Genomic DNA, 57,671 nt, shown 5'->3' with positions numbered 1-57,671 from the left:
CTGGACGGCATCGAAGACCACATCGACGCCGACGGCCTGTTCGGCCTCGACGTCTGGATGAGCCACGGTGACAAGGTCACCAAGATGCCGGAAGACTTCCACATCCTGGCCAGCACCCCAAGCTGCCCGATCGCCGGTATGTTCAGCGACGAGCGTCGTTACTACGGCGTGCAGTTCCACCCGGAAGTGACCCACACCAAGCAAGGCGGGCGCATCCTGTCGCGCTTCATTCTCGACATCTGCGAGTGTGAAGCCCTGTGGACCCCGTCGAAAATCGCTGAAGACGCCATCGCCCAGGTGCGCGCCCAGGTCGGCACCGACAACGTGTTGCTCGGCCTGTCCGGCGGCGTGGACTCCTCGGTAGTTGCTGCCTTGCTGCACAAGGCCATCGGCGACCAGCTGACCTGCGTATTTGTCGACAACGGCCTGCTGCGCCTGCACGAAGGCGAGCAAGTGATGGCCATGTTCGCCGAGAACATGGGCGTCAAGGTGATCCGCGCCAACGCCGAGGAACAGTTCCTCAACAACTTGGCCGGCGAGTCCGACCCGGAGAAGAAGCGCAAGATCATCGGTCGTACCTTCATCGACGTCTTCGATGCCCAGTCCAACAAACTGGACAACATCAAGTACCTCGCCCAGGGCACCATCTACCCAGACGTGATCGAGTCGGCCGGCGCCAAGAGCGGCAAGGCCCACGTGATCAAGTCCCACCACAACGTGGGTGGCCTGCCTGAGGAAATGAACCTCAAGCTGGTAGAACCGCTGCGCGAGCTGTTCAAGGACGAAGTCCGCCGTCTGGGCCTGGAACTGGGCCTGCCGTACGACATGGTCTACCGCCACCCATTCCCAGGCCCGGGCCTGGGCGTGCGTATCCTCGGTGAAGTGAAAAAGGAATACGCCGACCTGCTGCGTCGCGCCGACCACATCTTCATTGAAGAACTGCGCAAGGCCGACTGGTACCACAAGGTCAGCCAGGCGTTCGTGGTGTTCCAGCCGGTGAAATCGGTTGGCGTTGTAGGCGATGGTCGTCGTTACGCATGGGTTGTTGCGCTGCGTGCCGTAGAGACGATCGACTTCATGACAGCGCGTTGGGCACACCTGCCTTACGAACTGCTGGAGACGGTCAGCGGCCGTATCATCAATGAAATCGAAGGCATTTCGCGCGTGACGTATGACGTGTCGAGCAAGCCGCCGGCGACGATTGAGTGGGAATGATCCTGCAATAGCAGGTGAGTGCTGAATAACAGAACCCCGGCCTGGTGCCGGGGTTTTGTGTTTTTGGGGATGTCAGTGCCTGATCAAGCAGCCTATGGTTGGCCAGGATGCACGCGAGGCATGACTCGCGCGATGTCGGAGCTTTCCGAATACCGAGGCACTCACCCAGAGTTCGAGGCGGTAGGGGAGAAGATGATCTTCCCGGATTACGCTCAGCGCCGCGCAATATCCGAAAAGTAAAACTTATCCAGCGTATGCCGCGACTCGGTGTACTCGAACTGCCTCCCGTCCTGCAAAAACGTCTGGTTACTCACCACGATCACATGGCTTTGCCCATCAAGGTCCAGGTGCGCCTGGTCGTCTTTGCTGCGCGGCAGGGCTTCGATGGTGCGCTGTGCATAGCTGATCTGCAGCCCCAGCGTTTGCTCGATAAACGCGTAAATCGACTGCTCGGCAATCGAGTGGTCCAGGCCGGGGATCAGGTCGGCAACGAAGTGGTTGATGTCCAGGATCACGCGCTTGCCACCGATACGTCGTACGCGTTTGACGCGGGTGATCAGCGTGCCGGGCTCGGCTTCGATGTGTTGCAGCAAAGAACCTTCCAGCGGGATTTGGGTGAACTCGACGACGTCAGTGCGTACGTCATCGCCCAGGTCGGCGTGGGTCTCGTGAAAGCTGACGATGCCGCCCAACTGGAACTCGATCGGGTTGGGCGACAACACAAAGGTGCCCTTGCCATGGATTTTTTGCGCAAAGCCACGCTCCTGCAACTGCTCGATGGCGCGTCGCACGGTGCCACGGCTGGCCTGGTAGGCGTCCATCAGTTCGGTTTCGGAGGGAAGGCGCGTACCGCGTTGCAGGCGTTCGGTGGTGATGCTGGCAAGCAGATCCGTATAGATCTGGTTGTATTTGCTCATGAGATGGCTCTGTGCCTGGCTTGCATTCAAGGCAGGAACCTTAGTGGCAGAGGTGGGGTTTGTCCATTGGATAGCCGTGCAGGCGAGGGAAAAATCTGACAGTAAGCTCCCACATATAAACAAAAGTGTAACTCGTACAGACGAGTTGTTGATTTAACTCGTACAGACGAGTACTTTTCCCTCCTCGGCGTGCTGCCAATGACTGCCACCCATAAAAACAATCACAGTGGAAAACGAGCATGAGCCACGACTATTCGTCTACTGCCCGCGAGATTCTCGAGCACCTCGGGGGCCGCGATAACCTTGAGCAAGCTGCCCATTGCGTGACCCGCCTGCGCCTGGCGCTCAAGGACCCAAGCCTGGTCAACGGCAATGCGTTGAACCAGGTCGATCTGGTCAAGGGCTCGTTCTTTACCGGCGGCCTGTTCCAGGTGGTGATCGGCCCCGGCGAAGTGGAGAAGGTCTATGCCGCCCTGCGCGAACTGACCGGCCTGGCCGCCTCAACCATTGCCGACGTGAAGAAAGCCGGCGGCGACAAGACCAACCCCATGCAGCGTCTGGTGCGGGTGTTTTCCGATGTGTTCATGCCGATCCTGCCCGCGTTGATCATCGCCGGCCTGTTGATGGGCGTGAACAACCTGATGGGCGCCAAGGGCATGTTCATCGAAGGCAAGACGCTGCTGGAGGCCTACCCGAACCTGGATGGCCTGTGGAGCCTGATCAACCTGATGGCAAACACCTCGTTCGTGTTCCTGCCGGCGTTGGTGGGCTGGTCGGCAGCCAAGCGTTTTGGCGGCAGTGAAATCCTCGGCATTGTGCTGGGCCTGATGCTGGTGCACCCCGACCTGCTCAACGCCTGGAACTACGGCAAGGCGGTCGCCGGCCTCGACGGCCAGAGCCTGCCGTACTTCGATATCTTCGGCTGGTTCCAGATCGAGAAGGTGGGTTATCAAGGGCAGATCCTACCGATCCTGATGGCCGCCTTCGTCATGAGCGTGATCGAAAAGTGGCTAAGGGCGCGGGTACCGAATGCGATTCAATTGCTGGTCGTGCCGATCACCACCATCGTTGTCACCGGCGTGCTGGCCCTGGCGATCATCGGCCCGGTCACCCGCCACCTCGGCATCCTGATTACCGAAGGCCTGGTCACCCTGTTTGAGATTGCACCCATGATTGGCGGGGCGATTTTCGGCCTGCTGTATGCGCCATTGGTGATCACCGGTATGCACCACATGTTCCTGGCCGTCGACCTGCAGCTTATTTCGACCCAGGGCGGCACCTTTATCTGGCCAATGATCGTCATGTCCAACCTGGCCCAGGGCAGCGCCGCATTGGGCGTGTTCTACATGACCCGCAATGCGCGGGACAAAAGCATGGCGTCCACCTCGGCAATTTCGGCTTATTTCGGCATCACCGAGCCGGCGATGTTCGGGGTGAATCTGCGCTTCAAGTTCCCGTTCTACGCCGCTCTGCTGGGCTCGGCGCTGGGCAGCATTTTCCTGTCGCTGAACAAGGTGACGGCTTCGGCCATCGGCGTCGGTGGCTTGCCCGGGTTTATCTCGATCGTGCCGAGTGCGATTCCGATGTTTGTGATCGGCATGATCGTGGCGATGGTCGTGCCGTTTGCGCTGACTTGCCTGTTGAGCATGAAGATCATTCGGCCTGGCTACCGGGTCGCCTGATCAATCGCCACCGGGGGCAAGCCAGCTCCCACAGGTTGAACGCATTTCAACTGTGGGAGCTGGCTTGCCTGCGATGAGGCCAGAAGGGCCAGCACCCAACTCTACTGAAGGAACCCACCATGCAAACCTGGCAACACTCGGTGATCTACCAGATCTACCCCAAAAGCTTCCACAGCCACGCGGGTAACGCTACCGGTGACCTGCTGGGCATCGTCGACAAGCTCGACTACTTGCACTGGCTGGGCGTGGATTGCCTGTGGGTCACCCCGTTTTTGCGCTCACCCCAGCGCGACAACGGCTACGACATCAGCGATTACTACGCCATCGACCCCAGCTACGGGACCATGGCCGACTGCGACTTGCTGATCAGCGAAGCGGCCAAGCGCGGCATCAGGCTGATGCTCGACATCGTGGTCAACCACACCTCCGTCGAGCACGAGTGGTTCCAGCAGGCACGCAGCAGCCTCGACAACCCTTACCGCGACTTCTACATCTGGCGCGATCAGCCGAACAACTGGGAGTCCAAGTTCGGCGGCTCGGCCTGGGAATACGAAGCGCAGACTGGCCAGTACTACCTGCATCTGTTCGACCACACCCAGGCCGACCTCAATTGGGACAACCCCAAGGTGCGCGCCGAAGTGTTCAAGATGATGCGCTTCTGGCGTGACAAAGGCGTGGGTGGGTTCCGCCTGGACGTGATCAACCTGATCTCCAAGCCCGCCGATTTCCCCGAAGACACCAGCGACGGCCGCCGCTTCTACACCGACGGCCCGCATGTGCACGAGTACCTGCAGCAAATGCACCGCGAAGTCTTCGACGGCCATGACCTGATCAACGTGGGCGAGATGTCGTCCACCCGCCTGGAACACTGCATTCGCTACTCGAATCCGGCCTCGAAAGAGCTGTCGATGACCTTCAACTTCCATCACCTGAAAGTCGATTACCCCAACCTGCAAAAGTGGGTAAAGGCCGATTTCGATTTCCTGCAACTCAAGCAGATTCTCTCTGATTGGCAGACAGGCATGCAGGCCGGTGGCGGTTGGAACGCGCTGTTCTGGTGTAACCACGACCAGCCACGAGTGGTTTCGCGATTTGGTGATGACGGCGAATATCGCGTGGTCTCGGCCAAGATGCTTGCCACCGCGCTGCACTTCCTCCAGGGCACACCCTATGTGTACCAGGGCGAAGAACTGGGGATGACCAACCCGGGCTTTGACAGGATCGAACAATACCGCGATGTAGAAACCCTGAATATCTTCCGACTCAAGCGCGATGCGGGAGAGTCCGAAGCATCGAGCATGGCGGCGATCATGCAGAAGTCCCGCGACAACGGGCGTACGCCGATGCAGTGGAACAGCCAGGCCAATGCCGGTTTCAGTCGTGGCGAGCCCTGGATTGGCATCCCGGACAACGCCGCGCGCATCAATGTCGAAAGTCAGCTGGATGACCCGGACTCGGTGCTGCATCACTACCGAGCATTGATCGCCCTGCGGCGCCGCGAACCTCTGATCCAGCAAGGCGTTTATCGCCCGCTGCTGCAAGACCATCCCAAGGTTTGGGCGTACCTGCGTGAAGGCCAGGGCGAGCGCCTGCTGGTGCTCAACAACTTCTACGGCACGCCGTGCGAAATCCAATTGCCCGATCAGGTGATCAACGCGGCGTGCGAACAACGTTTGCTGATCAGCAACTACCCCGACTGCCCGGTGCGCACGAGCACGGTGGTGTTGCGCCCTTACGAATCGTTTGTGCTGCACCTCAAGGGCTAAGCCGCCCTACGGGCGATCGCGTCACGCAAGACAGTAAGAAATAACAATAAAAATAAAAGGAGCGCTTCATGAAAACAAAAATAAAGCTGGGTCTTATCGCCTCTTGCCTCGCTGCGCCGTTTGGCGCCCAGGCTCTGGAATTCGCCGGTTACTTGCGCAGCGGCGCAGGCACATCGACGGGCAGTGGCAAGCAGCAATGCTTCCAACTACCGGGGGCGCAAACCAAGTACCGCTTGGGCAACGAATGCGAGCAATACGCTGAGCTGGAATTGCGCCAGGACCTGCTGACCCTCGATGACGGGTCGGTGTTCAGCGTCGATGCCATGGCTTCCCTCTACAACCAGTACGACCGTGCCCTGAAATTCCAGGGCGAAAACAACGGTTCGGCGCGTATGCCGCAGATGTACGCGCAATGGTCCAACCTGCCCAGCCTCAATGGCGGTTCGCTGTGGGCCGGGCGGCGTTACTACAAGCGTAACGACATCCATATCTCCGACTTCTACTACTGGAACCAGAGCGCCACCGGAGGGGGAATCGAGGACGTGCTGATCGGCGGCTTGAAATACAGCTACGCGCTGTCACGCAAGGACAACCTGTACCAGAAGGAATACGCCACCCGTCACGACTTCAACGTCGCAGGTTTCAATACCAACCCTGGCGGCGAGCTGGAGCTTGGCTTGAGCTACATCGCCAAGGCTGGCGGGCGTGACGCCAACAGCGGATGGGCGCTGACCGCGCAGCATGTACAAGCTGCATTCCTGGGGGGCAAGAACAAGTTTGCCCTCCAGTACGGCGAAGGCCCAGGTACCGGCCTGGGCTATACCGGCAATACCGCGTTGGACAGGAGCAGCAAAAGCTACCGGGTAGTGGAGTTCTTCGACTGGCAGGTGACCCCGCGTTTCGGCGGGCAAGTTGAAGCGGTGTACCAGAAAGACGTGCGCCCAGGGCGCCAGGACCAGAATTGGATCTCCCTCGGCGTGCGCCCGGCGTATGCCATCAGCGAGCAATTCAAACTGGTCGCTGAGCTGGGTCACGATCAGGTTGACGCCACGGGGGGCACGCGCAAGTTGAGCAAATTCACGTTCGCTCCGACCTGGTCGCCCAAAGGTCCTGAGTTCTGGGCTCGGCCGGAAGTGCGGTTGTATTACACCTATGCGTCCTGGAACCAGGCGGCCAAGCGTGCGGCCAATGAGCTGGCGGCGGGTTCGGCGTTATCCGATACCGGCGCCTATGGCACGGCGCGGCATGGTTCGAACGTCGGTGTGCAGGTCGAATATTGGTGGAAGTAATCCGGGCTCCCACCTTTGATCTTCGTCATCCTCAACCTTGCATCGACTCAATGATTTTTAAAGAACAACACAAACAGGTGAAGTCATGACCACATCTCAACCCCTGGAACTGCTGGCACCCTTGTCCGGGGTTTTGCTGGCGCTGGATCAGGTGCCCGACCCGGTATTTTCCGGCCGCGTGATTGGCGATGGCCTGTGCATCGACCCCACCTCGCAGACCCTCTGCGCACCGTTGGCCGGGGTGATCAGCAACATTCAGGACAGCGGCCACGCGGTCAGTGTCACCGCCGATAACGGTGTGCAGGTGCTGCTGCATATTGGCCTGGACACCGTGAACCTGGCAGGCCAGGGCTTCACCCGCCTGGTCGAGGACGGCCAACGGGTGGAAGCCGGGCAGCCGCTGATCGAGTTCGATGCCGACGATGTGGCGCTCAATGCACGCAGCCTGTTGACCTTGATGCTCATTGTGAGCGGCGAGCCGTTTGTGCCGTTGGTGGCCGATCAGGTGCTGGTCGAGTCCGGCCAGCCACTGTTGCAGGTTTCACCGGGGCAGATGGCCACTGAGGTGGACGAAGAGGAGGGCAATGCGCTGTTCTCCAAGCCAGTAACCCTGCCCAATGCCAACGGCTTGCACGCCCGACCTGCGGCAGTGTTTGCCCAGGCGGCAAAGGGGTTCAGTTCCAGCATCTTTCTGCACAAGCAAACCTTGAGCGCGAATGCCAAGTCGCTTGTGGCGATCATGGCGCTGCAGACCTCCCAGGGCGATAGCCTGCAGGTGAGCGCGGCGGGCGAGGATGCCGAGGCGGCGATCCAGGCGCTGGTGGCGTTGTTGCTCGACGGCTGTGGCGAGACCTTGCCGGTAGCGGTCGAGAAGATCAGCAGGCCCGCTGCGCCGGCGTCTTCGGCGACCGTGCTGCGGGGTGTCTGCGCATCACCGGGCTCGGCGTTTGGCCAGGTTGTCCAAGTGGCGGAGCAGGCGCTCGATATTCCCGAAGCTGGCGCCGGAGAAACCTTTGAGCGGGCCGCATTGGCGCGTGGCCTACGGGCGGCAAGCGAGGCGCTGCAAGACTTGCAAGCCAAGGCGGCCGGCAGTGCCCAAGCCGAAATTTTCCGCGCCCATCAGGAATTGCTTGAAGATCCAACCCTGCTGGAACAAGCCTATAGCCTGCTGGCCGAGGGCAAGAGTGCCGCCTTTGCCTGGAACCGCGCCACAGTGACGACCGCCCAACTCTTCGAGGGCTTGGGTAAGGCACTGCTCGCTGAACGTGCAGCGGACTTGGCCGATGTTGGTCAGCGCGTACTCAAGTTGATCCTGGGCGTGCCCGAGCGATCCATGGAGCTGCCGGAGTGCGCCATCCTGGTCGCCGAGCAACTGACACCCTCACAAACCGCCGGCCTGGATACCGGTAAAGTCCTGGGCTTCGTCACGGTCGCCGGTGGCGCTACCAGTCATGTGGCAATCCTTGCCCGCGCGCTGGGCCTGCCCTCTGTTTGCGGGGTGCCGAGCCAGGTATTGGCCCTGGCCAACGGCAAACGGGTACTGCTCAATGCCGACAAAGGCGAACTGCATCTGGAGCCGGACCTGGCTGAAATCGAACAATTGCAGGCGGTTCGCCAACAGCAAAAGCTGCGACTGCAACGTGAGGTGGCACAGGCCTCACGGGCGGCGGTCACCCGCGATGGGCATCACGTTGAAGTCACCGCCAATGTCGCCTCGTTGCAGGAAGTGGAGCAGTCCCTGACCCTGGGCGGGGAAGGCGTGGGCCTGCTGCGTTCGGAGTTCCTTTACCTGGACCGCAACCGCGCCCCGAGCGCCGAAGAACAGGCTGGCACTTACAGCGCCATCGCCCGTGCCCTTGGCAGCGAGCGCAACCTGGTGGTGCGCACCCTGGATGTGGGCGGCGACAAGCCCTTGGCCTATGTGCCGATGGAAAGCGAGACCAACCCGTTCCTTGGCCTGCGCGGTATTCGCCTGTGCCTGGAGCGCCCCGAGTTGCTGCGTGAACAGCTGCGCGCGATTCTTGCCAGCGCAGGCCTGGCGCGGCTGCATATCATGTTGCCGATGGTCAGCCTGCTGTCGGAGCTGCACCTGGCGCGCAAGATGCTCGAAGAAGAGGCATTGGCGCTTGGGCTGACCGAGTTACCGAAGCTGGGCATCATGATCGAGGTCCCCAGCGCGGCGCTGATGGCGGATGTGTTTGCGCCTCATGTGGATTTCTTTTCCATCGGCACCAACGACCTGACCCAATACACCCTCGCCATGGACCGCGACCACCCGCGTCTGGCCAGCCAGGCCGACAGTTTCCACCCGGCGGTACTGCGCCTGATCGACATCACGGTCAAAGCGGCCCATGCCCACGGCAAGTGGGTGGGGGTATGTGGTGCGCTGGCCTCCGAAACAGTGGCAGTGCCGGTATTGATCGGGCTCGGCGTGGATGAGCTGTCGGTCAGCGTGCCGCTGATCCCGACCATCAAGGCCACCGTGCGTGAGCTGGACCTGCACGACTGCCAGATCATCGCCCGCCAGGTGCTGGGCCTGGAAGAAGCCAATCAAGTGCGTGAGGCCCTGCGCCTGTACCACGCGGCCACCGTTGAAACCTCATCTGTCGTGGAGCACTGAGCATGTTCGAGAAATTGCAGCGGGCGTTCTGGAAAGCCCTGACCCCGGACCTGGTGGCCGAGGCAGTTGCCGCGCCGACACCGAGACTGTTGTCGGCCGAGGTGCTGAGTGCATTGGGCGGGGAGGGGAACGTTACGTCACAGCAGCGCGTGGCGCTGACGCGTGTGAGGGTGCAATTGAAGGAGGTGGGTGGGTTGGATGAGTCGGCGTTGAAGGCTGCCGGTGTACCCGCAGTAATGGTACTGCCGGGCGGCGTGGTCCATCTGCTCACCGGCCTATAAGGCTACGATGATCAAATGTGGGAGCCGGGCTTGCCCGCGATAGCAGTGTGTCAGGCGCCGAATACCTTGACTGTCAGGCCGCCATCGCGGGCAAGCCCGGCTCCCACAGGGATTTGCGGTGTGCGGGCTGTCGTGGTCAGAGTTGAGGGCTGTCCTGCGGCGGCTTGGTCTTGTCCACACCCGGCACATGCAGGTTGCCTTCCACCACCTGGTTGCCTTCCAGCTGCGGCTGGGTCACCCAGGTGAGAATGTCGTAGTAACGCCGGATGTTCGCCACAAAATGCACCGGCTCGCCGCCACGCGCATAACCATAGCGGGTCTTGCTGTACCACTGCTTCTGCGACAAGCGCGGCAGCATCTTCTTCACGTCCAGCCACTTGTTCGGGTTCAGGCCTTCTTTCTTGGCCAGGATACGTGCATCGTCCAGATGACCGGTGCCGACGTTATAGGCGGCGAGGGCAAACCAGGTGCGGTCGGGCTCGGCGATCTTGTCGTCCAGCTCATCCTTGATCCTGGCCAGGTACTTGGCGCCGCCCATGATGCTCTGCTTGGGGTCCAGGCGGTTGGACACGCCCATGGCTTGAGCGGTGTTCTGGGTCAGCATCATCAGGCCGCGCACGCCGGTCTTGGAGGTGACCGTCGGTTGCCACAGCGATTCCTGGTAGCCGATGGCTGCCAGCAGCCGCCAATCGACTTTCTCTGCCTTGGCATAGGCACGAAAGTGCTTCTCGTACTTGGGCAGGCGTTGTTGCAGATGCTGGGCAAAGGTATAGGCGCCCACATAGCCGAGTACGTCGACATGTCCGTAATAGCGGTCTTTCAGACGCTGCAACGTGCCGTTCTTCTCGACCTTGTCCAGGTAGCTGTTGATTTCGTTGAGCAGGCTGTTGTCGTCGCCTGCCGCCACGGCCCAGCTTTGGTTGCTGGCATTGCCGAGGTCGAACGCCACGCGCACATTGGGAAAGTACACCTGGTTCATGGCGACTTCGTTGGAGTCCACCAGGGTCAGGTCGATCTGCCCCTCGTCAACCATGCGCAGCAGGTCGACTACTTCAACGGCGTCGGACTCTTCGTATTCGATTGCAGGATTCTGTTTCTTCAGCGCCGCTAGTTGTTCGGCGTGGGTGCTGCCCTTGAGCACCATGATCTTCTTGCCCGCCAGATCGGCTGCATTGGTGGGGCGCGATTGGCCGTTGCGATAGATGATCTGCGGGGTCACTTCCAGGTACGGGTGGGAAAAACGCACCTGCTGCTGGCGCTGCTCGCTGCTGACTAAACCGGCGGCGGCCAGAACCGGGCCGTTGGGTTTGCCCAGCTGACCGAACAGGTCATCGAGGTTGTCGGCGGTCTCGATTTCCAGCTTCACGCCCAGCTCGTCGGCAAAACGCTTGACCAGTTCATATTCGAACCCGGTCTCCCCGTTACGGTCCTGGAAATACGTGGCCGGACTGTTCCGGGTGACCACCCGCAATACGCCATCCTCCTTGATTCGCTCAAGCGTGCTGGGCTTATCAACACAGGCACTGAGCGTCAGGAAGAGCAGGGTGGCGATGAGCCATTTGACCCATCGCGGGCGCAAAACAGTTGGGGAGAACATCTGCGCAGTATACGCAAACGGCCCGTGGCGCCATATCTCGACAGCGCTGCACTTGTCTGCTAGCGCGGTTAAAACTGTGCTGCAGCCCGCAGAAACGCGGCCTGGAGCGCCATTGTGACGGTTAAAATAACTGCCCTCGACACCGCGGATTTCCTGCCGATGCCGTGCAAACCCTGCCAACTGACGTTCGGCAGCGGCCACCGGTGCCGTTTCGGGTGCCGTTGGCGAAGGTTTACGCTAGAATGCACGGCCTCAAAGCACACCCCTTCCCGAGGCTGTCCCGAAGATGTTGATCCTGCGCGGCGCTCCTGCCCTTTCTGCCTTTCGCCACAGCAAACTCCTTGAGCAACTGAGCCAGAAGGTTCCAGCTGTTACAGGCCTTTACGCTGAATTTGCTCACTTCGCCGACGTTACCGGCGTCTTGACCGCCGACGAACAGCAAGTGCTGGCACGCCTTCTGAAGTACGGCCCAAGCGTTCCCGTTCAAGAGCCGACTGGCCGCTTGTTCCTGGTTCTGCCGCGGTTCGGCACCATCTCGCCCTGGTCGAGCAAGGCCAGTGACATCGCCCGCAACTGCGGCCTGGATAAAATCCAGCGCCTGGAGCGTGGGATCGCCTTTTACGTCGCTGGCCAGTTCAGCGATGCCGAAGCCGAGCTGATCGCCAGCAGCCTGCACGACCGCATGACCCAGATCATCGTCAGCCAGTTGGAACAGGCTGCCGGCCTGTTCAGCCACGCAGAGCCCAAGCCGCTGACCGCGATTGACGTGCTCGGCGGCGGCCGCGCCGCCCTCGAGAAGGCCAACACCGAGCTGGGCCTGGCCCTGGCCGAAGACGAGATCGACTACCTGGTCAACGCCTTCACCGGCTTGAAGCGCAACCCCCACGACATCGAACTGATGATGTTCGCCCAGGCCAACTCCGAGCACTGCCGTCACAAGATCTTCAACGCCAGTTGGGATATCGATGGTCAGAGCCAGGAAAAAAGCCTGTTCGGCATGATCAAGAACACCTACGTGATGCACAGCGAAGGCGTTCTGTCGGCTTACAAGGACAACGCCTCGGTGATCGTCGGCTCCGTTGCCGGCCGTTTCTTCCCGGACCCGGAAACCCGCCAGTACGGCGCGGTGCAGGAGCCGGTGCACATCCTGATGAAGGTTGAAACCCACAACCACCCGACCGCGATTGCCCCGTTCCCGGGCGCAGCCACCGGGTCTGGCGGCGAAATCCGTGACGAAGGCGCCACCGGCCGTGGCGCCAAGCCCAAGGCGGGCCTCACCGGTTTTACCGTGTCCAACCTGCAGATTCCGGGCTTCGAACAGCCGTGGGAAGTGCCGTACGGCAAGCCTGAGCGCATCGTCACCGCGCTGGACATCATGATCGAAGGCCCGCTGGGCGGCGCCGCGTTCAATAACGAATTCGGGCGTCCGGCGCTGACCGGTTATTTCCGTACCTTCGAACAGTCCATCACCACCCCGCGTGGCGATGAAGTGCGCGGCTATCACAAGCCGATCATGTTGGCCGGCGGCATGGGCAACATCCGCGAAGAACACGTCAAGAAAGGCGAGATTCTGGTCGGCTCCAAGCTGATCGTGCTTGGCGGCCCGGCGATGTTGATCGGCCTGGGCGGCGGCGCGGCTTCCTCCATGGCCACCGGCACCAGCTCGGCAGACCTGGATTTTGCTTCCGTACAGCGCGAAAACCCTGAGATGGAACGCCGCTGCCAGGAAGTCATCGACCGTTGCTGGCAATTGGGCGACAAGAACCCGATCAGCTTCATCCACGACGTCGGCGCCGGCGGTTTGTCCAACGCCTTCCCGGAACTGGTCAACGATGGCGACCGCGGTGGCCGTTTCGAACTGCGCAACATTCCAAACGACGAGCCGGGCATGGCCCCGCACGAAATCTGGAGCAACGAATCCCAGGAACGTTACGTGTTGGCCGTCGGCCCTGAAGACTTCGCACGCTTCCAGGCCATCTGCGAACGTGAGCGTTGCCCGTTTGCCGTGGTCGGCGAAGCCACTGCCGAGCCGCAGCTGACGGTTACCGATAGCCACTTCGGCAACAGCCCGGTAGACATGCCGCTGGAAGTGCTGCTGGGCAAAGCCCCGCGCATGCACCGTTCGGCGGTACGTGAAAACGAACTGGGCGATGATTTCGACCCAAGCACGCTGGAGCTGGCCGACAGCATTGAGCGCGTGCTGCACCACCCGGCCGTGGCGAGCAAAAGCTTTTTGATCACCATCGGCGACCGCACCATCACTGGCCTGGTTGCCCGTGACCAAATGGTTGGCCCATGGCAGGTGCCGGTGGCCGACGTTGCCGTCACCGCCACCAGCTTCGACGTGTATACCGGTGAAGCCATGGCCATGGGCGAGCGCACGCCGCTGGCCCTGCTGGACGCACCGGCGTCGGGCCGCATGGCCATTGGTGAAACCCTCACCAACATCGCCGCCTCGCGTATCGGCAAGCTGTCCGACATCAAACTGTCGGCCAACTGGATGTCCGCTGCCGGCCACCCCGGTGAAGATGCGCGCCTGTACGACACCGTCAAGGCTGTCGGCATGGAGCTGTGCCCGGAACTGGGTATCACCATTCCGGTGGGCAAGGACTCCATGTCCATGGCCACTCGTTGGAATGATGAAGGCACCGACAAGAGCGTCACCTCGCCACTGTCGCTGATCGTCACCGGTTTCGCACCGGTCACCGACATCCGCCAGACCCTGACCCCGCAACTGCGCATGGACAAGGGCACCACCGACCTGATCCTGATCGACCTGGGACGTGGCCAGAACCGCATGGGTGCCTCGATCCTGGCGCAGACCCATGGCAAGTTGGGCAAACAGGCACCGGACGTCGATGACGCCGAAGACCTGAAAGCCTTCTTCGCCGTGATCCAGGGCCTCAACGCCGACGGTCACCTGCTGGCTTACCACGACCGTTCCGACGGTGGTTTGCTGACCAGCGTTGTCGAAATGGCCTTCGCCGGTCACTGCGGCCTGAATATCGTGCTCGACAGCGTTGCCGAGGATGCTGCGGAAATCAACGGCATCCTGTTCAACGAAGAGTTGGGCGCCGTGATCCAGGTTCGCCAGGACGCGACTCCGGACGTACTCGCACAATTCAGCGCTGCCGGCCTTGCCGAATGCGTGGCGGTGATTGGCCAGCCGATCAACAACGGCGAAGTCAATATCTCGTTCAACGGCGACACGGTCTTTACCGGTCAGCGCCGCTTGCTGCAACGCCAGTGGGCCGAGACCAGCTACCAGATCCAGCGCCTGCGCGACAACGCCGACTGCGCCGAGCAGGAATTCGACGTGATCCTGGAAGAAGACAACCCGGGCCTGAGCACCATGCTCAGCTTCGACGTCAACCAGGACATCGCCGCGCCTTACATCAAGAAGGGCATTCGCCCACAGGTTGCCGTACTGCGTGAGCAGGGCGTCAACGGTCAGGTGGAAATGGCCGCGGCGTTCGATCGCGCCGGTTTCAATGCGATTGACGTGCACATGAGCGATATCCTCGCCGGTCGCGTTGATCTCAACGAGTTCAAAGGCCTGGTGGCCTGCGGTGGTTTCTCCTACGGCGACGTGCTGGGTGCCGGTGAAGGCTGGGCCAAGTCGGCCCTGTTCAACAGCCGTGCTCGCGACGCGTTCCAGGGCTTCTTCGAACGCAACGACAGCTTCACCCTGGGTGTGTGCAACGGTTGCCAGATGATGTCCAACCTCAGCGAACTGATCCCGGGCAGCGAGTTCTGGCCGCACTTTGTGCGCAACCGTTCCGAGCAGTTCGAAGCCCGTGTCGCCATGGTGCAGGTGCAGGAGTCCAACTCGATCTTCCTGCAAGGCATGGCAGGTTCGCGTATGCCAATCGCCATCGCCCACGGTGAAGGCCATGCCGAGTTCGCCAGCGAAGAAGCGCTGCTTGAAGCCGACCTGTCCGGCACCGTGGCCCTGCGTTTCGTCGACAACCACGGCAAGGTCACCGAAAGCTACCCGGCCAACCCGAACGGCTCGCCACGCGGCATTACCGGCCTCACCAGCCGCGACGGCCGCGTGACCATCATGATGCCGCACCCGGAGCGCGTATTCCGCGCCGTGCAGAACTCGTGGCGCCCGGAAGAGTGGAACGAAGACGGCGCCTGGATGCGCATGTTCCGCAACGCTCGCGTGTGGGTGAACTAAGGCCGTGTACAAGCTCGCCTTCTTCGTGCCCCACAGCCATGTGGAGACGGTGAAAACCGCCGTCTTCGCAGCCGGCGGCGGGCGCATCGGCGACTACGACAGCTGCGCCTGGCAAGTGCTGGGCCAGGGCCAATTCCGCGCGTTGGACGGCAGTCAGCCGTTTATCGGGCAGGTCGGCCAGGTTGAAGTGGTTGAGGAATGGAAGGTTGAGCTGGTGGTGGCGGATGAGTTGATTGTGGCTGTTGTGGCTGCCTTGAAACTCAGTCATCCGTATGAGACACCGGCGTATGAGGTGTGGCAGTTGGCGGATTTTTGATCGGCTGGCTGCATAAACAAGAAACCCGCTGGGCCAGTTTGGTCAGCGGGTTTTTTGTTGGCTGTAAGTGCCAATCGCAGGCAAGCCAGCTCCCACATTTGACCCCGTTGTCAGACCGTACATCAATCCCATGTGGGAGCTGGCTTGCCTGCGATGGCGTCGGTGCAAGCGCCTCAGACCTTTCCGACAAGCCTTTCAGGTTGTCCGTCGGAACTCGCACAACTAACCTTCTCGAGTCGCTGCCAATTCAGTGACCGGGACTGCAAGCCTGAAAAATCACTAGGAGCCTATTCCATATGGAGTTTAATGATGATCAGCGACAACTTGCTAACTGGTTCAATCTCATCTCAAGCCGAGTCCCGCCAAGCTGGTGATTTACCGTCCGACCAGATCTTCACCGTAATACCCAGTCTGAACAGCGAAACCCTGCTCGCCAATGCTTCCCAAGACCTGGCATCCGTGCAGGCACTGGCGGGTCATCTGGCTTTTGATGTCGACGGTCCGCAGCGTGATGCCGTGCTGGGGATTCATCGGATGGTGGAGGGTATTCAGTTGATGGTGGATCGGGTGCTGGATTTAGTTGAGGTGCCTGAGCAGAAGTAATCAGGCGCCTGTGAGGGCCAATCGGGAGCAAGCCCCCGATGAGGCCAGAAAAGCCACTACCGCTCTAAACCCTGGCGCCGACCTCACTGACCAACCGCTCCAACGCCTCACCCAAGCCAGAGGCCTTGTCACCAATTAACAAGTGCCAAACACCGCTTTCAAGCTGACTCACACCCTGGCAACCAAGTGTAATGAGCTGAGCTTCAGACAAGCGCGAATCATCCCCCAACTCCACCCGCAACCGAGTGATCGCCACCGCTTCCAGTTGGCGCACATTCTCTCGGCCACCCAACGCATTCAGCCATTTCTCGGCCTCCTGCACATTCACCGTCACGGGCTTATCCACAGGTGCAACCGCTACAGGCGCTGCAACAAACCCTGGCATGGCCAAACGAATTTCATCAGCAATGCTATCGGCCATCGGCCCGACCACCACCTGCAAACTCCCGCCGTTACCCGGGCGCACTACAGCCATGGCGCCCAGTGCTTTCAGTTCAGCATCCACCGCCTTGTTGCGATCCACCATGTCCAACCGCAGCCGCGTGGTGCATGCACCCACACTCAGCAAGTTCTCAGCACCACCCAGCGCCTGGATATATGCCGTGGCACGCTGGTTATCACTCATCGCTTCAGCCTGCACCACCTGGATATCTTCACGCCCCGGTGTTTTGAGGTTAAAGCGGCGGATGCAGTAGCTGAACACCGTGTAGTAGATCACCGAGTAGGCCAGGCCCACCGGTACCACCAGCCAGCCATTGGTGGACTTGCCCCAACCCAGCACCATGTCGATAAACCCACCGGAGAAGGTAAACCCGAGGTGGATATTCAACATATTGGTGACTGCCATCGACAGGCCCGTCAGCACGGCATGGATCAGGTACAGGAACGGTGCCAGGAACATGAACGCAAATTCAATCGGTTCAGTCACCCCGGTCAAAAACGAAGTCAGCGCCATCGACAGAAAGATCCCGCCCATGACTTTACGGCGCTCTGGCAACGCATTGCGGTACATCGCCAGGCACGCAGCCGGCAGGCCGAACAGCATCACCGGGAACATGCCGGTCATGAACTGGCCGCCTTTGGGGTCGCCGGCAAAGTAGCGGGTCAGGTCGCCGGTCACCACCGCGCCGGTTGCCGGGTCGGTAAACGTGCCGAACACGAACCACGCCATATTGTTGAGGATATGGTGCAAGCCAGTGACGATCAGCAGGCGGTTGAACACGCCAAACACGAACGCACCCAGGCTGCCGCTTTCCATCAACAACACGCCAAAGCTGTTGATGCCGTGCTGGATCGGCGGCCAGATCAGACCGAAGATCACGCCCAGGCCCACCGCCGAAAAACCGGTGACAATCGGCACAAAGCGTCGCCCACCAAAGAACGCCAGGTACTCCGGCAGCTTGATGTCCTTGAAGCGGTTATACAGCCCGCCCGCCATCAGGCCACTGGCGATACCGGCGAGCATGCCCATGTTGATGGTGGTATCCATCACCTTGAGGGTCGAGATCATCACCAGGTAGCCAATCGCCCCGGCCAGGCCGGCGGTGCCGTTGTTGTCGCGGGCAAAGCCCACGGCGATGCCGATGGCGAAGATCAGCGCCAGGTTGGCGAAGATCGCCTGCCCGGCATCGTGCATCACCGCGATGTTGAGCAAGTCGGTGTCGCCCAGGCGCAGCAAGAGGCCGGCGATTGGCAGGATCGCAATCGGCAGCATCAGCGCGCGGCCCAGGCGTTGCAGGCCTTCGATAAAGTGTTGGTACATGGCGTGTCTCCCTATTCTTGTTGTTTTCAGCTCAGCGGCCAGTGGTGTTGACAGGCTTGGCGAACGGCCTTGGCGCTGCTCAGGTCGAGCAGCTCAAGGCTCAGTTGCCGGCATTGCGCCGCGTCCAGGTGGCGGACGCGGTCCTTGATTTCGCCGATCTGCGGCGGGCTCACCGACAGTTCGCTGACCCCCAGGCCGACCAGTACCGGCGTGGCCAGTGGGTCAGATGCCAAGGCACCGCACACACCGACCCAACGCCCGTGTTTCGCCGCACCGGTGCAGGTTTGGGCGATCAGCCGCAGCAAGGCAGGATGCAGCGCATCAACGCGGGCGGCCAAGCCTGCGTGGTCGCGGTCCATCGCCAGGGTGTACTGGGACAGGTCATTGGTGCCGATGGATAAAAAGTCCGCGTGTTCGGCCAACTGCTCGGCCATCAGCGCGGCGGCGGGCACTTCGATCATCACGCCCAGCTCGGGGCGCTGCGTCAGCTCCAGCTCCACGCACAGTTCATCCAGGCGCTGGCGAATCTGCAGCAGTTCATCCACCTCGCTGACCATCGGCAACAGGATGCGGCAGCGCGCCAACGGCGAGACTTGCAGCAGGGCGCGCAGTTGCTGGTCGAGCAGTTCAGGGCGCACCTGGGCCATGCGAATACCGCGCAGGCCCAGCACCGGGTTCGCCTCGACGGGCAGCGGCAGGTAATCGAGCTGCTTGTCGCCACCCACATCGATGGTGCGGATGATCACCGACTTGTCACCCATGGCATCCAGCACGGCCTGATAAGCCTGGCGTTGCTCCTGCTCATCCGGCGCGGTACGGCGGTCGACGAACAGAAATTCAGTGCGCAGCAGGCCGACGCCATCGGCGCCGTTGTCAAACGCCACCTGGGCTTCGGCGCTGGAGGCGACATTCGCCGCCACTTCAACCGTCACGCCATCGGTGGTGAGTGCCGGTTGCCGGGCTTGGGCCTGTTGTTGCTGGCGTCGTAATTTCTGTGTTTCGCGAATCTGGTGAACTTCGGCGTGGCGCGCTTCACTGGGGGCCAGTTCCAGGCGGCCGTTGGCGGCATCGAGCACTACCCGTTGGCCTTGGGGCACATCAAGCACTTCATTGCCCAGGGCGACGAGACACGGCAGGCCTTTGCCCCGGGCCAAAATCGCCACATGGGAGGTCGCACCGCCTTCGGCCATGCAGATGCCAGCGGCGTGTTGCGCGCTCAGTTGCAGCAAGTCCGAAGGTGTCAGCTCATGGGCACTGACAATCGCCCCCGCCGGCAATTCGAAATGCCAGGCTTCACCCAGCAACGCACGCAGCACCCGTTGTTGAAGGTCTCGCAGGTCATTGGCGCGCTCGGCAAACAGTGGTTTGCCCAACGCCAGCAGCACGGCGCATTGGGCCTGGATCGCATCACGCCAGGCGTGGGTGGCGGCGCTGCCTTGTTCGATGGCAGCGGTGGCTGCGTCGAGTAATGCCGGGTCTTCCAGCAGGGCGAGGTGGGCGGCAAAGATCTCTTCTTCTTCGACGTTTTTGCGTTGGCGCGCTTGGTCCAGCGTATTGCGGATTTCGCCGCGCACTTGCTCAAGGGCGGCATCCAGGCGTTGCAGTTGTTCGTCGACGCTATGATTGCCGCTGTCTTGCGGCAGTTCGATGCCCGTCAGGCGGAACAATGGCCCACATACCAGACCGGGTGCCGCGCATACGCCTTGCAGCACATTGGCTTCGGTATTCGCCCGGCGTGGCGTGGCGGCGACTGGTGCGTGGTGTTCCTCGTGAACCGCCACCGACAACGCGGCGACCAGGGCCTGCAACGCCGCCTCGCAATCTTTGCCGCGAGAGGTCACCCGTACCTCGTCACCTTCGCCAATACCCAGCCCCATCAGGCCGATCAGGCTGTCGCAAGCCGCGGTCTTATCACCGAAGTGCAGCTGCGATTGGCTGCTGAAGCCCTGGGCAGTCTTGCGGATCAGCGCGGCAGGGCGCGCATGCAAGCCGCCACGGTGGGTGATGCGCACCGTGGCGCTCACTTGCGCGACCGAGTTATCCACAGCGGTTTGAACCGGCGCGGATGTGCGCAGGGCAATCCGCATCAGTGATTCACCGAGCTTCACGGTCTTGCTCGCGATGGGTTGCAGTTCGAAGCGGTCACTGTTGGTCAGGATGATCAGGCTCACCAGGCTTTTGCACTGGCGCGCTATGCGGTCCAGGTCAAACTGCACCAACGGCTGGCCCTCGCTCACCCGTGCGCCATCCTTCACCAGCAAGGCAAAGCCTTCGCCATTGAGCTCCACGGTGTCGATGCCCACGTGCATCAGCACTTCGGCACCGTTGTCGGCGCGGATGGTCAATGCATGACCGGTGCGGGCGACATGGATGATCACGCCGTCACAGGGCGCATGCAGGCAATCGTTCAACGGGTCGATGGCAATCCCGTCGCCCATGGTGCCGCTGGCGAACACTTCGTCGGGGACGCGGTTCAGGGCCAGCACCGGCCCACTCAAGGGGGCGCTTAAGGTCAATGGATTATTGTTGTTGGGCATGGGCACGGTACTCATCAGGAAAACGCCGCTTTAGTGCGTGCGGGTGACTTTGCTCAGGTGGCGCGGCTGGTCCGGGTCCATGCCCCGTGCCTCAGCCAAGCCTGCGGCCATCACGTAGAAGCTCTGGATCGCCAGGATCGGGTCCAGGCTCGGGTGTTCGGCGCGACTAAGGGTCAGGTCGCGTTCGGCGATATCGTCCGGTGCGGCCAGCAGCACCCGGGCGCCGCGTTGGCGCATATCGGCGGCCAGGCTCAACAGGCCGGGCTGCTCGGCGCCGCGTGGGGCGAACACCAGTAGCGGGTAGTTTTCGTCGATCAAGGCCATCGGCCCGTGGCGTACCTCGGCGCTGCTGAAGGCTTCGGCCTGGATCGCCGAGGTTTCCTTGAGCTTGAGCGCTGCTTCCTGGGCGATTGCAAACCCGGCGCCGCGGCCGATTACCATCAATTGCTGGCAGTCGCGCAGGGCCTCGATGGCTTGGGTCCAATCTTGCCGGGCGGCTTCACGCAAACCGTCGGGCAGCGCCTGGCAGGCTTGGAGCAACTCGGTTTCCTGGTTCCAGTAGCCGATCAATTGCGCGCTGGCGCTGAGGGTGGCGATAAAGCTCTTGGTCGCGGCCACGCTTTGTTCCGGGCCGGCGCACAACGGCACATGGAATTCACAGGCAGCTTCCAGCGGCGAGTCTTCGGCGTTCACCAGCGAGATGCTCAGGGCGCCGCGCTTGCGCAGCAGTCGCAGGCTGTTGACCAGGTCCGGGCTCTGCCCCGACTGGGAGAACCCAAACGCCACCTGGCCGCTGACTTTCATCGGCGCCTGCAACAGGGTCACCACCGACATCGGCAACGACGCCACCGGGATGCCCACATGCTGCATGGCCAGGTAGGCGAAGTAGCTGGCGGCGTGGTCGGAGCTGCCGCGGGCAATGGTCATCGCCACTTGCGGCGGCTGGCGACGCAGGCGACCGGCCACTTCTTCCAGCAGCGGATTCAGGCGTTGCAGTTGTGCCGCAACGGCGTCGCAGGAGGCCAGGGCCTCTTCAAGCATTTTTGAAGTCAATGGTTTCTCCTTCGACCATTACGTCGGTGAGTGTCAGGGAGCGGTCCAGGCGCACGCAGTCGGCATAGCTGCCGGGTTGCAGGCGGCCGCGTTCTTCCAGGCCCAGGTAGTCCGCAGGAAATTGCGACAGGCGTTGTGAGGCTTCGCTGATGGGCAGGCCGATTTTCACCAGGTTGCGCAGCGCCTGGTCCATGGTCAGCGTGCTGCCGGCCAGGGTGCCGTCGGCCAGGCGTACGCCACCCAGGCATTTGGTCACGGTGTGGCTGCCCAGCTTGTATTCGCCATCGGGCATACCGGCGGCGGCGGTGGAGTCGGTCACGCAGTACAGGCATGGGATCGAGCGCAGGGCCACGCGCATGGCACCGGGATGCACATGGAGCAGATCCGGGATCAGCTCGGCGTATTGGGCGTGGGCCAGCGCGGCGCCGACGATGCCTGGCTCGCGGTGATGCAGCGGGCTCATGGCGTTGTACAAATGGGTAAAGCTGGTGGCGCCGGCGGCGAGGGCGGCGACGCCTTCTTCATAGCTGCCCAGGGTGTGGCCGATCTGCATGCGCACGCCGCGTTGGCTGAGGGCGCGGATCAGGCCGTCATGGCCGGCGATTTCCGGGGCGATGGTGATCACTCGGATCGGCGCCAGGCGCAGGTAGTCTTCGACTTCGGCCATCAACGCGGTGTGGGCGAAGTTGGGTTGGGCGCCGAGTTTGCCCGGGTTGATGTAGGGGCCTTCCAGGTGCACGCCCAGTACCCGGGCGCTGCCTGTCGGGCGTTGCTCGCAGAACCTGCCGAGTTCACCGAGGACGCTGGTGATTTCTTCCACCGGCGCCGTCATGGTGGTGGCCAATAGCGAGGTGGTCCCAAAACGCACGTGGGTGCGGGTAATGGTCTCGAAGGCCTGCGCCCCTTCCATGATGTCGGCACCGCCACCGCCGTGTACATGCAGGTCGATAAAGCCTGGCAGCAGGTAGGGCAGGTCGTTGTCAGCCGGGTCGCAAGGCGTGCCTTCGATGGCAACCACCTTGCCGTGTTCGTGCACCAGGCGGCCGCGCATCCAGCCGTTGGGCGTGAGGATATTGTCTTCTGACATGGGCAGTTCTCTAAATTCGCAATTCGGCGGAGTAGTCATGACGGCGCAGCTCTGCGACAAAGTCGTAGTAGTCGTTGCGGCAGTAGGTGTCGGTGATTTCAATCGGCGTGTTGTCGGCGGTGTAGCCCACGCGGGTCATCAGCAGCATGGCGGTGCCGGGGGCGATGCCCACCAGCTTGGCGAACTCGTCCGAGGCGTTGATCGCCTGGATATGTTGCAGGGCGCGCACGATGGGCTTGCCGATGCCTTCCAGGTATTCGTACAGCGAATTGCCGATGGCTTGCGGGTGCGGCAACACCGAGGCGGGCATGGCGGTCATTTCAATCGCCATCACCGTGTCATCGGCTTTGCGCAAACGCTTGAGGCGCGCCACTTTGTCGGTAGGTGACAGGCACAGGCGGATCAGCTCTTCGTGGGTCGGCGGGGTGATGTCGCGCTCCAGCCACTGGGAGGTGGGCACAAAGCCCTTGAGCCGCAGCATTTCGCTGAACCCCGACAAGCGCGACAAGGGTTGTTCCAGGCGCGGCGTGATAAAGGTGCCGGAGCCCTGGCTGCGGCGGATCAGGCCCTGGGCAAGCAACACTTCCAGCGCTTTACGGGCAGTGACCCGCGAGATGCTCAACTGCTCGCTGAGCGCACGCTCCGAGGGCAGGGCCTGCTCGGATTTCCACTGGCCGGCATGGATCGCGGCTTCAAGGCTGCGAGCCAGTTGCAGGTACAGCGGCGTGGATTGCTTGTCGTCGGGGCGCAGGGCCAGGATGGGATTCATCTGTCAGGTTTCCGATGCGTTATTGGAGTGTTGTCGCCCGGTAATGGCCGGAAATTAATACCACTTAAATACCATGTCAATGCTACCAAAAGTGCGCAGGTACCGGTTTTAGCGCATCTCAACGGTGCGCGGTATCAAGTGGTATTAGAGAGGTCTTTGTTGCGTGCACAAATGCGCAGCTCGCTCGGTGAACTGGTATTCACTGGCGCGGGCTGCCTGGGGCAGGAATTATTTTCGAATTATTTTACGAACGGTCCTGGATCAGGGCCGAATCTCGATCATGGTGCCGTCTTTGACCAGGCTCCAGACTTCGCGCATGTCCACGTTGCGCATGCCGATGCAGCCGTCGGTCCAGTCCAGGGTGTGAAACCACTGTTCCGGGTAGTCTTCGGTGTCGGGCGTGCCGTGGATCATGATCATGCTGCCCGGTTTTACCCCTTCGCGGCGGGCGCGGGCGGCGTCGCTGATGTTCGGGTAGGAGATGTGCATGGCCAGGTTGAAGCGGTCGCTGGTCTTGCGCCAGTCGATCCAGTAGAAACCCTCGGGGGTACGGCGGTCGCCTTCGATCAGCTTGTGGCCCTTGGGGTTCTTGCCCAGGGAAATGCGATAGGTCTTGAACGGTTTGCCGTCGTTGATCAATTGCAGCTGATGAGCGGACTTGAGCACCAGGACTTTTTCGACCGGTTTGCCGCCCAGGGTGACTTGGGTTGTGGCTGGCGACAGCGTGGCGAACGACAGGCAGATCAGAGCAAGCAACCAGCGCATTGAAACGGTATCCCTTTGGCGACAATCGGCCGGCTTGTTATTGGGCGGGCTTGGACAGCGGTGGCACGGACTCGCTGCGCACCGGGTACACCTGTTGGCGACGGTCAGCGAAAAAGCATTCTAAGGTACGCCCGACCGTGCGGAAAGCCAGCTCGGACCAAGGGATATCAGCTTGATCGAACAGCTTCACTTCAAGGCTTTCCGGGCCTGCGGCAAAATCCAGGTCGATCAGCTCGGCGCGGTAGAAAATATGCACCTGGCTGATGTGCGGCACATTGATCAGGGTATAGATGCTCAGGTTGCGCACGCGGGCGCAGGCTTCTTCCAGGGTTTCACGCATGGCCGCCTGTTCGACGGTTTCACCGTTTTCCATAAAACCTGCGGGCAGGGTCCAGTAACCCAGGCGTGGCTCGATGGCGCGGCGGCACAGCAACACTTTGTCGCCCCACACCGGCACGGTGCCGGCGACGATATTGGGGTTCTGGTAATGAATGGTCGAACAGTGATCACACACAAAACGCAGGCGTGCGTCGCCTTCGGGAATACGTTGGGTAACCGGTTTACCGCACTGGCTGCAGAAATTCATGCTGGGGTTCCTGGAGAATGGGCACATCTTGGCTTGGTGCCGGGCGTTCCTGCAAGTTGTCGTTTCGCGACATGCACCGGGTTTTGGGCTTGGGCGCCCGCACGCTTTGGTGCATGATGCAAGGTAGCCAACAGACCGAGATGACTCATGCTGGACGAGCTACTTCGCCGGGTAAGCAATCACACCCCTCACACCTTGGAAACTGACGGGCGTTTCCCCGAGGCCGCAGTGCTGGTGCCGATTACCCGCACTGACGAACCTGAGCTGATCCTGACTCTGCGCGCCAGCGGCCTGTCGACCCATGGTGGCGAAGTGGCCTTTCCTGGTGGGCGGCGTGACCCTGAAGACCCGGACCTGATCTTTACCGCCTTGCGCGAAGCCGAAGAAGAAATCGGCCTGCCGCCAGGCCTGGTTGAGGTCATAGGCCCGTTGAGCCCGCTGATTTCCCTGCACGGCATCCGTGTAACGCCCTATGTAGGCGTGATCCCTGACTACGTCGAATACCTGGCCAACGACGCCGAAATCGCCGCAGTCTTCAGTGTGCCCCTGGAGTTTTTCCGACAGGACCCACGCGAACATACCCACCGGATCGATTACCAGGGCCGAAGTTGGTATGTGCCAAGCTACAGATTCGGCGAATACAAGATCTGGGGCCTGACGGCGATCATGATTGTTGAGCTGATCAACCTGCTCTATGACGACGCCAAGATCAGCCTGCACCAGCCGCCCAAGAGTTTTATCAATATCTAAGCCATCGCATGAATGGCAAGCCGTGAGGGAAAACCATGAAATACCGCCTGGGCGATGCCCGCGTCGAGACCCATCCCAACAGTTGGGTCGCACCCAATGCCACGCTGGTGGGCAAGGTCAAGCTGGAGGAGGGCGCCAACGTCTGGTTCAACGCGGTGTTGCGCGGCGATAACGAACTGATCCTGATCGGCAAGAACAGCAACGTGCAGGACGGCAGCGTAATGCACACCGACATGGGCTACCCGCTTACCCTCGGCACCGGCGTGACCATCGGCCATAACGCCATGCTGCACGGCTGCAGCGTCGACGACTACAGCCTGATCGGCATTAACGCGGTGGTTCTCAATGGCGCCAAGATTGGCAAGCACTGCATTATCGGCGCGAACTCGCTGATCGGTGAAGGCAAGGAAATTCCCGATGGCTCGCTGGTCATGGGCTCGCCGGGCAAGGTGGTACGTGAGCTGACTGAGGCGCAGAAACGTATGCTCGAAGCCAGCGCCGCGCACTATGTGCATAATTCGCAGCGCTATGCCCGAGACTTGGTTGAGCAGGAAGAATGAGTGCAGTTGAACGGCCTGTAGCCTCGCCCTGTGTGAATATTTGCGCGCTGGACGAGGACGATATCTGTACCGGCTGCCAGCGCAACGTGGACGAGATTACGCGTTGGGGCCGCATGGATAATGCCGAACGCCGGGTGGTGTTGGGGTTGTGTCATGAGCGGGCGGTGGCGGGTGGGTTGGTATGGATGACGCCCAAAAGCTCGGGTGCCTGATCGATTGCTATCGGGAGCAAGCCCCCTCCCACACTTGAATGTGTTCACAGATCAAAATGTGGGAGGGGGCTTGCCCCCGATGAAGCCCTCCCAGACGACATATGTCTAATTGTGAAGTACCCTGTGTCCCTTGTTCACAGGTCATTCATCCATGTTTTTCCTGATCGCCTACATCAGCAGCGTCGTGCTGATCAACTTCGCCTTCTCCACCGCCCCGCACCTGGATGTCATCTGGTCCGCCTGGGGTGGCCTGGTATTTATCCTTCGCGACATGGTGCAAACCCGCTTCGGCCACGGCGCGATCATCGCCATGCTGGCGGCGCTGGTGCTGTCGTATATCACTTCCGACCCGTCCATCGCCCTGGCCAGTGCTACGGCGTTCGCGGTGTCCGAGTGCATCGACTGGCTGGTGTTCAGCATCACCAAACGCCCGCTGCATGATCGCCTGTGGATAAGTTCGGCACTGAGCATTCCCCTCGACACCTTTATTTTCTTCGGCTTGATCGGCGCGCTCACACCGGCGGTGGCGGGCACGGCGTTGGTGTCGAAGTTCGCCGGGGTCACGGTGGTGTGGTTGATCATGGCTTGGCGCCTGCGCAAGCGTGCCGTCGCCAACTGAGGCCAATTCTTGCAGTTCATGTAAAATGCCGGCCTTTCTCCCCATGATCCGCTCCCCTGAGGACCTGAGATGACCCGAATCGGAACTCCATTGTCGCCAACCGCGACCCGCGTTTTGCTGTGTGGCTGCGGTGAGCTGGGCAAGGAAGTGGTGATCGAACTGCAACGCCTGGGTGTTGAAGTGATCGCCGTGGATCGCTACGCCAACGCGCCGGCGATGCAGGTGGCGCACCGTAGCCACGTGATCAACATGCTCGACGGTGCGGCGCTGCGTGCAGTCATCGAGGCGGAGAAGCCGCACTTCATCGTGCCGGAAATCGAAGCCATCGCCACCGCCACTCTGGTGGAACTGGAGGCTGAAGGCTTCACGGTTATCCCGACCGCCCGCGCCACGTCGTTGACCATGAACCGTGAGGGCATCCGTCGCCTGGCCGCCGAAGAACTGGACCTGCCGACCTCGCCGTACCACTTCGCGGACACCTTCGAAGACTACAGCAAGGCCGTCCAGGACCTGGGCTTCCCCTGCGTGGTCAAGCCGGTGATGAGTTCGTCGGGCAAGGGCCAGAGCCTGTTGCGCAGCACTGATGACGTGCAGAAAGCCTGGGATTACGCGCAGGAAGGCGGGCGTGCCGGTAAGGGTCGAGTCATCATCGAAGGCTTTATCGATTTCGACTACGAAATCACTCTGCTGACCGTGCGCCACATTGGCGGCACCACCTTCTGCGCGCCGGTTGGCCATCGTCAGGAGAAGGGCGACTATCAGGAGTCCTGGCAGCCACAGGCCATGAGCCCGATCGCCCTGGCCGAATCCGAGCGCGTTGCCAAGGCGGTAACCGAAGCCCTGGGCGGCCGTGGTCTGTTTGGTGTGGAGTTGTTCATCAAGGGCGATCAGGTGTGGTTCAGCGAAGTGTCGCCGCGCCCACATGACACCGGTTTGGTCACACTGATTTCTCAGGACCTGTCGCAGTTCGCGCTGCACGCTCGCGCCATCCTGGGCTTGCCGATCCCGTTGATCCGTCAGTTCGGGCCTTCGGCATCGGCGGTGATCCTGGTGGAAGGGCAGTCGACCCAGACGGCGTTTGCCAACCTCGGCGTTGCATTGAGCGAGCCGGACACGGCGTTGCGTCTGTTTGGCAAGCCAGAGGTCAACGGCCAGCGCCGCATGGGTGTGGCGTTGGCGCGGGATGAGTCGATTGAAGCGGCTCGTGCCAAGGCGACCCGGGCCTCCCAAGCGGTTGTTGTAGAGCTCTAAAAGCATCGGGAGCAAGCCCCCTCCCACATTTAACCGCGTATAACCTTTGGAATGCGGTCGAATGTGGGAGGGGGCTTGCTCCCGATAGCGGTTTATCAGGCGACCTTGTTCAAATCATTATCCCGCGTCTCTTTCAGGCACAGCACCGCAATCAAACTCAGCAACGCTGCCGCCGACACATACCCACCGACATAACTGAGCCCACCCATCGCCACCAGCTTGGTCGCGAAGAACGGTGCTGCAGACGCCCCGACAATCCCACCCAGGTTATACGCCGCCGAAGCACCGGTATAACGCACACGCGTCGGGAACAACTCCGGCAGCAGGGCGCCCATCGGCGCGAAGGTCACGCCCATCAAGAACAGCTCCAACGCCAGGAACAGCGCCACGGCCCAGGTCGAGCCGTGGGTCAGCAGTGGCTCCATGGTAAAGCCCGAGAGAATCGCCAGGATCGCCCCAACGATCAGCACCGGCTTACGTCCATAACGATCACTGGCCAGCGCTGCCAGCGGCGTCGCCAAGCCCATGAACAGCACGGCAAAGCACAGTAAGCCGAGGAACGTCTCGCGGCTGTAGCCCAGTGTGGAAACGCCGTAGCTCAGGGAAAACGCCGTGGTGATGTAGAACAGCGCGTAGCACACCACCATCGACGCAGCGCCCAGCAGCACCGGCAGCCAATGTTGGCTGAACAGTTCCACCAGTGGCACCTTCACCGGTGCTTCTTTGGCTACGGAGTTGGCGAATACTGGGGTTTCATGCAGCTTCAGGCGTGCATACAGGCCCACCATCACCAGTGCGGCGCTGAGAATGAACGGAATACGCCAGCCCCAGCTACGGAACTGCTCGTCATTCAGGCTCATGGCCAGGATCAGGAATAAACCGTTGGCCGCCAGAAAGCCAATCGATGGGCCCAATTGCGGAAACATGCCAAACCAGGCGCGCTTGCCCTTGGGCGCGTTCTCGGTCGCCAGCAATGCCGCGCCGCCCCATTCCCCGCCAAGGCCCAGGCCCTGGCCGAAGCGTAATACGCACAACAGAATCGGTGCCCAGGCGCCGATGCTGTCATAGCCGGGCAGCAAGCCGATCAAGGTGGTGCACACACCCATCAACAGCAGCGAGGCCACCAGAGTGGATTTGCGCCCGATTCGGTCGCCGAAATGGCCGAACAGCGCCGACCCCAGCGGGCGTGCGATAAAGGCGATGCCAAAGGTCAGGAACGACGCCAGCATCTGCGCCGTACCGGAGCTCTGGGGAAAGAACACCGGGCCGATGACCAGCGCAGCAGCCGTGGCGTAGATATAGAAGTCGTAGAACTCGATGGCGGTGCCGACGATGCTCGCCGTGGCGACGCGGGCGGTCGAATTGGTCGGGGCGGCGGTCGCAGCCTCTTGGTAGGTGGTGCTCATGGCAGTATCCCTGACGGTCATTGCGCGTTTGGACGCGGATTATTATTGGTCGAACACCCATGGATCAGGGTTGTGCGCGGGGCGGCTCGGGATGGGAGCAAACACCGGTCGGACATGATAAAGCGGTGCCTGGACACGCTGAGTGCGGGTAGCACGCGGTCGGGCGGGGCTTGGGTAAGCCGGATGGATTATAGGAAGGGGGCTAAGGATCCAACAAGGGGCTGGTGAGGATCTATGGCCTGGAACTGGATCAATGTGGGAGCTGGCTTGCCTGCGATAGCATCACCTCGGTTCAACTGAAGGACCGAGTCGCCTGCATCGCAGGCAAGCCAGCTCCCACATTGACCGGGTTGAGCCTGCTGAGGTCAGGCGGCCACGGGCACATGGCTGGTATGCCAGATCAACACCTTGCTCACCCGGTTGTCCTCGGTTTCGAGGATTTCCAGGCGATAGCGGCCGATCTTCAGGCACACCGCGCAATCGGGGATGGTTTCCAGCGCTTCGGTCACCAGGCCGTTGAGGGTCTTGGGGCCGTCGCTGGGCAGGTGCCAGCCCAGGCTTTTGTTCAGTTCGCGGATCGAAGCGGCGCCGTCAATGATGTAGCGGCCATCGGGCTGGGCCTCGATGTGGGGGTTATCCACAGCCTGATCGCTTTCGAACTCGCCGACGATTTCTTCCAGGATATCTTCCAGGGTAACGATGCCCAGCACTTCGCCGTATTCGTCCACCACCATGCCCAGGCGCCGTTGCTGCTTGTGAAAATTCAGCAGTTGCAGCTGCAATGGTGTGCTTTCCGGAACGAAATAGGGTTCGTGACAGGCAGCGAGCAGCGCCTCTTTGGTCAGGCTGGCGTCGGGGAGCAGGTGCTGGACCTGGCGCGTGTTGAGCACCGCTTCGACCTGGTTGATATCACTGTGGAACACCGGCAGGCGCGTGCGTTGGGAACTGCGCAGCTGCTCGATGATCTCGTCGATCGAGTCATCCAGGTTGATGCCGTCCACTTCACTGCGGGGCACCAGGATGTCGTTGACGGTGATGTTATCCAGCGCGTGGATGCCGGGCATACCGGGCGCACGGTCTTCGTCGGCCTCGGGCGGGACTTGGTCGTCATGGTCCGGCAGCGGCTCATCGCTGTTTTTCACCACACCGGATTTGCGCGCGAACGGGCGCAGCAGCAACAGGCTGATGCCGTTGAGCAGCCAGGCCAGCGGGTAGAGCATTTTCAGCGGCACGCCCAGCAGGGCGTTACCGAAACCCAACACCGCTTGCGGATGGCGGGTGGCCAGGATGCGAGGCAGGTAGTCGGCGAGAATCAGCAGCAGTGCACAAGAGACCAGCCAACCCAGCCATGGGCCGTTCTGCGCCCAGGCATAGATTGCCAGCAGCGTGCAAAGGATCACCACGGCGGCGCGGCACAGGCTGTTGCACAGAATCAGGCTATGGCGCGGGAAGCTCAGGCGTGCGGCAGCCTTGTCGCCCTGGCGGGTACCGGGGCGCAGGGCCAACAGATGCTGTTGTGCTGCTTCGATGGCGGTAAACAGCGCCGCCCATAAAATCAGCAAGGCAATGACGGCGAGCATCGGCTCCAAAGGCAAGTTATCCATGATCGCTGCCCGTCAGATATGCAGGATGTATTCGCGAACCAGCTTGCTGCCGAAATAGGCCAGCATCAGCAGGCAGAACCCGGCCAGGGTCCAGCGTATTGCCTTGTGCCCACGCCAGCCGAGGCGGTTGCGGCCCCACAGCAGCACGCTGAACACCACCCAGGCCAGGCACGCCAGCAGGGTCTTGTGCACCAGGTGCTGGGCGAACAGGTTCTCGACGAACAGCCAGCCGGAAATCAGCGACAGCGACAGCAGGGTCCAGCCGGCCCACAGGAACCCGAACAGCAGGCTTTCCATGGTTTGCAGCGGCGGGAAGTTCTTGATCAGCCCTGAGGGGTGCTTGTGCTTGAGCTGGTGATCCTGCAGCAACAGGAGCAGGGCCTGGAACACCGCAATGGTGAACATGCCGTAGGCGAGGATCGACAACAGGATATGGGCAAGGATACCCGGCTCTTCGTCAATCACCTGTACGGTACCGGTGGGCGTGAACTGCGCCAGCAATACCGTCAGCACACCCAAGGGGTATAGCAGCACCAGCAGGTTCTCGACGGGAATGCGGTAGCAGGCCAGCAACGTCAGTGCGATGACGGCCGCGGCGATCAGGCTGGCGGCGCTGAAAAAGTCCAGGCCCAGGCCCACCGGCGTCATCAGGTGAGTGAACAGGCTGGCGGCATGGGCCAGCAGGGCCAGCACGCCAAGGCCGACGAGCAGACGTTTGTCCGCTTTGACGCCTTGGGCCAGACGAGTGCCCTGATAGAGAGTCGCAGCGGCATACAGAATGGCGGCGGCGAGGCTGGGTAGCAAACTGGGTGACAAGGGGAGCATAAATCCTGGTAGGCAAGCCCGAAAGGCGTTGAGTTTGGCACACACCTGCGTTGCAAGAAAGACTCCCGGGCCAGACAGCGGGTGTGCATGGGCGCAGTCTTCGCTATAATCCGCGACCTGCCCACGCCGCAGGCTCGGCGAGCGCTGTTTTTAATAGCGATTGACCACAGCCTGGGCCGCCATTACCTCGGTCTACCTGCATTTCGATGAGTAGGGCCTGAAAGGATCGCGCATGTTTGAAAACTTGACTGACCGTCTCTCGCAGACGCTGCGCCACGTTACCGGCAAGGCCAAGCTGACCGAGGACAATATTAAAGACACCCTGCGTGAAGTGCGCATGGCGTTGCTGGAAGCCGACGTGGCCTTGCCGGTGGTGAAGGATTTCGTCAACTCGGTCAAAGAGCGCGCGGTCGGCACCGAAGTGTCCCGCAGCCTGACCCCGGGCCAGGCCTTCGTGAAGGTCGTCCAGGCCGAACTCGAAAGCCTGATGGGCGCGGCCAACGAAGACTTGAACCTCAGCGCCGTGCCGCCAGCCGTCGTATTGATGGCCGGTCTGCAAGGTGCGGGTAAGACCACCACCGCCGGCAAGTTGGCGCGCTTCCTTAAAGAGCGCAAGAAGAAATCCGTGATGGTGGTGTCGGCCGACGTGTACCGTCCGGCGGCCATCAAGCAGTTGGAAATGCTCGCGGGCGAAGTGGGTGTGACCTTCTTCCCGTCCGACCTGAGCCAGAAGCCGGTCGACATTGCCAACGCGGCTATTAAAGAAGCCAAGCTCAAGTTCATCGACGTGGTCATCGTCGATACCGCCGGTCGCCTGCACATCGACGAAGAGATGATGGGCGAGATCAAGGCGCTGCATGCCGCGATCAACCCGGTCGAAACCTTGTTCGTGGTCGATGCCATGACCGGCCAGGATGCGGCCAACACCGCCAAGGCCTTTGGTGATGCGCTGCCGCTGACCGGCGTGATCCTTACCAAGGTCGACGGCGACGCACGCGGCGGTGCCGCGCTGTCGGTACGTGCCATTACTGGCAAGCCGATCAAGTTCATCGGTATGGGCGAGAAGAGCGACGCGCTCGAACCGTTCCACCCCGAGCGTATCGCCTCGCGTATCCTCGGCATGGGTGACGTGCTCAGCCTGATCGAACAGGCCGAAGCCACGCTCGACAAGGACAAGGCCGACAAGCTGGCCAAGAAGTTGAAGAAGGGCAAGGGCTTCGACCTTGAAGACTTCCGTGACCAGCTGCAACAGATGAAGAACATGGGCGGCCTCGGCGGCCTGATGGACAAGCTGCCCAACATCGGCGGTGTAAACCTGGCGCAGATGGGCAATGCCCAGGGCGCGGCAGAGAAGCAGTTCAAGCAGATGGAAGCCATCATCAACTCCATGACCCCGGCCGAGCGCCGCGACCCTGAGCTTATCAGCGGTTCGCGCAAGCGCCGGATCGCCATGGGCTCCGGCACCCAGGTGCAGGACATCGGTCGCTTGATCAAGCAGCACAAGCAGATGCAGAAGATGATGAAGAAATTCTCCGCCAAAGGCGGGATGGCCAAGATGATGCGTGGCATGGGCGGTATGTTGCCCGGCGGCGGCATGCCCAAAATGTAAAGAATTCGAGCAAGGGCTCGCCTTTGCTCCGACCCACAGGGATGTGGGATCTCCAGCAAACCCGCCGTTGGCGGGGGCTGACTCGCCGTTTTAACCGACGGCTCTATAGCAGATCTGAATGGCACGCTGATAGGCGCCAGAAAAAGACATTTGCAAAAGTCCGGATATTCCTTAGAATATGCGGCCTTTCGGGCACCTATGCCCGCTGTGCATTTAGATTTGCAGCACCGACTACAGGAACGATGTTCACATGCTAACAATCCGTCTTGCCCTTGGCGGCTCCAAAAAGCGCCCGTTTTACCACTTGACCGTAACCGACAGCCGCAACCCGCGTGACGGTTCGCACAAGGAACAGGTTGGTTTCTTCAACCCTGTTGCTCGTGGTCAAGAAGTTCGTCTGTCCGTGAACCAAGAGCGCGTAGCCTACTGGCTGAGCGTTGGCGCACAGCCATCCGAGCGCGTTGCAAAACTGTTGAAGGACTCGGCTAAGGCCGCAGCCTGAGCAATATGAACGCGACGCCAGCTGTTGCTGATGATTTGATCGTTATCGGCAAGATTTACTCTGTTCATGGCGTTCGCGGCGAAGTGAAGGTGTATTCCTTTACTGATCCGACTGAAAACCTGTTGCAGTACAAAACCTGGACGCTCAAGCGCGAAGGGAGTGTGAAACAGGTCGAGCTGGTCAGTGGACGCGGGAGCGACAAGTTCCTGGTCGCAAAGCTCAAGGGTCTTGATGATCGTGAAGAAGCTCGTCTTCTGGCCGGTTACGAGATCTGCGTGCCGCGCAACCTGTTCCCTGAATTGACCGACGGCGAGTACTACTGGTACCAGCTGGAAGGTCTGAAGGTTATTGATCAACTCGGGCAATTGCTGGGGAAAATCGATCATCTTCTGGAAACCGGCGCCAATGATGTAATGGTGGTCAAGCCTTGCGCTGGCAGCCTGGATGATCGCGAACGCCTGTTGCCCTATACCGAGCAATGCGTGTTGGCCGTCGACCTGGCAGCGGGCGAGATGAAGGTGGAATGGGACGCGGACTTCTAAGCGTGGCTAATTTGCGCATTGAAGTGATCAGTTTGTTTCCCGAGATGTTTTCCGCCATCAGCGAGTACGGCATCACCAGTCGGGCGGTGAAACAGGGGCTGTTGCAGCTCACCTGTTGGAACCCGCGAGACTACACGACGGATCGACATCACACTGTGGACGATCGCCCATTTGGCGGTGGCCCGGGCATGGTGATGAAGATCAAGCCCCTGGAAGATGCATTGGTTCAGGCCAAGGCAGCCGCCGGGGAGAAGGCGAAGGTAATTTACCTGTCCCCTCAAGGCCGTCAGCTGAAACAGGCGGCGGTACGCGAACTGGCGAATGAGGAAAGTTTGATCCTGATTGCCGGTCGCTATGAAGGCATTGACGAGCGTTTTATTGAAGCTCATGTCGATGAAGAGTGGTCGATTGGGGACTATGTATTGTCTGGCGGCGAGCTGCCGGCAATGGTCCTGATAGATGCGGTTACACGACTGCTGCCTGGAGCTTTAGGGCATGTGGACTCTGCGGAGGAGGATTCCTTCACGGATGGTTTGCTGGATTGCCCGCACTACACCCGACCGGAGGTGTATGCGGATCAGCGTGTTCCCGACGTATTGCTAAGTGGCAATCACGCACACATCCGGCGTTGGCGTTTACAGCAGTCCCTTGGTCGGACCTATGAACGACGCGCCGATCTTCTGGAAAGCCGCTCGCTTTCTGGAGAAGAGAAGAAGCTGCTCGAGGAATACATCCTCGCGCGGGACGATAGTTAACAACGTATCGATGGTAGGTCCATTGACTTACCTTAGGAGCACAGCATGACTAACAAAATCATCCTTGCACTCGAAGCAGAGCAGATGACCAAAGAGATCCCTACCTTTGCCCCGGGCGACACCATTGTCGTTCAGGTGAAAGTGAAGGAAGGCGACCGTTCGCGTCTGCAAGCGTTCGAAGGCGTGGTAATCGCCAAGCGTAACCGTGGTGTGAACAGTGCTTTCACTGTTCGTAAAATCTCCAACGGTGTTGGCGTAGAGCGTACTTTCCAGACCTACAGCCCGCAAATCGACAGCATGGCCGTCAAGCGTCGCGGTGACGTACGTAAAGCCAAGCTGTACTACCTGCGTGACCTGTCCGGTAAAGCAGCTCGCATCAAGGAAAAACTGGCTTAAGTCCAGCTTCCCGATGCAGAAAAAAGCAGCCTACGGGCTGCTTTTTTGTGTCTGAAATTTGTCCATTTGCCGGTATTGACCATGACCACCCGTCTCGAAGAAATCCAGCGCCGCACCGACCTGTCCGTCACCCGCGTGACCAAGGCCGTGTTCCCGCCTACCACCAACCACCACAACACCCTGTTCGGCGGCACCGCCTTGGCATGGATGGACGAAGTGTCGTTCATCGCCGCCACGCGCTTCTGTCGCTTGCCTTTGGTGACGGTCTCCACCGACCGTATCGACTTCAATCACGCAATCCCGGCCGGCTCCATCGTTGAGCTGATCGGCCGGGTGATCAAAGTCGGCAACACCAGCCTCAAGGTTGAAGTGGAAGTGTTTGTCGAGAGCATGAGCGCTGATGGCCGTGAAAAGGCGATCCAGGGCGTGTTCAGCTTTGTCGCGATTGACGCGGACAAACGCCCTGTACCGGTACTGCCTGGGTTTGCCGACTGATTACGTGGCGCTGCCGTTCTCCGGCTGAATCACCGCCAGCAGGGTCCAGCCGGCCGCCGGCTTCAAGCTGCTCTCGGGCGTGACCACGTGCACCCAGCCGCTGGTGTCCCGGGCAAACAGCAAGGTGGCGCGCTCCCCGTGCAACGCCTGGTACTGCTCCCAGCCAAAGCCGTCGGTGAGGTTGGTGCTATACAGTTCGGCGCCCTGGCCCAACAGGCTGGCCAGTTTGGTATAGCTCAGGGGTTGGCTGCCCAGCAGGTGGCCGCGGTGTTCGTGGCTGGCCTTGTGTTTGTCGGTGCGGCGGCTTTCCTGGCTGCTGGCCAGGGCGAACAGACGATGGCCGAAGTCATGGCGAAAACGCATGGTCGCCAAGGCGTTCAGCTCGCCGGACGGGGAGAGCGCAAGCAAATGCCCCAGGCCGACCAGATCCAGATGGGACTCGGCATGTTGGGAGGCGGGGTTGCCGAAGTAGGTCGGCAGGCCCTCCATGCGACTGGCGCGGATATTTTCCCAGCTGGAATCAGTCAGCAACACGCGGCTGCCCAATTGCTGCAATGCCTTGCCGAGCGCCCGCGCCGGGCCGTTCGCGCCGACGATCAGGAAGCCGCTGGGCGCTGGCTCGGCGACTTTCAGCAGGCGCGCCAAGGGGCGCGCCGTGGCACTTTGCAGCACCACGGTGCCGATGATTACCGCAAAGGTCAGCGGCACCAGCAATAACGCGCCTTCATGCCCTGCCTCGTCCAGGCGAATCGCAAAGATCGCCGATACTGCCGCCGCCACAATGCCCCGTGGCGCGATCCAGGCCAGCAGCGCTCGCTCGCGCCAGTTGAGTCCGGAGCCAAAGGTTGAGAGCGCTACGTTCAGTGGGCGTGCAATAAACTGGATGATCACCAGCAGAATCAGCACGAATGGCCCCAGAGCGATCAAGGCATTCAGGTCCAGGCGCGCCGCCAGCAGGATGAACAGCCCGGAAATCAGCAGCACACTGAGGTTTTCCTTGAAGTGCAGGATGTGTCTTACATCCACACCCTTCATGTTCGCCATCCACATGCCCATCAGCGTGACCGCCAGCAGGCCGGACTCATGCATCACCTGGTTGGCGGCAATGAAGATGCCCAGCACACCCGCCAGCGTCGCCAAGTTATGCAGGTATTCCGGCAACCACTGGCGGCGCATGATCTGCCCCAGTACCCAGCCGCCGGCGATCCCGAACAGGCTACCGCAGAGGATGACGCCGCCAAAGGTCAGCAGGCTATGGCTCAAGCCGTCGCCGGAAGCCCGGGCAATGATGAAGCTGTAGACCCCCACCGCCAGCAACGCGCCAATCGGGTCGATGACGATGCCTTCCCAGCGCAGGATATTGGCGATGGAGGCTTTGGGGCGCACCACGCGTAGCATCGGCACGATCACGGTTGGCCCGGTCACCAGGGTCAGCGTGCCGAACAGCAGCGCGAGCATCCAGTCAAAGCCCAACAGCCAGTGAGTGGCCAGGGTGATCACTGCCCAGGTCGACAGGGCGCCAACCGTGACCAGGCGATGCACCACGCTGCCGATTTCCTTCCACTCCGAAAGGTGCAGGGTCAGGCTGCCTTCGAACAGGATCAGCGCTACAGCCAGGGACACCAACGGCATCAGCAGGGGGCCGAACATCTCCTGCGGGTCGAGCCAGCCCAGTACAGGCCCCGCCAAAATACCCGTCAATAACAGAAACAGGATCGCCGGCAACTTGAGCCGCCAGGCCAGCCATTGGCAGCCCAGCGCCGCCACTCCAATGCCACCAAAGGCCAGCAAAATCTGTTGTTCATTCATTGAAGCTTCCTGTTCCTTGAAGTAGCGGGCTATGAAAGACTAGCGGCCCTTGTCACAGTTCACTAAATAATTCGCACAGCCCCCATGCTGCGCCGCTTTGAGTACCCATGCCCGCCATCGACCACCCTTTGATCGACCGTTTCCTCGACGCCCTCTGGCTGGAAAAAGGCCTCTCGGATAACACGCGCCAGGCCTACCGCAGTGATCTGGCCCTGTTCAATGGCTGGTTGCAGGAAAAAAACCTTGAGCTGATCAACGCCGGGCGCGAGCTGATCCTCGATCACCTGGCCTGGCGCCTGGAGCAGAACTATAAGCCACGCTCTACTGCACGATTCCTTTCCGGCGTGCGTGGCTTTTATCGTTACCTGTTGCGGGAAAAGCTCATCGCGACCGATCCAACTCTACAAGTCGATATGCCGCAATTAGGTAGGCCTCTTCCTAAGTCTTTGTCGGAAGCTGACGTGGAGGCTTTGCTGGCTGCGCCGGATCTCAGCGAAGCCATCGGCCAACGTGATCGCGCCATGCTGGAAGTGCTCTACGCCTGCGGCCTACGGGTGACCGAACTGATCAGCCTGACGCTGGAGCAGGTCAACCTGCGTCAGGGCGTATTGCGTGTGATGGGCAAGGGCAGCAAGGAGCGGCTGGTGCCCATGGGCGAGGAGGCGATTGTGTGGGTCGAGCGCTACATGCGCGATGCGCGCCACGAATTGCTCGGTGGGCGCCCCAGTGATGTGCTGTTTCCCAGCCTGCGCGGCGAGCAGATGACCCGCCAGACCTTCTGGCACCGCATCAAGCACCAGGCCAAAGTGGCTGGAATCGGCAAGGCCCTGTCGCCTCACACCCTGCGCCATGCGTTCGCCACCCATTTGCTCAACCATGGTGCCGATTTGCGTGTGGTACAGATGCTGCTCGGGCACAGCGACTTATCCACAACCCAGATCTACACCCATGTGGCACGCGCACGTTTGCAGGATATGCACGCCAAGCATCACCCGCGCGGATAAAAACGTCAGAAATGGCCCATTTTACTTGTCGCGGTCTGCCCTCCCGCCCAACTGTGGTAGGCTTTGCCGGTTAGCAAAGGGGACGGCACCCGTTGTGTTCCAGATCAGTATTCTGCTCCCGTCCCTGCCTCTGCCTTCAGGAGTTCCCATGCGCTTGACCCAGATTATTGCCGCCGCAGCCATTGCGTTGGTTTCCACCTTTGCTGTCGCCGATGATGCGGCCGAGCAGACCATTCGCAAGAGCCTGGCCAACCTGGCGCTCGACACCCCGATCGAAAGCATCAGCGCCAGCCCCATGGCCGGCCTGTATGAAGTCAAGCTCAAGGGCAGCCGTGTGCTGTACGCCAGTGCCGATGGGCAGTACATCGTGCAGGGCTACCTGTTCCAGCTCAAGGACGGCAAGCCGGTCAACCTGACCGAGAAGGCCGAGCGCCTGGGCGTGTCCAAGCTGATCAACGGCATCCCGGTGGCTGAAACCGTGGTTTACCCCGCCATCGGCGAAACCAAGACCCACATCACCGTGTTCACCGACACCACCTGCCCGTACTGCCACAAGCTGCACGCCGAGATACCGGCACTGAACAAGCTGGGTGTGGAAGTGCGCTATGTAGCGTTCCCGCGCCAGGGCCTGGGTTCGCCGGGTGACGAGCAGTTGCAAGCCGTATGGTGCTCGGCCGACAAGAAGGCCGCCATGGACAAAATGGTCGACGGCAAGGAAATCAAATCGGCCAAATGCGCCAACCCGGTTTCCAAGCAGTTCGCCCTGGGCCAGTCCATTGGTGTGAACGGTACACCGGCCATCGTTTTGGCCGACGGCCAGGTGATACCGGGCTACCAGCCGGCGCCGCAAGTTGCCAAACTGGCACTGGGTGCCAAGTAAGCATTAATCGTCGAGCCTTTGACGATCATGACCCGCCGAACTGTCGACGGGTCATTAATTGAGAGCCGCAGTTGTGCGGCTGTTTTCACGGCCGACCTAGCGTCGGCCGTTTCATGGGGAGTTCTTCAGTGAAACCGGTCAAAGTAGGCATCTGTGGGTTAGGGACCGTCGGTGGCGGTACCTTCAACGTACTTCAGCGTAACGCTGAAGAAATTTCCCGCCGCGCAGGTCGCGGGATTGAAGTGGCGCAAATTGCCACGCGTTCGCCAAAGCCTCAGTTCGAAACGACCGGTATTGCGATTACCAACGATGTATTCGCCGTGGCCACCAACCCTGAGATCGATATCGTCATCGAGCTGGTAGGCGGCTACACCGTGGCCCGCGAGTTGGTGCTCAAGGCCATCGAGCACGGCAAGCACGTGGTCACCGCCAACAAGGCGCTGATCGCCGTGCACGGCAACGAGATCTTCGCCAAGGCTCGCGAGAAGGGCGTGATCGTGGCGTTCGAAGCCGCGGTGGCCGGCGGTATCCCGGTGATCAAGGCGATCCGTGAGGGCCTGTCTGCCAACCGCATCAACTGGGTGGCCGGCATCATCAACGGCACCGGTAACTTCATCCTCACTGAAATGCGCGAGAAGGGCCGTACCTTCGAAGACGTACTGGCCGAAGCCCAGGCCCTGGGCTACGCCGAAGCCGACCCGACCTTCGACGTAAAAGGGATCGACGCGGCACACAAGCTGACCATCCTGGCCTCCATCGCCTTTGGTATCCCGCTGCAATTCGACAAAGCCTACACCGAAGGCATCACCAAGCTGACCACCGCCGACGTGAATTACGCCGAAGCCCTGGGCTACCGCATCAAGCACCTGGGCGTGGCGCGCAGCACCCCGGCCGGTATCGAGTTGCGTGTGCACCCGACGCTGATTCCAGCCGACCGCCTGATCGCCAACGTCAACGGCGTGATGAACGCGGTGATGGTCAACGGTGACGCCGCCGGTTCCACCCTGTTCTACGGCGCCGGTGCCGGCATGGAGCCGACCGCTTCGTCGGTGATCGCCGACCTGGTGGATGTGGTTCGCGCCATGACCAGCGACCCGGAAAACCGCGTGCCGCACCTGGCCTTCCAGCCGGACTCGCTGTCGGCCCACCCGATCCTGCCGATCGAAGCCTGCGAAAGCGCCTACTACCTGCGCATCCAGGCCCAGGACCATCCGGGCGTGCTGGCCCAGGTCGCCAGCATTCTGTCGGAGCGCGGTATCAACATCGAATCGATCATGCAGAAGGAAGTCGAGGAGCAAAACGGCCAGGTGCCGATGATCCTGCTGACCCATCGCGTGCTCGAGCAGCATATCAACGATGCCATCCACGCCCTCGAAGCCCTGCAAGGTGTGGTCGGCCCTGTGGTGCGCATTCGCGTCGAGCACTTGAACTAACCGATTTGTTCCAGGGGCCCCGCACCTTCGGCGGCCTCTGTTCGAGAATGTTTTAGAGGAGCCAGTCATGCGTTACATCAGCACCCGCGGCCAGGCACCGGCCCTGAATTTCGAAGACGTCCTGCTGGCAGGCCTTGCCACCGACGGCGGCCTGTACGTGCCGGAAAACCTGCCACGCTTCACCCAGGAGGAAATCGCTTCCTGGGCCGGCCTGCCGTACCACGAGCTGGCATTTCGAGTGATGCGCCCGTTCGTCACCGGCAGCATTCCGGATGCGGACTTCAAGAAGATCCTGGAAGAGACGTACGGCGTGTTTGCCCACAGCGCCATCGCGCCTTTGCGCCAGCTGAACGGCAACGAGTGGGTGCTGGAGCTGTTCCACGGCCCGACCCTGGCGTTCAAGGACTTCGCCCTGCAATTGCTGGGGCGCCTGCTGGACTACGTGCTGGAAAAGCGCGGCGAGCGCGTGGTGATCATCGGCGCCACCTCCGGTGACACCGGTTCGGCTGCCATCGAAGGGTGCAAGCACTGCGAAAACGTCGACATCTTCATCCTGCACCCGCACAAGCGCGTGTCGGAGGTGCAACGTCGCCAGATGACCACCATCTTCGGTGAGAACATCCACAACATCGCCATCGAAGGCAACTTCGATGACTGCCAGGAAATGGTCAAGAACAGCTTCGCTGACCAGAGCTTCCTCAAGGGCACACGCCTGGTGGCGGTGAACTCGATCAACTGGGCGCGGATCATGGCCCAGATCGTCTATTACTTCCACGCCTCCCTGCAGCTGGGCGGCCCGGCGCGTTCGGTGTCGTTCTCGGTGCCGACCGGCAACTTCGGCGACATCTTCGCCGGTTACCTGGCACGCAACATGGGCCTGCCGATCAATCAGTTGATCGTTGCTACCAACCGCAATGACATCCTGCACCGCTTTATGAGCGGCAACCAGTACGTCAAGGAAACCCTGCACGCCACACTGTCGCCATCCATGGACATCATGGTGTCGTCTAACTTCGAACGCTTGCTGTTCGACATGCACGGTCGCAATGGCGCGGCGCTGGCCGAGTTGATGAGCAGCTTCAAGCAGGGTGGCGGTTTCAGCGTCGAGCAAGAGCGCTGGACCGAAACCCGCAAGCTGTTCGACTCCCTGGCCGTGGATGATGCGCAGACGTGCGAAACCATTGCCGAGGTCTATGCCCAGACCGGCGAAGTGCTCGACCCCCACACAGCTATCGGCGTGAAGGCTGCGCGCGAATGCCGCCGTAGCCTGGATATTCCGATGGTGATCCTGGGTACCGCGCACCCGGTCAAATTCCCCGAAGCGGTGGAGAAGGCCGGTGTTGGCAAGGCACTGGAATTGCCGGAGCACCTGGCCGACCTGTTCGAGCGTGAAGAGCGCTGCACCGTGCTGGCTAACGACCTGAAGGCGGTGCAGGCGTTTGTCAGCCAGCATGGCAATCGTGGCAAGCCGCTCTGATGCCCGCGGTTGATCAGATTACATCCGGCAGTTAGCTTTTTTGCAGTCGGCCAAGCCCGTCCTCGTGACGGGCTTTTTTATTTTGGCGAGCCATACTTGTTCCTTCGCCCAATCAAGGAAGCCAAATCGGTGCAGGTTTTGATTCAATGGACAGTGCGGCTGATGTGCATGCTGTGGCTTACCCAACTACCGGTAAGCCTGGCGGCCGTCAGCCTGCCTTTCAAGCTGGTGCCGGCGTTTATCCCGCTTGAGCCTTTGCCCCTGGCGCCCGCAGAGCAGCAGTGGCTGGCGACGCATCGGACGTTGAAGGTGGGTATTTCCATTGATGACTATCAGCCGATCGATATCACCCGCGACCGCAACCGCTACCAGGGTATCAGTGCCGATTACCTGAGCCTGGTCGGCGCGCGCTTGCAGGTGCCGATGCAGGTGCTGGGCTTTGCCGAGCGGGCCCAGGCGGTCGAGGCGCTGCGCAGTGGATCCATCGATATCCTGACCAGCGCCAACGGCTATGAGCGCGATGTGCCCGGCTTGCAGTTCACCCAGGACTACATGCCCGATCGGTCAGTGGTGGTGCTGCGTCGCGATGAGCTTCAAGAGGACGACCTGGCGGGCAAGAAAGTCGTATTGCTCGATGGCTACGCCAATGTGCACAACGTGCAGGCGGCCTACCCCGATAGCCACATCATGCTCGCGCCCAACCTCTACAGCGGCCTGGAGGCGCTCAAGCAAGGTGATGCCGATGCGTTTATCGGCAATGAAGTGATTGTGCGGGCCTACAAATCGCTGCGGCCTTACCTGGGGTTGCAGATCAAGGAACAAAGCCGGCTGGCGCCCATCGGCTTTGCTTTCGCCACCCGCCAGGCCGACCCATTGCTGGGGGCGATGATGAACCGCGCCTTGGCGAGCATTGACGAGTCGGTGCAGCGGGAGATCCTGGGCCGCTGGACCACAGGGCTCGGCGTCGGCTTCAGGGGTGAGCGCGTTGAATTGTCGGCCTCGGAGCGCACCTGGCTGTTGCAGCATCCCCATGTCGTGGTGGTGGCGCAGCAGATGTCACCTTACATATTCAAGGACAAGGACGGTCACTGGGTGGGTTTGAATGTCGACCTGCTGCACCGCATTTCGCGCATGACCGGTTTGCAGTTTGTCTTCGAAGAGGTGCACTCCACCGCGCAAACCCTGGAATGGCTGGAAACCGGCAGGGCGCAGATGAACACCACCCTGGCGTCGAATCAGGAGCGCAGGGCGCTGCTCGACTTCAGTCATGGCTTTGGCGGCTCCGGCTGGGTGTTCGTCGAACGCGCCGATGCCACGCCGCTGACTGGGTTGAAGCAGTTGGAAGGCAAGGTCCTGGCGCTGCCGGCGCGCCATGTGCTGGAGAGTTACATCCGCCAGATGCACCCGCAGATCAAGCTGCGCCTGGTGGACAATTACGCCCAGGCCCGCGAACTGGTGCAACGGGGCGAGGCCGCTGCCACGTTGCAGACTGAGGTGGAGGTCCAGAGTTACTCCCAGGAAGGCTTGCGTATTGGCCGCAGTGTCGACGGCAAGTGGTCATCCAATTGCTTGTCGGTACGCAAGGACCAGCCTGAGCTGCTGAGTATCCTGAACAAGGCCCTGGAAGCCTTGCCGGTGGCCGAGTTGAGCGCACTGCGCCTGCGCTGGATCGGCGCTGTGGCGATCCCCCTACCGGCCTGGCAACGGGTGCCGCCCTGGGCGTATTGGATGGTGGTCACGGCGCTGCTGTTTGTGCTGGTATCGCTGGTGTGGAACAGCCGGCTCAAGCGTCAGATTCGCCAGCGGCTGGAGGCCGAGCAGCGGCTCAATGACCAATTGGCGTTCAAACGCGCGTTGCTCGACGGCATGCCCAACCCGCTGTTTGTGCGCGACCTGGCCGGGCGGCTGGTGACCTGCAACAAAAGCTATGAACAGCAACTGGCGACCCGGCTTGAGCTGATTCAGGGGCTGACGCTGATGGAAAGCGGGGTAATGCCCGAGGCCACGGCGGCGCGCCTGCACGCCGGCCATATGGAACAACTGGCCACGCAACAGTCGTTGTTTGTCGATCGCGAGCTGGAGTTCAACGGCGGCAGCTTTCACGTTTACCAGTGGACGGTTCCGTTCTTCGATGCCCAGGGCCGCTTGCAGGGGCTGCTGGGCGGCTGGATCGATATCAACGAACGCAAAGACCTGGAGCACCAACTGATGGATGCCCGCCAGGCTGCCGACGAAGCGAACTACGCCAAAAGTGCATTTCTTTCTGCGCTAAGTCATGAAATTCGCACACCCATGACCGCCATCATCGGTTTGCTCGAGCTGGAGAAGGAACGCTGCCTGGCAAGCGGCCAGCCCGTCTCTGAAGCATTACAGGTGGCCCATCGTTCGGCGCGCGAGCTGATCGCGCTGATGGGCGACAGCCTGGACCTGGCCAAGATCGAGGCCGGTCACCTGCAACTGGTTCCGCAAACCACCGAGTTGAAGGGTTTTTTCGAAGGCATCCAGCGTCTGTTCGAAGCCACGGCGCAAAAAAAGGGCCTGCATTTGACCCTGGCGTTTGATCCTGCGGCCAAGGGCTATTACTGGTTCGATCCGCTGCGTTTACGCCAAGTGATGCACAACCTGCTGGGTAATGCGCTGAAGTTTACCGAGCAGGGCGGGGTGCGGCTCAGCGTCACCTGCCAGCGGGATGAGTCTGATACCGAATACCTGCACCTGTGCGTCGAAGACAGCGGCCCGGGGATCAGCGCCGAACAGCAGCCAAGGTTGTTCAAGCCGTTTACCCAAGTGAGCGCATTGACCGCGGCGGAACATGGCGGCACCGGGCTGGGCCTGAGTATCTGCAAGCAATTGGTGGAGTTGATGGGCGGTCGCATTCACTTGGCAAGCGTGGTGGGTGAGGGCACCGAGGTGTGCATCGACCTGCGCCTTGATCGGGTCAGCACCGACGATGTGCCGGCCACGCCAGCGCCAGCGTTGCCCCCAGCGGGGCGTAGCCTGTCGGTGCTGGTGGTGGATGATTTGGCGGCCAACCGCTTGGTGCTGGCGCAGCAGTTGCAGTTCCTGGGGCATCAGGTGATTGCTCTGGATTCGGCCGAGGCCGCGTTGCAGCGTTGGCGTGAGCAGCGTTTCGACGTGCTGGTGACCGATTGCCAGATGCCGGGTATGTCCGGCTATGCCTTGAGCGAGGCGGTCCGGCGTATCGAAACCGAAGAACAACGGCCCCGTTGTGCGTTGATCGGTTGCACGGCGAACGCGATGAAAGATGAACAAAGACGCTGCGAGGACGCGGGTATGGATGAGCTGCTGGTCAAACCGGTGACTCTGGAGGATTGGACGCGCGTGCTGGCGCGGGTGGCGCCGCAGCGTTCGTTTGATATCCAGGCCCTGCGTACCATGACCCAGGCTGACGGGCCTGTGCTGCATAGCATGTTGCAAGAACTGGCAAAAAGCCTGGACCACGAGCATGAGGTATTGGCCAGCGCATTGGCCGAGCGTGATGTGGCGCGCTTGAATGCGGCGCTGCATCGGCTCAAGGGTATTTGTTCGCTGGTGGATGCGCTGCCGTTGGCCAAGGCTTGTGTGGTGCTTGAGCAATGCGCGCGGGAGCAGCGTGGGGCTGAGCTTGAGGAGCCGTGGTTGAGGTTGTCTGAGGTGTTGAAGGTGTTTCGTCGCGATCTGCAGCCTTATCTGGACTGACGGCTGATACGCCTCGTTCCAAATGTGGGAAGAGGCCAGCTCCATTGTAGGAGCGAGCTTGCTCGCGAAAACCTCACAGGCGCCGCGTTTATTCAGGAAGCACCCATTATCGTTAACGTTTTTCGCGAGCAAGCTCGCTCCTACAGGGTGACTTGTTTCGGACACGTCCTATGGGACGCTTCGCGTCTTATGGCTACTGTGAAGGACTTTTCCCAGTACCGACTCCATGACCCATGCGCTCTCTCAATGTCCTGATCCTCGAAGACAACCCGTTTCAGCTGATGGCACTGCACCAGATGCTCAATGCCAATGGCGTGTTTAATGTACTAACTGCTGAAGATGTTGAAACGGCTCGCCAGTCCCTGGACAGCAAAGGCCCGGTGGATATCGCCATCTGCGATCTGTATCTGGAGCAGGGCGATGGGCTGGAGTTGATCCGCGAACTCGCCGAGCGCCGTTTGGCTCAAGTGCTGGTTCTGCTCAGCAATGCTGAGCCCGATGTGCTCGAAGGCGTGGCGAACATGGCCCGGCAATTGGGCCTCAACGTGCTGGCGTGCTTGCCCAAGCCGGCTTCGGCAACGCTGATCGGGCAGGTGTTGGCCGATTGTCAGCGGCACTTGCGCCCGGGGCCAGCGGTGCTGTCCTGGGAGCGTGTGCGCCAGTTGCTGGGGTTGAGCGCGCGAGAACAACTGCCACCGTCGGCGGATGTCAGCCAGGCCACTATCGCAGCCTGCGGCAGGGCCTGGTACCAACCCATCGTCAGCCAGGCCGGGGTGTTGCAAGGGGTGGAGGCGCTGGCGCGTTGGCAGTTGCCGCACGCTCAATTGCTGCTGCCCGAAGAGTTCCTGCCGGTGTTGGAGTTTGCCGGCATGGAAGAGGCCTTTACCTGGCATGTGCTGGAACAGGCACTTGGCCTGGCCAACCAGGTCATGGGCGAGACCGGCCAGGTGCTGCCGGTGGCGGTGAACATTCCCGGACGTATGCTTGAGCGCACACACTTCCCACAGATATTGCAGGGGCTGCTGCAACTTCACGGCATACCCGCCCATAGCCTCACCCTGGAGCTGGTGGAAACCTCAACGCTGAAAACCGACAGTGCCCACCTCACTGGCTTGCTGCGCCTGCGGATGCTGGGTTGCCAGTTGTCCATCGGGGATTTCGGCATGGGTGGCACCAGCTTGCAACATTTGCTGGAGTTGCCTTTCACCGAACTGAAAATCCCCCCAGCGTTTGCCTGCGGAATGGCCGATGACGATCGCAAGGCGGCGGTGGTGGCGGGGGCCATGAGCATGGCCGCGCGCCTGGATATCGCCGTGGTCGTCACCGGGGTTGAAAGTGCTGCCGACTACCACGCTGTGGGTGAGCTGGGGGCGGCGTGGCTGCAAGGCTGCTTCATTGCCCGGCCGATGGAGGCCGAGGCGCTCAAGCAGTGGATTGCGTTCCAGGCTAGGCCAGCCCGTGTTCCTGCACATAAATAAACAGGGCGGCATCATTGGTCAGCCCCAGTTTGCGCATGGCGCTGACTTTTTGCGCACTGACGGTCTGCTTGCTGCGATGCAGATGCGCGGCGATCTGGCCCACCGTCATGCCAGTGGCCAACAGGCGAATCACCTCCAGCTCCCGGGGTGACAACTGTTCCTGGGAGTGCAGGCGATCGGCACCGACTTCTCCGGCCAGGCTCAGCGCCTGGCGAATGGTCTGGGCCACGTAGGTGCGTTGCTGGCGGACCTGACGAATCGCCTGCGGCAGTTCATCGGCCAGGCTGGCCTTGCTCAAAAGGCCCATCACGCCCAATGTCAGAATCGAGTGAAACAAACCGGCATTGTTGAGCATGGTGACCACCACAATCGGCAGGTCCGGGTAGTGTCGGCGCAGTTGGTCGATCAGGCGCAACCCGTCGGCATGGGGCTCGGCAGGCATCATAAAGTCGGTCACCAGCACATCGCAGGCACAGTCTTGCAGCAACGCATTGAGGGCCTGCGGCGAGTTGGCCTCCCCGACGATGCTGATGTGCGGGTCACGCTCAAGCACGGCGCGCAGGCCAATCAGGAAAATCGGATGATCGTCGGCAATGACGACGCGCAAAGGTGTTTCAGACGCAGCTCTCAAGGCAGGCTCCCAGGTAATCCAGGGATTCTAGCGTGTGAGCCTGTGTTTTTTCTCTGTCATCTTTTCCGTGCATGCTCGTTTTCCTCAAGCAGTGGATTACACAAAAGGTAGAACTTTCTGCTTTGAGCACGGGTCACTTGAATGTCAGCCTCTTCGTGACATTTTTGTTTTTCGAACCTTTTTCGAATGATTGAGTGGTGATCGAGATGGAAAGTATCCACCTATTGCTCAGTGAAGCACTGAGCCCTTATCAGGTTACGCTGACCACTTCTGGTGTGCGGGAAGACTGCCTGGTAACCGTAAAGAATCCCGGCGGCGCGATTGTGGTCGAGCGCGACGTCGATCGCGCGCAATTGTCCGACAAGCGTGCGCTGGTGGATGTCGCGGATTGCCTGCTTCGCGACGTGAAAATCGCCGAAGGGCGCCTGGAACCCTCGGTCATTGCTGCCTTGCGCAATGCTGCCCAAACCCGTGGCGGCGCACTCGCATGAAACATTATTTTTCTTCGGAACCTTCCTACGCGGCGGTCAGTCAGAGTCCGTAACAGCAAGAGCAATCATTGTGCTCCGGTGTTTGTCGCTTGCTGTGCGTGCCTTGTTAAGGCCACGTTTAACCCCGAGTTGTCTCCCCACTGCTCGGGGTTTCTTTTTGCCCGCGATTCTCAGATCGCGCCATTCTCACGCAGACGCGCAATAGCCGCCGCGTCGTAGCCCAGGGCATTGAGCAGCACATTGTTGTGTTCACCCAGTTGCGGGCCCACCCATTCACAACTGCCCGGTGTATCCGAAAGCTTGGGCACGATGCCTGGCATCTTGAAGTGCTTGCCGTCCGGGAGCTGAGCCTTGAGGAACATCTCTCGGGCCAGAAATTGCGGGTCGCCCAGCATGTCTTCGGCGCTGTAGATACGGCTGGCGGGTACTTCAGCCCTGTTCAGTTGCTCAATCACCTGCTCCAGCGGCAGCGAGTTGACCCAGCGGTCGATCACGCCATACAGCTCGTCGCGGCGGCTGTCACGCCCATCGTTGCTGGCCAATTGCGGGTCGTTCGCCAAGTCGTCACGGCCGATGGCCGCCATAAAGCGCTTGAAGATTGCATCGCCATTGGCGCCGATCTGCACATGCTTGCCGTCGGCGCTGGTGTGGATCGAAGACGGTGTAATGCCGGGCATGATGTTGCCGGTACGCTCGCGAATAAATCCGAACACATCGAACTCGGGGATCATGCTTTCCATCATGGCGAAGATGGCTTCGTACAGCGCCACATCCACCACTTGGCCCAAGCCGCCGTTGACCTCGCGATGACGCAGCGCCATCAGCGCGCCGATCACCGCCCACAGCGCGGCAATCGAGTCGCCGATGGAGATCCCGGTGCGCACCGGCGGGCGGTCTTCGAAGCCGGTGATATAGCGCAAGCCGCCCATGGATTCACCCACGGCACCAAACCCTGGCTGATCCTTCATCGGCCCGGTCTGGCCGAAGCCCGAGAGGCGCACCATCACCAGCTTGGGGTTTAGAGCGTGCAGGGTTTCCCAGCTCAGGCCGAGTTTTTCCAGCACGCCGGGGCGGAAGTTCTCGATCAGGATGTCGGCGTCGGCCAATAGTTTTTTGAGGATTGCCAGGCCGTCGGGGTGCTTGAGGTTGAGGGTCAGCGACTGCTTGTTACGGGCCTGTACGAACCACCACAGCGAGGTGCCTTCATACAGCTTGCGCCATTTGCGCAGCGGGTCGCCGCCGTCCGGGGATTCGACCTTGATCACCTCGGCACCGAATTCAGCGCAAATGCGTGAGGCAAACGGGCCGGCGATCAGGGTGCCCAGTTCGATGACTTTCAGGCCGGCAAGTGGTTTGGCGTTGAGCGACATGGGGATCCTTACAAGCGCGGGACGATGGTGTCCTGCTTTTTAACATAGGCGAGCCGCCCGGATGCAGCGCAGTATTCGTTGAATGACCTCGCCATCGGTTAGACTGGCCGCCTTTCCTTGTCTTTAGAAGCCCGTTCATGGCCCAGCCGTCCACGACCTACAAGTTCGAACTCAACCTCACCGACCTCGACCGTTCGGTGTACGAGAGTGTCAAACAGACCATTGCCCGCCACCCTTCGGAAACCGAAGAACGCATGACCGTGCGCCTGCTGGCCTACGCCCTCTGGTACAACGAGCAACTGGCGTTCGGGCGTGGCCTGTCGGATGTAGACGAACCAGCCCTGTGGGAAAAAAGCCTGGATGATCGGGTCCTGCACTGGATCGAAGTCGGCCAGCCGGATGCCGATCGCCTGACCTGGTGCTCGCGCCGCACCGAGCGCACCAGCCTGCTGGCCTATGGCAGCCTGCGTGTGTGGGAAGGCAAGGTAGTGCCGGTGGCCAATAACCTGAAGAACGTGCACATCGCTGCCGTGCCCCAGGAAGTGTTGGAGACCCTGGCCAAGGACATGCCGCGGGTGATCAAGTGGGATGTGATGATCAGCGAAGGTACGATCTTCGTGACCGACGACCGTGGCCAGCATGAAGTGCAACTGCAATGGCTGGTTGGCGAGCGCGGTTGAAAAGGTGGGAGCTGGCTTGCCTGCGATGCATACCACTCGGTACATCAGACACACCGAGTGGATGCCATCGCAGGCAAGCCAGCTCCCACACTTGATCTTTGTTGCGTTCAATATCTGTGTTTAACCGATGTATTAGAAGAGAAGCGCCCGTCACCCCATGCGTATCGATCCCCGCCCATTGCCCGCCGTCCTGCCTTTTCTCGGTGAATTGCCGCCGCTGTTGACCCGTCTCTATGCCGCGCGCGGGGTGCAATCGGAAGCTGAGCTGGACAAGAGCCTGGCGCGGTTGATTCCCTACCAGCAGCTCAAAGGGATCGACGCGGCGGTGGACTTGCTGGTGACCGCCCTGGAGCAGCGCCAACGCATCCTGATCGTTGGTGACTTCGACGCCGATGGCGCCACGGCGAGCACCGTAGGTACCCTGGGCCTGCGCTTGCTTGGGGCGGCCCATGTCGATTACCTGGTGCCCAACCGTTTCGAGTACGGCTACGGCCTGACGCCGGAAATCGTCGCGGTGGCGTTGCAGCGCGAGCCCCAGTTGCTGATTACCGTGGACAACGGCATCTCCAGCGTCGAAGGTGTGGCGGCGGCGAAAGCGGCGGGGCTGAAGGTGCTGGTCACCGACCACCACTTGCCCGGCGATGAACTGCCGGCCGCCGACGCCATCGTCAATCCGAACCAGCCGGGCTGCACGTTTCCCAGCAAGGCCCTGGCCGGTGTCGGCGTGATCTTCTACGTGTTGATGGCCCTGCGCGCGCGGTTACGCAGCCTGGGTTGGTATGACAACAAACCCCAGCCGAACATCGGTGAACTGCTTGATCTGGTGGCGTTGGGCAGCGTCGCCGACGTGGTGCCGCTGGACGCCAACAATCGCATCCTCGTTCATCAAGGCCTGGAGCGCATTCGTGCCGGTCGGGCGCGGCCAGGCATCAAGGCGATCCTGGAAGTGGCCAAGCGCGACCACGCTCGCATCACCTCCACCGATCTGGGGTTTATCCTCGGCCCGCGGCTGAACGCGGCCGGGCGCCTGGATGACATGAGCCTGGGCATCGAATGCCTGCTCACCACCGACGCTGGCGCCGCACGGGAAATGGCTGCGCAACTGGACGGCATGAACCAGGACCGTAAATCCATCGAACAAGGCATGCAGCGCGAGGCCCTGGCCCAGCTCAAGGACTTGCCGGTGGAGTCGATGCCGTACGGTTTGTGCCTGTTCGACCCGGAGTGGCACCAAGGGGTAATCGGCATCCTCGCGTCGCGCATGAAGGAGCGCTATTTCCGCCCGACCATCGCTTTCGCCGATGCAGGCGATGGCCTGCTCAAGGGCTCTGGCCGCTCGGTGCAAGGCTTTCATATCCGCGATGCGCTGGCGGTTGTGGCAAGCCAGCATCCCAACCTGATCAGCAAGTACGGCGGTCACGCCATGGCCGCCGGGTTGACCCTGCCCGAGGCGAACTTCCCGCTGTTTGCGCAAGCCTTTGATGCCGAGGTGCGTCGGCAGCTGCGTGAAGAGGACCTCACCGGCCGCCTGCTCTCCGACGGCACCTTGGCCGTGGAAGAGTTCCACCTGGAGCTGGCCCGCGCCCTGCGCCATGCCGGCCCTTGGGGGCAACACTTTCCGGAGCCGTTGTTTCACGGTGTGTTCCAGTTGGTGGAGCAGCGGGTAGTGGGGGAGCGGCACCTGAAGGTGGTGCTCAAGAGCGAATGCGGGTCAGTGAAGCTTGATGGCATCGCCTTCGGCGTGGACCGCGAGGTGTGGCCGAACCCGACGGTGCGTTGGGTGGAGTTGGCCTATAAGCTGGATGTGAACGAGTTTCGCGGCAATGAGACTGTGCAGCTGATGATTGCCCACATCGAACCGCGCTAGATATTACTGACAATACAAAACAAATGTGGGAGGGGGCTTGCTCCCGATAGCGGTGGATCAGTCATACATCATTGACTGACACCCTGCTATCGGGAGCAAGCCCCCTCCCACATTGGGTCCTGTGTGCAGCCTGGAGCTACTCGGTTTTGCCCTGGTGCTTGACGATAATATCCACCAAGCGCTTGGCCAGCGCCGGGTAGTTCTCATCGAAGTGATGCCCGCCCGGCAGCTTCATGGCTTCGCCCACTGCGGTCTTGTCGGTGCAGCCACTCTCGTCGACTTCCTCTGCACCATAGATGCACACGACCTTCTCAGGTGGCAGCTTGGCCATTTCCGGGCCGGTGGCGGCTTCTTTGCCGGCGTTGCCCAGCCAACCTTCCACTTCGATTTCAAAGCTGCCGGTGCGCGCAAATGCCAACAGGATGATCGCATCGACGCGCTGCTGTTCGTTTTCCGGCATACGGTTGTAAATGGCCGGCAGTACATCGGCGCCGAACGAATAACCGGTCAGCACGAAGCGCTTGGTGCCCCACTTCTGCCGATAGTGTTGCATCAACTCGGTGAGGTCCTTGGCGCTTTGCTCCGGGCTCTTGTGCTGCCAGTAGTAGCGCAGTGTGTCGATGCCGACCACCGGGTAGCCGATCTTCGCCATCTCGCCGGCCACATCGCGGTCCAGGTCACGCCAGCCGCCGTCACCGGAGAGGAACAGGGTCACGGTGTCTTTGGCCTGCCCGGCAGGAACTTCCACCACGGGAATCGCCAGGCCACCGTTGTCCGAACCGACCAGTTGCTTGCGCAGCTCGTTGTTCAGCACTTGCGGGTAATGAATGTCGTAGTCGCTGATGCTGGTGGTGGCACGCGGCGTGTCACGTACGAAGCTGGCGCTTTCATCGTCGGGATTGTCGTTCCACGCCACCAGCCAGTTGCCGTGGGCAGAGGTCGTGGGTAGCGGGTCGTTGCAGCCTTCCTGTTTCAGGGCAAAGCCGACGGAGATCGCGTTAGCCTTGTCATCATTCTGAGTGGCCAGCCAGCGCCAGGCGAGCGCAGCGCCAGGGCCGATGCCGCTGACCAGGGTCGCCGGGCCTTTGAGCTGGGCCAGGGCGCCTTGCAGCGCTTGTTCCTGCAGCTTGCAGTCATCCTTAGGCAGGATCACCTGAACGATTTGCGCCGCGCCGCCCTGGCTCAGGGCAACCAGTTGGCTGTCGGTCAGCGCTTCATCGGCCATCACGGCCACAGCCACACGGGCTTTGGCGGCGCTGGCGGGGGTGACGCGGGTCATTACCGAGCCATCGGCCTGGGGCAATTGCTCCAGGGTCGGTTGCGGGGCAGGGCGATTCCAGTACCAAAAACCACCCGCCACGACCAGCGCGAGCAGCACTACAAAGGCCAATACATACCGCCAGGAGCGTCGAATCATCAGCGTTTCACCAATCCAGTCAAGCCGCCCGCGATCAGGGCGGCGGTATCGGCCAGTGCCACCAGCGGATCAAGTCCTGCGGGCACGGCCATGTAACGGGGTTCCCAGTCGGGCTGGAACTTGTCTTTGAAGCGGCGCAAACCTTGGAAGTTATACAGTTGCTCGCCACGGCGGAACACCATCGAGCCCAGGCGCTGGGTCAGCGGTGCGCCACGGCGCGGTTGCAAGCCCGACAGCGGCACCATGCCGAGGCTGAAGCGGGCGTAGCCGTGGTTCTTATAATGTTGAATCAGGCCCACCATCATGAATTCCATCGTGAGCTTGGGCGCGTCGGGGTGGGCGCGCATCAGGTCAAGACTGGCCAGGTCATGGTTGTAGGTCTCGAGCAGGTTGGCAAAGGCCACCGGGCGCCCTTCGAAGCGAATGATCGCGATACGAAAGTGCTTGAGGTAGTCGTCGCTGAAACGGCCCAGGGAGAAGCCTTTTTCCCGCACATTCTTACCTGTAAGCCAGGCATCGGAGATGACTTTTAATTCATCCATCGGCGCCTGGCCCGGTTCGAAGATTTCCAGGGACAAGCCGTCCCGGGTGCCACGGTTCCAGGTGTAGCGCAAATCCTTCATCTCTTTGCCCTTGGCTTCCAGGTCAAAGCGTTTCAGGTCGACGCGGGCTTCTTCGCCCAGCTTGATCGCGGTGAGGCCGATGTCCATGTAGTACGGCAGGTTCTCGGCGCGTACCTGGTAGAACACCGGTCTTGCGTGGTGGATATCGCACAGGTCGCGGAACTGCCAGATCATCTCGGCGCGCGGCTGGGTCGGGCCGATCGGGTCGTACAAGGCCACCAGGCTGCGCCCGCGACGGGCGTACATCAGGAAGGCTTCATCGTTGGGGTGAAACAGCAGCGCCTTGTCGCCGGTCAGCGCCAGGCCGCCGTCGGGTTGGGACGAGGCCATCAGGATCTTGCTGGCGCGCTCCAGTTCTTCCGGGGTGGGCAAGTGGATGACCGGGCGCGCCGTGCGCAGCAGCCAGGTCAGCGATACGATCACCAGCAGCACCGCAGCGCCCAGCAACGAGCGCAAACCGCGGGGGGCGTTGGCGTCGAGGGTGAACTGCCACCACAGTTGATGGCTGTAAGGCACATCCTGATAGGCGAACAACAGCAGCCAGATCGAGGCGCCGAGTACACAGACACTGGCCACCAGGTAAAGCGGCGAAAACGGCAGCTCGGTCAAGCGGCTGGCGCGGTAGAACGAGCGGCGAAAGATCGCCAGCAGCACCGCGGTCATGGTCATCAGGCTGGCTTCTTCCCAGTCGAAGCCCTTGAGCAACGAGAGCAGGGCGCCGACCAGCAGCAGCACCATGGTCAGCATCCAGGCCGCCGACAAACGTCGACGCAGGCCCTGGGCGAGCAACAGGCACAACACGCCGATCAGGCTGGCACCAAAGTGCGAGGCGTCAATCAGGCGGTGGGGAATCAGGAAGCCGATGTTTTCCAGGCGTGAGTCGATCTCTGGCGTGGCGCCGGAAAACAGCAGGACCACGCCGGACAAAAAAACCAGGACGGCCAATACCGGCGCTGCCAGCCCCGACGCCACCCGCAGGCTTTGCTGGGTCTGGAACAGGCGCTGGGCCTCGTTGACCAGCAGGAACACACAGGCGATCAGCAGCGGCAATACCACGTAGATCATCCGGTACAGCAGCAAGGCGGCAGCCAGGGGCGCGGCACCGAGTTTGTCGGCGAAGGCCGCCAGCAGGATCGCTTCGAATACACCCACGCCCCCCGGCACATGGCTGAGCACACCGGCGGCCAGTGCCAGCAGGTACACCAGCAGGAACGGGCCGAAGGGCGGTGCTTCCGGCAACAGCATATAAAGGACGGCAGCGGCAGCGGCTACGTCGAGGGCGGTGATGATCAACTGCAGGAAGGTCAGGCGGCGGCCCGGCAGGCGCAGGGTGCGACGCCCGGCCTTGACCAGCAGGTTATCGGGGTAGGGCTGTTCCGGCAGGCGACGACGATAGATGCCGATGCACAGCATGGCCGACAACACCAACACGGCGCCGGAAATCCCCCCGAGCAGGCTTTGCGGTAAATGCAGGTAAGTCGAAGCCGCCGGCAAATTGCTCAGCGTGGCCAATGCGGCCAGTGGCGGCAGAGCACAGCCCAGGGCCAGGCTGGCGAACACGGTCATGTGCGCCACTTCCGATGCGCCGATGCCGTGGCGTGCATATAAACGGTAGCGCACCGAACCGCCCGAGAGCATCGACAAGCCAATGGCGTTGCCGATGGCAAAGGCGGTGAAGCCGCCCAGGGCCAGGGTCTTGGCGGGTAACTTCACGCCGGCATAGCGTGCGCCGGAAAATTCATAACCAAGCAGGATAATGAAGCCTGCGACTGCCGCTGCAAACGCACCGAGCAAGGCTGGCTTGGGCACTTCCAGAATCGAATCGTGGAGTGCGTAGAGGTCCAGTTCCAGCAGCAGGTGTCGGCAGGCGATCAGGGCGATTGCAAACAGCAGCAGCGTTACGGCCAGGCCAATGGGCTGGCGATACTTGCTCAACAAATCCAGCCATCGCAAGCGGGTCGGCGTGATCGGTTGTTCTGCTGTGACGGTGTCTTGTGGTTCAGACGAGTTGGCGCGCATCAATCACCTCGTGGATTGTGCGCGACAGGATGGGGGTATCCGGCCAAGTTACCAATCCCTATGGACAAAATAATTACAAATATTAACGCGGATCACCGGGGTCGGCGACTGCGGCCATTGGTCGTAGAGGGTAGCGCTTGAGCATTGAGCCTAGCGTGCAATGAGATGGACTCTACAAACCGACTACGGTTTCATGAAAGATGCCATGCCATTGTTTCAGAAGAACTTTTTCGTCGGAT

General features: G+C 61.1%; 46 protein-coding genes (1 of these 46 only partly in view). 29 read left to right on the top strand and 17 right to left on the bottom strand.

What is annotated here, in order from left to right; genetic code table 11:
- Positions 1-1,215, top strand: partial view of a glutamine-hydrolyzing GMP synthase gene (gene guaA / locus E4O97_RS23215; RefSeq protein WP_005791155.1) — the 3' portion only. It extends 363 nt beyond the left edge of the window; 1,215 of the gene's 1,578 nt are visible here — the last part of the coding sequence; the start codon falls outside the window, past its left edge; the stop codon is at positions 1,213-1,215.
- Positions 1,216-1,427: 212 nt separating this feature from the next.
- On the opposite strand, the gene treR is transcribed toward guaA, so the two are convergent.
- Positions 1,428-2,132, bottom strand: a complete 705-nt coding sequence (gene treR / locus E4O97_RS23210; RefSeq protein ID WP_032879617.1) for a trehalose operon repressor — start codon at positions 2,130-2,132, stop codon at positions 1,428-1,430.
- A 239-nt stretch (positions 2,133-2,371) separates the two neighbouring features.
- Between treR and treP the strand changes: the two genes are divergently transcribed.
- The 5 genes from treP (at position 2,372) to E4O97_RS23185 (ending at position 9,770) form a co-directional block, all read left to right on the top strand.
- Complete coding sequence (gene treP, locus E4O97_RS23205) at positions 2,372-3,814, top strand: PTS system trehalose-specific EIIBC component (RefSeq protein WP_032879618.1); 1,443 nt, start codon at positions 2,372-2,374, stop codon at positions 3,812-3,814.
- 119 nt (positions 3,815-3,933) lie between these two features.
- Positions 3,934-5,580, top strand: a complete 1,647-nt coding sequence (gene treC, locus E4O97_RS23200; RefSeq protein ID WP_216092070.1) for an alpha,alpha-phosphotrehalase — start codon at positions 3,934-3,936, stop codon at positions 5,578-5,580.
- A gap of 68 nt (positions 5,581-5,648) precedes the next feature.
- Entirely contained in the window at positions 5,649-6,869 is a 1,221-nt protein-coding gene (locus E4O97_RS23195; RefSeq protein ID WP_078822251.1) for a carbohydrate porin, read from the top strand.
- Positions 6,870-6,954: 85 nt separating this feature from the next.
- Positions 6,955-9,489, top strand: coding sequence for a phosphoenolpyruvate--protein phosphotransferase (ptsP, locus tag E4O97_RS23190; RefSeq protein WP_248162350.1), 2,535 nt, complete (start codon positions 6,955-6,957; stop codon positions 9,487-9,489).
- 2 nt (positions 9,490-9,491) lie between these two features.
- Complete coding sequence (locus tag E4O97_RS23185) at positions 9,492-9,770, top strand: PTS transporter subunit EIIB (protein WP_248132448.1); 279 nt, start codon at positions 9,492-9,494, stop codon at positions 9,768-9,770.
- Between the two features lie 136 nt (positions 9,771-9,906).
- On the opposite strand, the gene mltF is transcribed toward E4O97_RS23185, so the two are convergent.
- The gene (gene mltF, locus E4O97_RS23180; protein WP_005791148.1) at positions 9,907-11,367 is read right to left on the bottom strand and encodes a membrane-bound lytic murein transglycosylase MltF; all 1,461 of its coding nucleotides are present in this window, start codon (positions 11,365-11,367) and stop codon (positions 9,907-9,909) included.
- A gap of 286 nt (positions 11,368-11,653) precedes the next feature.
- On the opposite strand from mltF, the gene purL reads away from it, so the two are divergent.
- The 3 genes from purL to E4O97_RS23165 all read left to right on the top strand — a co-directional run bounded on the left by purL (position 11,654) and on the right by E4O97_RS23165 (position 16,469).
- On the top strand, positions 11,654-15,550 hold the full coding sequence (purL, locus tag E4O97_RS23175) for a phosphoribosylformylglycinamidine synthase (protein WP_032879622.1): 3,897 nt from the start codon (positions 11,654-11,656) through the stop codon (positions 15,548-15,550).
- 4 nt (positions 15,551-15,554) lie between these two features.
- The gene (locus E4O97_RS23170) at positions 15,555-15,866 is read left to right on the top strand and encodes an NGG1p interacting factor NIF3 (protein WP_078822248.1); all 312 of its coding nucleotides are present in this window, start codon (positions 15,555-15,557) and stop codon (positions 15,864-15,866) included.
- Between the two features lie 309 nt (positions 15,867-16,175).
- Positions 16,176-16,469 (top strand): DUF6124 family protein, encoded by a 294-nt coding sequence (locus tag E4O97_RS23165; RefSeq protein ID WP_032879623.1) that lies wholly within the window; start codon positions 16,176-16,178, stop codon positions 16,467-16,469.
- A gap of 64 nt (positions 16,470-16,533) precedes the next feature.
- Here E4O97_RS23165 and nagE read toward each other — a convergent pair whose 3' ends face one another.
- From nagE to E4O97_RS23130, 7 genes are all read right to left on the bottom strand, one after another.
- On the bottom strand, positions 16,534-18,231 hold the full coding sequence (gene nagE, locus E4O97_RS23160) for an N-acetylglucosamine-specific PTS transporter subunit IIBC (protein WP_248162347.1): 1,698 nt from the start codon (positions 18,229-18,231) through the stop codon (positions 16,534-16,536).
- Between the two features lie 26 nt (positions 18,232-18,257).
- A complete protein-coding gene (gene ptsP / locus E4O97_RS23155; RefSeq protein ID WP_248162368.1) occupies positions 18,258-20,768 on the bottom strand; it encodes a phosphoenolpyruvate--protein phosphotransferase in 2,511 nt (836 codons plus the stop codon).
- A gap of 30 nt (positions 20,769-20,798) precedes the next feature.
- Positions 20,799-21,821, bottom strand: coding sequence for an SIS domain-containing protein (locus tag E4O97_RS23150; protein ID WP_103734892.1), 1,023 nt, complete (start codon positions 21,819-21,821; stop codon positions 20,799-20,801).
- Entirely contained in the window at positions 21,802-22,908 is a 1,107-nt protein-coding gene (nagA, locus tag E4O97_RS23145) for an N-acetylglucosamine-6-phosphate deacetylase (RefSeq protein WP_216092065.1), read from the bottom strand. Before nagA ends, E4O97_RS23150 begins: the two co-directional genes overlap by 20 nt.
- Before the next feature lie 10 nt (positions 22,909-22,918).
- Complete coding sequence (locus tag E4O97_RS23140) at positions 22,919-23,677, bottom strand: GntR family transcriptional regulator (RefSeq protein WP_005791139.1); 759 nt, start codon at positions 23,675-23,677, stop codon at positions 22,919-22,921.
- A gap of 261 nt (positions 23,678-23,938) precedes the next feature.
- On the bottom strand, positions 23,939-24,442 hold the full coding sequence (locus tag E4O97_RS23135) for a L,D-transpeptidase family protein (protein ID WP_078822242.1): 504 nt from the start codon (positions 24,440-24,442) through the stop codon (positions 23,939-23,941).
- Positions 24,443-24,479: 37 nt separating this feature from the next.
- Entirely contained in the window at positions 24,480-25,028 is a 549-nt protein-coding gene (locus E4O97_RS23130; RefSeq protein WP_216092064.1) for an NUDIX hydrolase, read from the bottom strand.
- A 147-nt stretch (positions 25,029-25,175) separates the two neighbouring features.
- Here E4O97_RS23130 and E4O97_RS23125 point away from each other — a divergent pair, with 147 nt between their 5' ends.
- The 5 genes from E4O97_RS23125 to purT all read left to right on the top strand — a co-directional run bounded on the left by E4O97_RS23125 (position 25,176) and on the right by purT (position 28,420).
- Positions 25,176-25,778 carry a CoA pyrophosphatase gene (locus E4O97_RS23125; protein ID WP_078822240.1) on the top strand — a complete coding sequence of 201 codons (603 nt, stop codon included), beginning with the start codon at positions 25,176-25,178 and terminating at the stop codon, positions 25,776-25,778.
- Between the two features lie 35 nt (positions 25,779-25,813).
- Positions 25,814-26,338 (top strand): gamma carbonic anhydrase family protein, encoded by a 525-nt coding sequence (locus tag E4O97_RS23120; RefSeq protein WP_032879630.1) that lies wholly within the window; start codon positions 25,814-25,816, stop codon positions 26,336-26,338.
- Positions 26,335-26,550: a DUF1289 domain-containing protein gene (locus E4O97_RS23115; protein ID WP_078822238.1), complete on the top strand. Its 216-nt coding sequence runs from the start codon at positions 26,335-26,337 to the stop codon at positions 26,548-26,550. The genes E4O97_RS23120 and E4O97_RS23115 overlap by 4 nt, the downstream gene beginning before the upstream one ends.
- Positions 26,551-26,701: 151 nt before the next feature.
- Positions 26,702-27,169: a preQ0 transporter gene (locus E4O97_RS23110; RefSeq protein ID WP_078822237.1), complete on the top strand. Its 468-nt coding sequence runs from the start codon at positions 26,702-26,704 to the stop codon at positions 27,167-27,169.
- A gap of 69 nt (positions 27,170-27,238) precedes the next feature.
- The gene (gene purT, locus E4O97_RS23105; RefSeq protein ID WP_068967660.1) at positions 27,239-28,420 is read left to right on the top strand and encodes a formate-dependent phosphoribosylglycinamide formyltransferase; all 1,182 of its coding nucleotides are present in this window, start codon (positions 27,239-27,241) and stop codon (positions 28,418-28,420) included.
- A gap of 95 nt (positions 28,421-28,515) precedes the next feature.
- Here purT and E4O97_RS23100 read toward each other — a convergent pair whose 3' ends face one another.
- From E4O97_RS23100 to ccsA, 3 genes are all read right to left on the bottom strand, one after another.
- Positions 28,516-29,826, bottom strand: a complete 1,311-nt coding sequence (locus E4O97_RS23100; RefSeq protein ID WP_005791128.1) for an MFS transporter — start codon at positions 29,824-29,826, stop codon at positions 28,516-28,518.
- Positions 29,827-30,191: 365 nt separating this feature from the next.
- Entirely contained in the window at positions 30,192-31,430 is a 1,239-nt protein-coding gene (locus tag E4O97_RS23095) for a transporter associated domain-containing protein (protein ID WP_248162345.1), read from the bottom strand.
- A gap of 12 nt (positions 31,431-31,442) precedes the next feature.
- Entirely contained in the window at positions 31,443-32,246 is an 804-nt protein-coding gene (gene ccsA / locus E4O97_RS23090) for a cytochrome c biogenesis protein CcsA (protein WP_248162338.1), read from the bottom strand.
- 241 nt (positions 32,247-32,487) lie between these two features.
- Here ccsA and ffh point away from each other — a divergent pair, with 241 nt between their 5' ends.
- From ffh to E4O97_RS23060, 6 genes are all read left to right on the top strand, one after another.
- Positions 32,488-33,864 carry a signal recognition particle protein gene (gene ffh / locus E4O97_RS23085; RefSeq protein WP_017139724.1) on the top strand — a complete coding sequence of 459 codons (1,377 nt, stop codon included), beginning with the start codon at positions 32,488-32,490 and terminating at the stop codon, positions 33,862-33,864.
- A gap of 250 nt (positions 33,865-34,114) precedes the next feature.
- A complete protein-coding gene (gene rpsP / locus E4O97_RS23080) occupies positions 34,115-34,366 on the top strand; it encodes a 30S ribosomal protein S16 (protein ID WP_003175899.1) in 252 nt (83 codons plus the stop codon).
- Positions 34,367-34,371: 5 nt separating this feature from the next.
- Positions 34,372-34,908: a ribosome maturation factor RimM gene (rimM, locus tag E4O97_RS23075; protein WP_003175898.1), complete on the top strand. Its 537-nt coding sequence runs from the start codon at positions 34,372-34,374 to the stop codon at positions 34,906-34,908.
- Positions 34,890-35,663: a tRNA (guanosine(37)-N1)-methyltransferase TrmD gene (trmD, locus tag E4O97_RS23070; RefSeq protein WP_173664496.1), complete on the top strand. Its 774-nt coding sequence runs from the start codon at positions 34,890-34,892 to the stop codon at positions 35,661-35,663. The genes rimM and trmD overlap by 19 nt, the downstream gene beginning before the upstream one ends.
- 45 nt (positions 35,664-35,708) lie before the next feature.
- Positions 35,709-36,059 carry a 50S ribosomal protein L19 gene (gene rplS / locus E4O97_RS23065; RefSeq protein WP_003175895.1) on the top strand — a complete coding sequence of 117 codons (351 nt, stop codon included), beginning with the start codon at positions 35,709-35,711 and terminating at the stop codon, positions 36,057-36,059.
- 81 nt (positions 36,060-36,140) lie between these two features.
- Positions 36,141-36,554, top strand: coding sequence for an acyl-CoA thioesterase (locus E4O97_RS23060; RefSeq protein WP_005791095.1), 414 nt, complete (start codon positions 36,141-36,143; stop codon positions 36,552-36,554).
- Here E4O97_RS23060 and E4O97_RS23055 read toward each other — a convergent pair whose 3' ends face one another.
- Complete coding sequence (locus E4O97_RS23055) at positions 36,555-38,363, bottom strand: sodium:proton antiporter (RefSeq protein ID WP_248162336.1); 1,809 nt, start codon at positions 38,361-38,363, stop codon at positions 36,555-36,557.
- A 107-nt stretch (positions 38,364-38,470) separates the two neighbouring features.
- Here E4O97_RS23055 and xerD point away from each other — a divergent pair, with 107 nt between their 5' ends.
- The 6 genes from xerD (at position 38,471) to E4O97_RS23025 (ending at position 48,334) form a co-directional block, all read left to right on the top strand.
- On the top strand, positions 38,471-39,367 hold the full coding sequence (gene xerD, locus E4O97_RS23050; protein WP_078822235.1) for a site-specific tyrosine recombinase XerD: 897 nt from the start codon (positions 38,471-38,473) through the stop codon (positions 39,365-39,367).
- A gap of 148 nt (positions 39,368-39,515) precedes the next feature.
- The gene (locus E4O97_RS23045; protein WP_005791088.1) at positions 39,516-40,247 is read left to right on the top strand and encodes a thioredoxin fold domain-containing protein; all 732 of its coding nucleotides are present in this window, start codon (positions 39,516-39,518) and stop codon (positions 40,245-40,247) included.
- 128 nt (positions 40,248-40,375) lie between these two features.
- A complete protein-coding gene (locus tag E4O97_RS23040; protein ID WP_248162335.1) occupies positions 40,376-41,680 on the top strand; it encodes a homoserine dehydrogenase in 1,305 nt (434 codons plus the stop codon).
- Between the two features lie 67 nt (positions 41,681-41,747).
- Positions 41,748-43,157, top strand: coding sequence for a threonine synthase (gene thrC, locus E4O97_RS23035; protein WP_122733557.1), 1,410 nt, complete (start codon positions 41,748-41,750; stop codon positions 43,155-43,157).
- Between the two features lie 129 nt (positions 43,158-43,286).
- The gene (locus tag E4O97_RS23030; protein ID WP_248162334.1) at positions 43,287-46,856 is read left to right on the top strand and encodes a transporter substrate-binding domain-containing protein; all 3,570 of its coding nucleotides are present in this window, start codon (positions 43,287-43,289) and stop codon (positions 46,854-46,856) included.
- A gap of 233 nt (positions 46,857-47,089) precedes the next feature.
- Positions 47,090-48,334 carry an EAL domain-containing response regulator gene (locus E4O97_RS23025; RefSeq protein WP_248162333.1) on the top strand — a complete coding sequence of 415 codons (1,245 nt, stop codon included), beginning with the start codon at positions 47,090-47,092 and terminating at the stop codon, positions 48,332-48,334.
- Here E4O97_RS23025 and E4O97_RS23020 read toward each other — a convergent pair.
- Positions 48,303-48,965, bottom strand: coding sequence for a response regulator transcription factor (locus E4O97_RS23020; RefSeq protein ID WP_078822230.1), 663 nt, complete (start codon positions 48,963-48,965; stop codon positions 48,303-48,305). The two genes, E4O97_RS23025 and E4O97_RS23020, sit on opposite strands and share 32 nt — an antisense overlap.
- A 206-nt stretch (positions 48,966-49,171) precedes the next feature.
- Here E4O97_RS23020 and E4O97_RS23015 point away from each other — a divergent pair, with 206 nt between their 5' ends.
- Positions 49,172-49,456 (top strand): DUF3509 domain-containing protein, encoded by a 285-nt coding sequence (locus E4O97_RS23015; RefSeq protein WP_032803962.1) that lies wholly within the window; start codon positions 49,172-49,174, stop codon positions 49,454-49,456.
- 170 nt (positions 49,457-49,626) lie between these two features.
- Here the strand turns inward: E4O97_RS23015 and E4O97_RS23010 are convergent, their stop codons facing one another.
- Positions 49,627-50,826, bottom strand: coding sequence for a CaiB/BaiF CoA-transferase family protein (locus tag E4O97_RS23010; RefSeq protein WP_248162332.1), 1,200 nt, complete (start codon positions 50,824-50,826; stop codon positions 49,627-49,629).
- Between the two features lie 137 nt (positions 50,827-50,963).
- On the opposite strand from E4O97_RS23010, the gene E4O97_RS23005 reads away from it, so the two are divergent.
- Together E4O97_RS23005 and recJ are read left to right on the top strand one after the other, a co-directional pair.
- Positions 50,964-51,506, top strand: a complete 543-nt coding sequence (locus E4O97_RS23005; RefSeq protein WP_003193952.1) for a YaeQ family protein — start codon at positions 50,964-50,966, stop codon at positions 51,504-51,506.
- Positions 51,507-51,663: 157 nt separating this feature from the next.
- Positions 51,664-53,373, top strand: a complete 1,710-nt coding sequence (gene recJ / locus E4O97_RS23000) for a single-stranded-DNA-specific exonuclease RecJ (RefSeq protein ID WP_005791065.1) — start codon at positions 51,664-51,666, stop codon at positions 53,371-53,373.
- A gap of 136 nt (positions 53,374-53,509) precedes the next feature.
- On the opposite strand, the gene E4O97_RS22995 is transcribed toward recJ, so the two are convergent.
- A complete protein-coding gene (locus E4O97_RS22995; protein ID WP_078822228.1) occupies positions 53,510-54,790 on the bottom strand; it encodes an AcvB/VirJ family lysyl-phosphatidylglycerol hydrolase in 1,281 nt (426 codons plus the stop codon).
- On the bottom strand, positions 54,790-57,432 hold the full coding sequence (gene mprF, locus E4O97_RS22990; protein WP_005791060.1) for a bifunctional lysylphosphatidylglycerol flippase/synthetase MprF: 2,643 nt from the start codon (positions 57,430-57,432) through the stop codon (positions 54,790-54,792). The genes E4O97_RS22995 and mprF overlap by 1 nt, the downstream gene beginning before the upstream one ends.
- Between the last annotated feature and the right edge of the window lie 239 nt (positions 57,433-57,671).

Source organism: Pseudomonas sp. W15Feb34 (genome assembly GCF_023127765.1).
GTDB lineage: Bacteria > Pseudomonadota > Gammaproteobacteria > Pseudomonadales > Pseudomonadaceae > Aquipseudomonas > Aquipseudomonas synxantha_A.
This window is presented reverse-complemented; position numbering and strand designations above follow the sequence as displayed.

Coding starts and splice junctions, on each gene's coding strand:
- treR (WP_032879617.1), bottom strand. CDS start 2,132: ATGAGCAAATACAACCAGATCTATACGGATCTGCTTGCCAGCATCACC.
- treP (WP_032879618.1), top strand. CDS start 2,372: ATGAGCCACGACTATTCGTCTACTGCCCGCGAGATTCTCGAGCACCTC.
- treC (WP_216092070.1), top strand. CDS start 3,934: ATGCAAACCTGGCAACACTCGGTGATCTACCAGATCTACCCCAAAAGC.
- E4O97_RS23195 (WP_078822251.1), top strand. CDS start 5,649: ATGAAAACAAAAATAAAGCTGGGTCTTATCGCCTCTTGCCTCGCTGCG.
- ptsP (WP_248162350.1), top strand. CDS start 6,955: ATGACCACATCTCAACCCCTGGAACTGCTGGCACCCTTGTCCGGGGTT.
- E4O97_RS23185 (WP_248132448.1), top strand. CDS start 9,492: ATGTTCGAGAAATTGCAGCGGGCGTTCTGGAAAGCCCTGACCCCGGAC.
- mltF (WP_005791148.1), bottom strand. CDS start 11,367: ATGTTCTCCCCAACTGTTTTGCGCCCGCGATGGGTCAAATGGCTCATC.
- purL (WP_032879622.1), top strand. CDS start 11,654: ATGTTGATCCTGCGCGGCGCTCCTGCCCTTTCTGCCTTTCGCCACAGC.
- E4O97_RS23165 (WP_032879623.1), top strand. CDS start 16,176: ATGATCAGCGACAACTTGCTAACTGGTTCAATCTCATCTCAAGCCGAG.
- nagE (WP_248162347.1), bottom strand. CDS start 18,231: ATGTACCAACACTTTATCGAAGGCCTGCAACGCCTGGGCCGCGCGCTG.
- ptsP (WP_248162368.1), bottom strand. CDS start 20,768: ATGCCCAACAACAATAATCCATTGACCTTAAGCGCCCCCTTGAGTGGG.
- nagA (WP_216092065.1), bottom strand. CDS start 22,908: ATGTCAGAAGACAATATCCTCACGCCCAACGGCTGGATGCGCGGCCGC.
- E4O97_RS23140 (WP_005791139.1), bottom strand. CDS start 23,677: ATGAATCCCATCCTGGCCCTGCGCCCCGACGACAAGCAATCCACGCCG.
- E4O97_RS23135 (WP_078822242.1), bottom strand. CDS start 24,442: ATGCGCTGGTTGCTTGCTCTGATCTGCCTGTCGTTCGCCACGCTGTCG.
- E4O97_RS23130 (WP_216092064.1), bottom strand. CDS start 25,028: ATGAATTTCTGCAGCCAGTGCGGTAAACCGGTTACCCAACGTATTCCC.
- E4O97_RS23125 (WP_078822240.1), top strand. CDS start 25,176: ATGCTGGACGAGCTACTTCGCCGGGTAAGCAATCACACCCCTCACACC.
- E4O97_RS23120 (WP_032879630.1), top strand. CDS start 25,814: ATGAAATACCGCCTGGGCGATGCCCGCGTCGAGACCCATCCCAACAGT.
- E4O97_RS23115 (WP_078822238.1), top strand. CDS start 26,335: ATGAGTGCAGTTGAACGGCCTGTAGCCTCGCCCTGTGTGAATATTTGC.
- E4O97_RS23110 (WP_078822237.1), top strand. CDS start 26,702: ATGTTTTTCCTGATCGCCTACATCAGCAGCGTCGTGCTGATCAACTTC.
- purT (WP_068967660.1), top strand. CDS start 27,239: ATGACCCGAATCGGAACTCCATTGTCGCCAACCGCGACCCGCGTTTTG.
- E4O97_RS23100 (WP_005791128.1), bottom strand. CDS start 29,826: ATGAGCACCACCTACCAAGAGGCTGCGACCGCCGCCCCGACCAATTCG.
- E4O97_RS23095 (WP_248162345.1), bottom strand. CDS start 31,430: ATGGATAACTTGCCTTTGGAGCCGATGCTCGCCGTCATTGCCTTGCTG.
- ffh (WP_017139724.1), top strand. CDS start 32,488: ATGTTTGAAAACTTGACTGACCGTCTCTCGCAGACGCTGCGCCACGTT.
- rpsP (WP_003175899.1), top strand. CDS start 34,115: ATGCTAACAATCCGTCTTGCCCTTGGCGGCTCCAAAAAGCGCCCGTTT.
- rimM (WP_003175898.1), top strand. CDS start 34,372: ATGAACGCGACGCCAGCTGTTGCTGATGATTTGATCGTTATCGGCAAG.
- trmD (WP_173664496.1), top strand. CDS start 34,890: ATGGGACGCGGACTTCTAAGCGTGGCTAATTTGCGCATTGAAGTGATC.
- rplS (WP_003175895.1), top strand. CDS start 35,709: ATGACTAACAAAATCATCCTTGCACTCGAAGCAGAGCAGATGACCAAA.
- E4O97_RS23060 (WP_005791095.1), top strand. CDS start 36,141: ATGACCACCCGTCTCGAAGAAATCCAGCGCCGCACCGACCTGTCCGTC.
- E4O97_RS23055 (WP_248162336.1), bottom strand. CDS start 38,363: ATGAATGAACAACAGATTTTGCTGGCCTTTGGTGGCATTGGAGTGGCG.
- xerD (WP_078822235.1), top strand. CDS start 38,471: ATGCCCGCCATCGACCACCCTTTGATCGACCGTTTCCTCGACGCCCTC.
- E4O97_RS23045 (WP_005791088.1), top strand. CDS start 39,516: ATGCGCTTGACCCAGATTATTGCCGCCGCAGCCATTGCGTTGGTTTCC.
- thrC (WP_122733557.1), top strand. CDS start 41,748: ATGCGTTACATCAGCACCCGCGGCCAGGCACCGGCCCTGAATTTCGAA.
- E4O97_RS23025 (WP_248162333.1), top strand. CDS start 47,090: ATGCGCTCTCTCAATGTCCTGATCCTCGAAGACAACCCGTTTCAGCTG.
- E4O97_RS23015 (WP_032803962.1), top strand. CDS start 49,172: ATGGAAAGTATCCACCTATTGCTCAGTGAAGCACTGAGCCCTTATCAG.
- E4O97_RS23010 (WP_248162332.1), bottom strand. CDS start 50,826: ATGTCGCTCAACGCCAAACCACTTGCCGGCCTGAAAGTCATCGAACTG.
- E4O97_RS23005 (WP_003193952.1), top strand. CDS start 50,964: ATGGCCCAGCCGTCCACGACCTACAAGTTCGAACTCAACCTCACCGAC.
- recJ (WP_005791065.1), top strand. CDS start 51,664: ATGCGTATCGATCCCCGCCCATTGCCCGCCGTCCTGCCTTTTCTCGGT.
- E4O97_RS22995 (WP_078822228.1), bottom strand. CDS start 54,790: ATGATTCGACGCTCCTGGCGGTATGTATTGGCCTTTGTAGTGCTGCTC.
- mprF (WP_005791060.1), bottom strand. CDS start 57,432: ATGCGCGCCAACTCGTCTGAACCACAAGACACCGTCACAGCAGAACAA.